This window comes from Litorimonas sp., assembly GCA_029936425.1.
Classification (GTDB): Bacteria; Pseudomonadota; Alphaproteobacteria; order Caulobacterales; family Maricaulaceae; genus Litorimonas.
Map to the genome: position 1 here is coordinate 1 of JAPYSU010000021.1, position 47,647 is coordinate 47,647.

Annotated in this window: 51 protein-coding genes, 1 tRNA gene and 1 pseudogene; 30 read left to right on the forward strand and 23 right to left on the reverse strand. The window is 51.7% G+C overall.

The genetic code is table 11. The annotated features are described in order from the left end of the window. The 10 genes and pseudogenes from ACN0IC_RS13280 to ACN0IC_RS13325 form a co-directional block, all read left to right on the forward strand. Positions 1–582, forward strand: a pseudogene (locus tag ACN0IC_RS13280) (3-phosphoshikimate 1-carboxyvinyltransferase); the annotation flags it as partial. Next, positions 579–1,238, forward strand: coding sequence for a (d)CMP kinase (gene cmk, locus ACN0IC_RS13285; RefSeq protein WP_416879267.1), 660 nt, complete (start codon positions 579–581; stop codon positions 1,236–1,238). The pseudogene ACN0IC_RS13280 and the gene cmk, both read left to right, overlap by 4 nt. Before the next feature lie 69 nt (positions 1,239–1,307). After that, positions 1,308–1,862 carry a hypothetical protein gene (locus ACN0IC_RS13290; RefSeq protein WP_416879268.1) on the forward strand — a complete coding sequence of 185 codons (555 nt, stop codon included), beginning with the start codon at positions 1,308–1,310 and terminating at the stop codon, positions 1,860–1,862. Positions 1,863–2,001: 139 nt separating this feature from the next. Next, a complete protein-coding gene (locus ACN0IC_RS13295) occupies positions 2,002–3,102 on the forward strand; it encodes a hypothetical protein (protein ID WP_416879269.1) in 1,101 nt (366 codons plus the stop codon). Between the two features lie 40 nt (positions 3,103–3,142). Beyond that, a complete protein-coding gene (locus tag ACN0IC_RS13300) occupies positions 3,143–4,240 on the forward strand; it encodes a hypothetical protein (protein ID WP_416879314.1) in 1,098 nt (365 codons plus the stop codon). A gap of 8 nt (positions 4,241–4,248) precedes the next feature. After that, complete coding sequence (locus ACN0IC_RS13305; RefSeq protein WP_416879270.1) at positions 4,249–6,201, forward strand: ATP-binding protein; 1,953 nt, start codon at positions 4,249–4,251, stop codon at positions 6,199–6,201. Then, on the forward strand, positions 6,198–6,596 hold the full coding sequence (locus tag ACN0IC_RS13310; RefSeq protein ID WP_416879271.1) for a hypothetical protein: 399 nt from the start codon (positions 6,198–6,200) through the stop codon (positions 6,594–6,596). The genes ACN0IC_RS13305 and ACN0IC_RS13310 overlap by 4 nt, the downstream gene beginning before the upstream one ends. Further along, entirely contained in the window at positions 6,593–8,047 is a 1,455-nt protein-coding gene (locus ACN0IC_RS13315; RefSeq protein ID WP_416879272.1) for a DUF6638 family protein, read from the forward strand. Before ACN0IC_RS13310 ends, ACN0IC_RS13315 begins: the two co-directional genes overlap by 4 nt. 2 nt (positions 8,048–8,049) lie before the next feature. Further along, on the forward strand, positions 8,050–8,316 hold the full coding sequence (locus ACN0IC_RS13320; RefSeq protein WP_416879273.1) for a hypothetical protein: 267 nt from the start codon (positions 8,050–8,052) through the stop codon (positions 8,314–8,316). A 30-nt stretch (positions 8,317–8,346) separates the two neighbouring features. After that, positions 8,347–8,997 carry a DUF1523 family protein gene (locus tag ACN0IC_RS13325; protein WP_416879274.1) on the forward strand — a complete coding sequence of 217 codons (651 nt, stop codon included), beginning with the start codon at positions 8,347–8,349 and terminating at the stop codon, positions 8,995–8,997. Between the two features lie 7 nt (positions 8,998–9,004). On the opposite strand, the gene ACN0IC_RS13330 is transcribed toward ACN0IC_RS13325, so the two are convergent. Both ACN0IC_RS13330 and ACN0IC_RS13335 read right to left on the reverse strand, forming a co-directional pair. Continuing rightward, the gene (locus ACN0IC_RS13330; RefSeq protein ID WP_416879275.1) at positions 9,005–9,814 is read right to left on the reverse strand and encodes an SDR family NAD(P)-dependent oxidoreductase; all 810 of its coding nucleotides are present in this window, start codon (positions 9,812–9,814) and stop codon (positions 9,005–9,007) included. A 64-nt stretch (positions 9,815–9,878) separates the two neighbouring features. After that, positions 9,879–10,052 carry a YdcH family protein gene (locus tag ACN0IC_RS13335; protein WP_416879276.1) on the reverse strand — a complete coding sequence of 58 codons (174 nt, stop codon included), beginning with the start codon at positions 10,050–10,052 and terminating at the stop codon, positions 9,879–9,881. 138 nt (positions 10,053–10,190) lie between these two features. Between ACN0IC_RS13335 and ACN0IC_RS13340 the strand changes: the two genes are divergently transcribed. Further along, positions 10,191–10,433 (forward strand): YdcH family protein, encoded by a 243-nt coding sequence (locus ACN0IC_RS13340; protein ID WP_416879277.1) that lies wholly within the window; start codon positions 10,191–10,193, stop codon positions 10,431–10,433. Here the strand turns inward: ACN0IC_RS13340 and ACN0IC_RS13345 are convergent. After that, positions 10,430–11,086 carry a GGDEF domain-containing protein gene (locus ACN0IC_RS13345; protein WP_416879278.1) on the reverse strand — a complete coding sequence of 219 codons (657 nt, stop codon included), beginning with the start codon at positions 11,084–11,086 and terminating at the stop codon, positions 10,430–10,432. The genes ACN0IC_RS13340 and ACN0IC_RS13345 overlap by 4 nt on opposite strands. Before the next feature lie 173 nt (positions 11,087–11,259). Between ACN0IC_RS13345 and purE the strand changes: the two genes are divergently transcribed. Then, entirely contained in the window at positions 11,260–11,751 is a 492-nt protein-coding gene (gene purE / locus ACN0IC_RS13350) for a 5-(carboxyamino)imidazole ribonucleotide mutase (protein WP_416879279.1), read from the forward strand. A gap of 3 nt (positions 11,752–11,754) precedes the next feature. Further along, positions 11,755–12,828 carry a 5-(carboxyamino)imidazole ribonucleotide synthase gene (locus ACN0IC_RS13355; protein ID WP_416879280.1) on the forward strand — a complete coding sequence of 358 codons (1,074 nt, stop codon included), beginning with the start codon at positions 11,755–11,757 and terminating at the stop codon, positions 12,826–12,828. Between the two features lie 15 nt (positions 12,829–12,843). Here the strand turns inward: ACN0IC_RS13355 and ACN0IC_RS13360 are convergent, their stop codons facing one another. The 3 genes from ACN0IC_RS13360 to ACN0IC_RS13370 form a co-directional block, all read right to left on the reverse strand. Then, positions 12,844–13,533 (reverse strand): COQ9 family protein, encoded by a 690-nt coding sequence (locus tag ACN0IC_RS13360; protein ID WP_416879281.1) that lies wholly within the window; start codon positions 13,531–13,533, stop codon positions 12,844–12,846. Between the two features lie 67 nt (positions 13,534–13,600). Then, a complete protein-coding gene (locus ACN0IC_RS13365; protein ID WP_416879282.1) occupies positions 13,601–15,076 on the reverse strand; it encodes an ABC transporter permease in 1,476 nt (491 codons plus the stop codon). Positions 15,077–15,078: 2 nt separating this feature from the next. After that, entirely contained in the window at positions 15,079–16,053 is a 975-nt protein-coding gene (locus tag ACN0IC_RS13370; protein WP_416879283.1) for an ABC transporter ATP-binding protein, read from the reverse strand. 99 nt (positions 16,054–16,152) lie between these two features. Here ACN0IC_RS13370 and ACN0IC_RS13375 point away from each other — a divergent pair, with 99 nt between their 5' ends. Next, positions 16,153–16,338: a DUF3008 family protein gene (locus tag ACN0IC_RS13375; protein ID WP_416879284.1), complete on the forward strand. Its 186-nt coding sequence runs from the start codon at positions 16,153–16,155 to the stop codon at positions 16,336–16,338. On the opposite strand, the gene ACN0IC_RS13380 is transcribed toward ACN0IC_RS13375, so the two are convergent. The 6 genes from ACN0IC_RS13380 to ACN0IC_RS13405 all read right to left on the reverse strand — a co-directional run bounded on the left by ACN0IC_RS13380 (position 16,335) and on the right by ACN0IC_RS13405 (position 21,046). Beyond that, a complete protein-coding gene (locus ACN0IC_RS13380) occupies positions 16,335–17,135 on the reverse strand; it encodes an alpha/beta hydrolase (protein ID WP_416879285.1) in 801 nt (266 codons plus the stop codon). The two genes, ACN0IC_RS13375 and ACN0IC_RS13380, sit on opposite strands and share 4 nt — an antisense overlap. 37 nt (positions 17,136–17,172) lie before the next feature. After that, positions 17,173–17,601 carry a hypothetical protein gene (locus tag ACN0IC_RS13385; protein WP_416879286.1) on the reverse strand — a complete coding sequence of 143 codons (429 nt, stop codon included), beginning with the start codon at positions 17,599–17,601 and terminating at the stop codon, positions 17,173–17,175. Positions 17,602–17,716: 115 nt separating this feature from the next. Next, positions 17,717–19,129 (reverse strand): NAD(P)(+) transhydrogenase (Re/Si-specific) subunit beta, encoded by a 1,413-nt coding sequence (locus ACN0IC_RS13390; RefSeq protein WP_415810063.1) that lies wholly within the window; start codon positions 19,127–19,129, stop codon positions 17,717–17,719. A gap of 2 nt (positions 19,130–19,131) precedes the next feature. Beyond that, a complete protein-coding gene (locus tag ACN0IC_RS13395) occupies positions 19,132–19,443 on the reverse strand; it encodes a proton-translocating transhydrogenase family protein (protein WP_416879315.1) in 312 nt (103 codons plus the stop codon). Between the two features lie 21 nt (positions 19,444–19,464). Beyond that, positions 19,465–20,673: a Re/Si-specific NAD(P)(+) transhydrogenase subunit alpha gene (locus ACN0IC_RS13400; protein WP_416879287.1), complete on the reverse strand. Its 1,209-nt coding sequence runs from the start codon at positions 20,671–20,673 to the stop codon at positions 19,465–19,467. A 70-nt stretch (positions 20,674–20,743) separates the two neighbouring features. Continuing rightward, entirely contained in the window at positions 20,744–21,046 is a 303-nt protein-coding gene (locus ACN0IC_RS13405; RefSeq protein ID WP_416879288.1) for an aa3-type cytochrome c oxidase subunit IV, read from the reverse strand. A 280-nt stretch (positions 21,047–21,326) separates the two neighbouring features. On the opposite strand from ACN0IC_RS13405, the gene ACN0IC_RS13410 reads away from it, so the two are divergent. The 4 genes from ACN0IC_RS13410 to ACN0IC_RS13425 all read left to right on the forward strand — a co-directional run bounded on the left by ACN0IC_RS13410 (position 21,327) and on the right by ACN0IC_RS13425 (position 25,617). Further along, entirely contained in the window at positions 21,327–22,793 is a 1,467-nt protein-coding gene (locus ACN0IC_RS13410) for a sigma-54-dependent transcriptional regulator (RefSeq protein ID WP_416879289.1), read from the forward strand. Between the two features lie 130 nt (positions 22,794–22,923). After that, a complete protein-coding gene (locus ACN0IC_RS13415; RefSeq protein WP_416879290.1) occupies positions 22,924–23,322 on the forward strand; it encodes a hypothetical protein in 399 nt (132 codons plus the stop codon). Between the two features lie 156 nt (positions 23,323–23,478). Further along, positions 23,479–24,351 carry a hypothetical protein gene (locus ACN0IC_RS13420; protein ID WP_416879291.1) on the forward strand — a complete coding sequence of 291 codons (873 nt, stop codon included), beginning with the start codon at positions 23,479–23,481 and terminating at the stop codon, positions 24,349–24,351. A gap of 201 nt (positions 24,352–24,552) precedes the next feature. Continuing rightward, positions 24,553–25,617, forward strand: coding sequence for a hypothetical protein (locus ACN0IC_RS13425; RefSeq protein ID WP_416879292.1), 1,065 nt, complete (start codon positions 24,553–24,555; stop codon positions 25,615–25,617). A gap of 99 nt (positions 25,618–25,716) precedes the next feature. Here the strand turns inward: ACN0IC_RS13425 and ACN0IC_RS13430 are convergent, their stop codons facing one another. Together ACN0IC_RS13430 and ACN0IC_RS13435 are read right to left on the reverse strand one after the other, a co-directional pair. Next, positions 25,717–26,355, reverse strand: coding sequence for a hypothetical protein (locus tag ACN0IC_RS13430; protein ID WP_416879293.1), 639 nt, complete (start codon positions 26,353–26,355; stop codon positions 25,717–25,719). A 53-nt stretch (positions 26,356–26,408) separates the two neighbouring features. Then, entirely contained in the window at positions 26,409–26,675 is a 267-nt protein-coding gene (locus ACN0IC_RS13435) for a DUF2312 domain-containing protein (RefSeq protein ID WP_416879294.1), read from the reverse strand. A 174-nt stretch (positions 26,676–26,849) separates the two neighbouring features. Here ACN0IC_RS13435 and ACN0IC_RS13440 point away from each other — a divergent pair, with 174 nt between their 5' ends. Together ACN0IC_RS13440 and ACN0IC_RS13445 are read left to right on the forward strand one after the other, a co-directional pair. Then, positions 26,850–27,050 carry an HIG1 domain-containing protein gene (locus tag ACN0IC_RS13440; protein WP_416879295.1) on the forward strand — a complete coding sequence of 67 codons (201 nt, stop codon included), beginning with the start codon at positions 26,850–26,852 and terminating at the stop codon, positions 27,048–27,050. A gap of 4 nt (positions 27,051–27,054) precedes the next feature. Then, positions 27,055–27,630, forward strand: a complete 576-nt coding sequence (locus ACN0IC_RS13445) for a cob(I)yrinic acid a,c-diamide adenosyltransferase (RefSeq protein ID WP_416879296.1) — start codon at positions 27,055–27,057, stop codon at positions 27,628–27,630. Positions 27,631–27,663: 33 nt separating this feature from the next. Here the strand turns inward: ACN0IC_RS13445 and ACN0IC_RS13450 are convergent, their stop codons facing one another. Continuing rightward, on the reverse strand, positions 27,664–28,275 hold the full coding sequence (locus ACN0IC_RS13450; RefSeq protein ID WP_416879297.1) for an SCO family protein: 612 nt from the start codon (positions 28,273–28,275) through the stop codon (positions 27,664–27,666). 143 nt (positions 28,276–28,418) lie between these two features. On the opposite strand from ACN0IC_RS13450, the gene ACN0IC_RS13455 reads away from it, so the two are divergent. Together ACN0IC_RS13455 and ACN0IC_RS13460 are read left to right on the forward strand one after the other, a co-directional pair. Next, positions 28,419–29,765 carry an ActS/PrrB/RegB family redox-sensitive histidine kinase gene (locus ACN0IC_RS13455; RefSeq protein WP_416879298.1) on the forward strand — a complete coding sequence of 449 codons (1,347 nt, stop codon included), beginning with the start codon at positions 28,419–28,421 and terminating at the stop codon, positions 29,763–29,765. Positions 29,766–29,888: 123 nt separating this feature from the next. After that, the gene (locus ACN0IC_RS13460) at positions 29,889–30,434 is read left to right on the forward strand and encodes an ActR/PrrA/RegA family redox response regulator transcription factor (protein WP_416879299.1); all 546 of its coding nucleotides are present in this window, start codon (positions 29,889–29,891) and stop codon (positions 30,432–30,434) included. 75 nt (positions 30,435–30,509) lie between these two features. Here ACN0IC_RS13460 and ACN0IC_RS13465 read toward each other — a convergent pair whose 3' ends face one another. The 5 genes from ACN0IC_RS13465 to ACN0IC_RS13485 all read right to left on the reverse strand — a co-directional run bounded on the left by ACN0IC_RS13465 (position 30,510) and on the right by ACN0IC_RS13485 (position 35,708). Beyond that, a complete protein-coding gene (locus tag ACN0IC_RS13465) occupies positions 30,510–31,463 on the reverse strand; it encodes a sensor histidine kinase (protein ID WP_416879300.1) in 954 nt (317 codons plus the stop codon). Between the two features lie 248 nt (positions 31,464–31,711). Beyond that, positions 31,712–31,785: transfer RNA gene (locus tag ACN0IC_RS13470), tRNA-Met, on the reverse strand. Positions 31,786–31,854: 69 nt separating this feature from the next. Beyond that, positions 31,855–33,411, reverse strand: coding sequence for a 2-oxo acid dehydrogenase subunit E2 (locus ACN0IC_RS13475; protein WP_416879301.1), 1,557 nt, complete (start codon positions 33,409–33,411; stop codon positions 31,855–31,857). Positions 33,412–33,414: 3 nt separating this feature from the next. Beyond that, on the reverse strand, positions 33,415–34,431 hold the full coding sequence (locus ACN0IC_RS13480; RefSeq protein WP_416879302.1) for an alpha-ketoacid dehydrogenase subunit beta: 1,017 nt from the start codon (positions 34,429–34,431) through the stop codon (positions 33,415–33,417). Next, a complete protein-coding gene (locus ACN0IC_RS13485) occupies positions 34,431–35,708 on the reverse strand; it encodes a thiamine pyrophosphate-dependent enzyme (RefSeq protein WP_416879303.1) in 1,278 nt (425 codons plus the stop codon). The genes ACN0IC_RS13480 and ACN0IC_RS13485 overlap by 1 nt, the downstream gene beginning before the upstream one ends. 198 nt (positions 35,709–35,906) lie before the next feature. Between ACN0IC_RS13485 and ACN0IC_RS13490 the strand changes: the two genes are divergently transcribed. Continuing rightward, positions 35,907–36,401, forward strand: coding sequence for an Lrp/AsnC family transcriptional regulator (locus ACN0IC_RS13490; protein WP_416879304.1), 495 nt, complete (start codon positions 35,907–35,909; stop codon positions 36,399–36,401). Between the two features lie 155 nt (positions 36,402–36,556). Next, entirely contained in the window at positions 36,557–38,224 is a 1,668-nt protein-coding gene (locus ACN0IC_RS13495; protein ID WP_416879305.1) for a hypothetical protein, read from the forward strand. A gap of 11 nt (positions 38,225–38,235) precedes the next feature. Here ACN0IC_RS13495 and ACN0IC_RS13500 read toward each other — a convergent pair whose 3' ends face one another. Then, a complete protein-coding gene (locus ACN0IC_RS13500; protein ID WP_416879316.1) occupies positions 38,236–38,856 on the reverse strand; it encodes a cation transporter in 621 nt (206 codons plus the stop codon). Positions 38,857–39,031: 175 nt separating this feature from the next. Here ACN0IC_RS13500 and ACN0IC_RS13505 point away from each other — a divergent pair, with 175 nt between their 5' ends. Then, complete coding sequence (locus ACN0IC_RS13505; RefSeq protein ID WP_416879306.1) at positions 39,032–39,628, forward strand: class I SAM-dependent methyltransferase; 597 nt, start codon at positions 39,032–39,034, stop codon at positions 39,626–39,628. Positions 39,629–39,641: 13 nt separating this feature from the next. Here ACN0IC_RS13505 and ACN0IC_RS13510 read toward each other — a convergent pair whose 3' ends face one another. After that, the gene (locus ACN0IC_RS13510) at positions 39,642–40,259 is read right to left on the reverse strand and encodes a DUF1134 domain-containing protein (RefSeq protein WP_416879307.1); all 618 of its coding nucleotides are present in this window, start codon (positions 40,257–40,259) and stop codon (positions 39,642–39,644) included. A 359-nt stretch (positions 40,260–40,618) separates the two neighbouring features. Between ACN0IC_RS13510 and ACN0IC_RS13515 the strand changes: the two genes are divergently transcribed. Further along, positions 40,619–41,515 (forward strand): hydrogen peroxide-inducible genes activator, encoded by an 897-nt coding sequence (locus ACN0IC_RS13515; RefSeq protein ID WP_416879308.1) that lies wholly within the window; start codon positions 40,619–40,621, stop codon positions 41,513–41,515. 65 nt (positions 41,516–41,580) lie between these two features. Here ACN0IC_RS13515 and katG read toward each other — a convergent pair whose 3' ends face one another. Then, positions 41,581–43,797, reverse strand: coding sequence for a catalase/peroxidase HPI (katG, locus tag ACN0IC_RS13520; protein WP_416879309.1), 2,217 nt, complete (start codon positions 43,795–43,797; stop codon positions 41,581–41,583). 192 nt (positions 43,798–43,989) lie between these two features. Here katG and lepA point away from each other — a divergent pair, with 192 nt between their 5' ends. The 4 genes from lepA to ACN0IC_RS13540 all read left to right on the forward strand — a co-directional run bounded on the left by lepA (position 43,990) and on the right by ACN0IC_RS13540 (position 47,359). Beyond that, complete coding sequence (gene lepA / locus ACN0IC_RS13525; RefSeq protein WP_416879310.1) at positions 43,990–45,795, forward strand: translation elongation factor 4; 1,806 nt, start codon at positions 43,990–43,992, stop codon at positions 45,793–45,795. Positions 45,796–46,003: 208 nt separating this feature from the next. Beyond that, positions 46,004–46,198 (forward strand): YodC family protein, encoded by a 195-nt coding sequence (locus ACN0IC_RS13530; protein WP_416879311.1) that lies wholly within the window; start codon positions 46,004–46,006, stop codon positions 46,196–46,198. Positions 46,199–46,265: 67 nt separating this feature from the next. Next, on the forward strand, positions 46,266–46,979 hold the full coding sequence (locus ACN0IC_RS13535; RefSeq protein WP_416879312.1) for a hypothetical protein: 714 nt from the start codon (positions 46,266–46,268) through the stop codon (positions 46,977–46,979). 245 nt (positions 46,980–47,224) lie between these two features. Then, the gene (locus tag ACN0IC_RS13540; protein WP_416879313.1) at positions 47,225–47,359 is read left to right on the forward strand and encodes a hypothetical protein; all 135 of its coding nucleotides are present in this window, start codon (positions 47,225–47,227) and stop codon (positions 47,357–47,359) included. Positions 47,360–47,647 lie beyond the last annotated feature (288 nt).

A 47,647-nucleotide genomic window follows, 5' to 3' on the forward strand; every position in this document is an offset into this window, starting at 1 on the left:
GCCGCGCTCATTACACCCGGTTCAGATATCATCGTCGAGAACGTTATGATGAACCCGACCCGCACAGGATTGTTTGAAACATTAAACGATATGGGCGCGTTTTTGCGGGGAGATAACTTTCGTAAGTCCGGCGGCGAAACGATTGCCGACATTCATGTCAAACATTCGAAACTGATCGGCGTGACCGTCCCGGAAGATCGCGCGGCCTCCATGATTGATGAATACCCCGTTCTGGCCATTGCCGCCGCTTTCGCAACCGGAAAAACGATCATGAACGGGATCGGCGAATTGCGGGTCAAGGAAAGCGACCGTATCGCCGCCACGGCGGCCCTCCTTACGGCAAACGGCGTCACAGTACACGAAACTCAGGACGGAATGACCGTCACGGGAGGCGAAGGAAAGCCGCCTCTCGGAGGCGGCACTGTGACAACACATCATGACCACAGGATCGCCATGAGCGCTCTGGTTCTGGGCCTAGCCTGCCAAAATCCAGTCAAGATTGACGACGCCTCCATGATTGCGACAAGTTTCCCGACTTTCTTTGACTTGATGACCTCCCTTGGGGCAAACATCGAAAGATGACGGAACGGCCCAACACAATTGCCATTGACGGAACATTTGCGTCTGGAAAAGGCACGCTCGCCAAACGTCTGGCCGCCCATTACGGCCTCGATTATATGGATACGGGCAAGCTCTATCGGGCGACAGCGAAAGCCACGCTCGACGCCGGCGGCGATCCTGATAATCCAGCAGACGCCGCCAAAGCCGCTAAAACACTAGAGAATGTAGCGTTGGATGAAAAACTCTCCGACCCTTCTCTTAAATCAGGCCCTATTGGCGCCGCGGCGTCAAAAGTCGCCGTTCACCCTGAAGTCCGGGCAGCGCTTCTGGATTTGCAGCGTGATTTTGCCGCCAAAGGCGCCGTTCTGGACGGGCGCGATATAGGTACAGTCATATGCCCGAACGCGGATGTAAAACTCTATGTTGACGCCAAACCCGAAATACGAGCGGAGCGCCGCCACAAGGAGTTGGTCGGCTATGGCGAGGAAATCAGTTTCGAAGCCGTTCTGGCCCAGTTAAAAGAACGGGACGCACGGGATATGGGCCGTCAGGACGCCCCCCTGAAACCTGCTGATGACGCGCATTATCTTGATAGTTCGCACTTGTCGATTGAGGAGGCCTTCAAAGGAGCTTGCCGCATTATTGACGCCGTTATGGCGGGTAAGTTTGAAGCCTGATTCTTCTTGTTATATCTCAAATAACTATGCTAGGGCCCAGTTAAGAATCGTTCTTAATTAAGGCTCCCCATGACAAATCCGAAAATCCGACGTCTGTTTATCCTGGCTCATCTTTGGTTGGCCGGATTACTTGCGCCTGCGTTTTTACTGGTGGCCATTTCAGGCGGGTTATATCTTTTGGGGAACGGCGGAGACTTTAAATCCGAGCCCGTCTCTTTACCTGTCGGCGCCGCGCTAGATTTTGAAAGTCCAACTCTGGAAACGGATGTACGCGAGCTCTTGAACGCGGCAGAGATAAATCAAAAATTTGAATATATCCGAAACCGCGGCACGGTGATCCAGCTTCGCCCGACCTCTCGCCCCCATTTGGAATTTCGCCAAACAGATGATGGTCTGACCGCAATCCGTAAAGTGCCCGACTTCCAAGGCACATTAATGGAGCTGCACAAAGGTCACGGACCGTCCTGGTTCAAATTTTATCAAAAACTTGTCGCTCTTGGCCTGATTGGCGTTGTGTTTGGAGGCATTCTCGTCGGGTTTTTGGCCAAGGCCTATCGCCGCCAGACCTCTATTGCAGTCGTGATCGGCAGTCTTATTTTTGTTTTTCTCGCATTTTTTTCGTAATTACTTTTCCCGTGTGATTCCACGGGAAATCGACGACATCCCCCATAAGGCCGAGGATTTTTCGACTCTTTTTAGATTGTAAATCCTGATTTTCCACCTATGTCTAAAGGACAGAACAGTCACAAGGAAAGGGGAGACGATGTCCAACTTCGAGACCCAAATGGAGCAATCCAAAAAAGAAGTCGCAGAAGCCCAAGCTAAAATCAGCGAGCTATCTTCAAAAATAGAAGGGGCCCGAAAGAAAATGGAAATGGGCTCCGATATCACGATTGATATCGAAAATGCGTCTTTGGACGATGTCCACGCCCATGCGGATACGATGAACGCCAATATCGCCGAGCTTATTCTGGGTCTTGACGACGTCACCTCCGGATTTTCCAAAGATTTCGATGCCATGCGGGACAGAACCGGATGGGAAAAATTCGTCGGTATCTTTTCCAAGCAGCGGGCTGAGTCCCTCCGGTCGGAGCGGATCAGAACCGCCTCTATCGAAGATAAGCTGCAGGATCTTATTTCCAAATCCAACACCATTCAGACCATGCTGCAGGATCAGCTTAATCAGCTGAACATGCACAAGGAACAAGTGCAGGCCAATCTCGGCACGACGCTAACGAACCGCGAAGCCGCCGTGACGGCGCTGGAAAACATCAAGGCCGAGCTTCTCTCAATGGATCCAAAGATTATTGAGCTGGAGAATAAACTCTCCGTCGAGCAGGACGCCAAGAAGCGCGCACAGCTTGAAAGCGAGCTGGCCGCCGTAAACGCCAATTACAATGATCTTGCCCAGCAGGAACAGGTCAAACTGGCTGAGTCCCAAACTCTTGAGCGGTATATTGAAAAAGGAAAAACCTGGGTGGACAGCCTGCAAAATCAGGCGGCCACGCAAATGGTGCTCATCAACAAGCTGCAAACCGACACCAAACAGCGCGTCATTCTTTATGATGCCTTGTCGAAATCCCTGAAAACGGCGCAACAACAAGACGTCGCGCATAAAATCAACGAAATTGGGGTGGCCACGGATAAAGAAGCACAAGTTGCCATGTCGGCCATTGGCGCAGCTACCAATAATAAGATGGCTGAAATGATGGAAGCGCATGAAGACCATATCGTCTTTGCCCGCAAAGTGCTCGAAGAAAAAGCCAAGGCGGACGAACGGTTTGCCCGGCGGTTTGAAAAAATTGTCGAGAAGCACGACGCCAATGCCTATGGCCGGGATGATCTTTCAGCAGGCGGTCAGTAGATAAGTGTCAGTCGTTCAAGACCTGCAATTCGATCATAAAATGCTCGATAGCGCCCGGGCGACCCGGCGCTATTTCGCGAAATTTGAGCGCATTATGGGCCACCTCTCTAATGTGGCGGCGCTTTCCAATCAGGAAAAGCTGATTACGACTGCAGAGGCCAAAATCCTGCAGAGCTATCTAAAGTCTCTGACCCACAGTTTTACCGCTCTGTCCTATAAATTCCTGATGGCCCACCGCGTCAGCGGCATGGAAACCCCCGGCATAAGCATTGATAAAACCGAAAGCGGGTTTCCGATCTTTTCCGAACTCTTGCAAATGGCGTCTGACGCGACCCAGGCGGAAAAACATCTGAAATCCCTGCCGAGCCAGACCCGGCTGAAAAAGGATATGATTCAGCATATCCTGACAGAGCGCTCCTCTCCGACGCAGCTTCAATATGCGATGAGCCAGCGCGTCTATTATGAATATCTGGCGGAAGAGACCTTGTTCCTGACCCAAAACCACCCGCAAATCGTTTGGGTGGGTAAAGACATGAATAGCGGCCACCGCCACTATCTTGTTCACTGGGCCGCCTATGACAGTCAGACCAATCTGCCGGCCATTTACCTGATGGAGCTGGAAGATACGGCCTCTCGCGCCCTCCCCCATGATGAACGCCGCTGGCCCCGCGCGCAGAGCCACCTCATGGCGCAGGCGGTCTCCAGTTTGAAACTCCTGACGATTGCCAAAGGGTTTGATTCCGATTTCGATACGCTGCATCCGAAATTACTGCGGCGCTTCCATCTCGGCCCGATGTATAGCCACGCCTATACCGAGCAGCATGGCCCGCTACGCGATATTCTGGCCGATGCAAGCCAGGCAGAGGAAAGTGACTGGGCGCTTGCCTGGACGGTGGAATCGCTCCTGTCCGAGGATACGGTCAAGGAAAAGACCGGGCTGTTCCGCTCGGCGGTGCGGCAGGTTTACAAGCTCGATAAATTCAGCGGCGGCGCCGAAAGCGGAACCACCCAAACGCAGCGCGCCGTTATTTTACCCCACCGGGCCTTTCAGGTTCTGGAAGAACGCGCCTCTTCAGCCTTTGACGGCACGCGCAAATATGTCGTGGGCGAGAACACCAAGATTTTAAGTTATAGCTAGGACCCCGAATGTCTGACTCCGGAAATTTGATGGAATTAAAAGAAGAGCTTATCCGCGAAAAATACGCGGCGGCAGAGCAGCTTTTAAATGGCTTTGACCATACGCCCCGCCTCGCCAAAAAGCAGACCGTCAAATCCTCCGGCGCCAAGGAACGCTCCCCCGGTATCGGCACGCGCCGACGGTTCCGCTCCACGACCCCCGGTCTTGTCACCCAGTCCACAGCCCGGCCCGAAGGCGTTCACCTCATCGCCCGTATCGAAGAGGCAGATGACGGAGACAATCTGGTCAGCCCGCGTCAGGCGCATATCCTCCAGGCCTTGCGCCGCGCTCTCGCGACAGGTTTGCTCGTCTCGGATCAATATGCCGAGCAGACGGGTCTCTCTGCTCTCATGAAGGACAATCTCGAAGGTAAGCTTTCCTCCGGCAAACAGGCAGACTTCAGCGAAGGCCTCGCCGCCTCCGCCGTTATCAGCCTGCATGTCTTTGCCAATATGGCGAGCTTCCTCCTTGCTTCGGCCCATGCGGACGGCTCGGATCTGACTGTCGAAATCGGGGACGTCGAAGAAGTCTTGACGGATAATGCGCAGCTCGCCCTGACCGGCGCATTGTGGGAGCTGGATCAGGACATTGCGCTGTTTGCGGACAGTGAGGACAAGCTCCTGCCCGTTGTCACGGCGTTTCTTGAAAAGCTGATGGACAAGGTTGCCCTGCGCGCTGCAAACCTGCCGCGCCTGAAACCTTTTACCTCTGTCAGCTACCGCGTCGAGGAGGATGATTTCGACATTAACGGCTTTACGCCTTTTGCCCGCGCGCAAAGCTCCAAGCTGACCATGACGTTTAAAAAACCGCATGAGGTGGTCGGCAACCATATTGCAAAATATCAGGCGATGAAGCTGTCCAAAATGCTCATGGCGTATGATTTCGAGCGGAAATTAAATCCCTTTGCCGAGCTCGGCGGGTTTATATTTACCTTTATGGGCGACGGCGCGCCGGGAACGGGGAAAACCACCCTCATCCAGATGATGGCAGGTCTCATTTCCGAATATTGTGCCAATGCAGGCTATGCCTTCCGCTATCAGAACCTGTCCACCGACTCGATCGACAGCTATCAGGGGAAATCCGCGCAAAACGCCAAGGCCTTTATCAATAATGTGATTGACCCCAATGTCATCGGCTTTGGCACGATAGACGATATTGACCAGCTCGCCGGGAAACGCGGCGACCGCCAGTCCTCTGCGGGACAGCTCGAAATCACCGCCGTGTTGATGGAAAGCTTTGCAGGCGCAAATACGGTGGTGCGCGGCAATTGCACCTTTGGCATGTTCTCCAACTATCCTGAAAATGTGGATGACGCCCTGCGCCAACGCGCGGGCGCGAGGTTCCTGGTGGACGGGCCGCAAACGCGAGAGGACTATATCGACATTCTGCATCTCTTAATGGGCAAGAACCACGACATCCCTGTCGGCAAACATGACCTCTTCGCTGCGCAGCAAATTAAAAAAGCCGTCGCCGCGAGCTATGACAGCTATGCCCGTCCGAAAGAAGACGGCCTGATTGAGGTCTATGACAAAGTCTCCAAAGACATTGGCAAGCTCGACACCATTGCCAAGCTCGGCACCTATTTAAAGGGCATTCAGGAAGCGGATTCCCGCTTCACCGGACGCGCGATTAAAAACATCACCGACGCGGTCAAAGTCCGCGCCATGGATTTCGAACTCCCCGATGAATGGATGGAAAAACCCGATCTCTTCCTGACCAAAGATTATGACACCAAGAAAAAAATGATCGCCGACCTCTCCCAACCGATCACGGTCGAGATGGTCATTCAGGAAATCAACCGCTACGCCGATTCAGAATTCCGCTACGCCGATAAGTCAGATGAAATCGCGATTGAGAATATGGTGCGGGACTATGGGCGGCAGGAAGAAGCGAAGAAGCGGTATTTGGGGGAGAAGGGGTGACTTCCAAAACCCCATACTACGAAGCATTTGATGCGCTGAAAAATATCTACTTAGAAGATTCATGGGTTCTTGAAATACATGATATTGAAAAATCTATCTCTTTTGAGATGGAGTTTGTGCTGACGGAAAATCATAAATTTTATAACAAACCCAAAAAGGGCGAACAATATTGCTACAAGAGGGGACGATTAATCTTATCTGGGTGCGCCGCTAAGACTCTTCATTTATCGGGTGCTGAACCGTCTATTGATGCTAACGGAGAAAAGGATTTGGGAAATATCTACTTATTCGTCAAACAAAATGAGCAAGTAGAACTAGAAGGCGAATGGGGCCGCGTTCTCGCTAAATGCGATGAGGTTTTGGTAAGATATAACCCCGATGAGGTATCATCATGATGCGTCTCGTCAAAAAAGGCTTGATGTTTGGCAACCTTATCAAGGTCAGCTCGCCGGTTCTGGTGGAGCGTTATAACCGCGCCTTAAAACACCTCATTGACCGCGAGACGACGCTAACGGAATTTCATATTGATATGGTCGGCTATTCGCCCGAAATCGGGGATGAGTTTGGCGATACGCTTTATCTGAATCCCAAAGGATGTAATCAGATGTTCATCCTGCTCAGCACGGAGCAGATGAAAGCGCCCTTGCTCGGTTCCCAGTTTTCGACCTCCCGCTCTATCCTGCGGCGCTATATAGAGGAAAATGAAAATCAGCTTTTCGCTCTGACCGCGCGCGAGGCCGTGACCGGGGAGTTGATGAATTCCGTCTTTCATATGTCCTCGCCCGCTGACCTGCTAAATATCAATCGGGTCGAGATCGAGGCCGACACCATTCAGGAACATGTGGCAGAAGCCCATCAACTGTCTGAACAGATCGACCGGTTCATGTCCGAAGACGACGCCTGGTGGGATGATGTCTTAATTGCGCAAATGATAGAGCTGGCCAAGCGGACGGGAAATATTCACCGAAATCCAGTTACTCTGGAAAACAAGGTCTATATTCAAGGGAATTACTATACCGGTCATTTCGGCGGTATATATATTTTCCGCGACGCAGACACCCCGACGGTTATTGCGCGGGAAAAGATAGAGGGTCTGGAGGATTTGAGCATCGAGCAAATCCTGACTTTTGAAGACCGGGAGGCGATTGCCGATTTCCTCCGCGATGAGGATTTATCCGAACTGATTGTACAAAAACCCAATCATTCGACAGCCGCGATCATCAAACAGAAGATCGACTTCATCACACTGACCGTGGCCGCCGAACAGGGGCAGGATCTGAGCGGGTTAACGCGGCAGAATATTCGCCAGTTAGAGCGCCGTTACGGCGAAAATATGCCGGAGGAGTTTCACGGGCTGATGGATGTCTGGCGCTGGACCAGTCATGGCGGACGCGCGCCAAAGCTCGGCCCCGATCATCCGGCCTTTTTCTACTGCCTGCGGTCCAGTCAACATAAGGATCGGGATCTGGTCAATATGCTTTTATCCGATCTGTCGCGCCTTGATTTCCGGCAGCTCTTTATCTGCCACAAGCCTCTTTTCTATGACGCCTATCGCGGGTGGTCGGACTCGAAAAAGGAATATGTCTCGGACTTTCTGGCGCAGGAATATGCTATGGATAAAGTCGGCGCGCGGGAAGCTTTGTTCGGCGATGAGCCCGCTATGGAAGAGCCAGAGCCGGAATCAAAATCAAAGACGGAATTTACAAATCCCTGGGGCAAAGCGGAAGTGAAAGACGGCCTGTACAAACTCAAACCCCATAATGAAAAAGAAGAGGATTTCCGCGAACTTTATAAGGATTACCGCAAGAAAAATTTCCGGAAGTCAAAAAAGAATAAGAGGGATTAAGCGTGGTTGGCTGGATAAGAAATATCGTCATTATTTTCGCCATTCTCAGCGCGGTCTATGCCGTTTTGAGTGTCACGGCCAATCTGCGGCAGCGGCAGAGACTGCGCAGTGAATATCACAAACAAAGCGACGTCGAGAGCCAGCAAGATTTTGTCGAGCGCGGCCTGCGCAAATATAATCGATCGCTTCAGCCCAAAATGTTGCTGGGCGTTTACTTCATTCCCCTTGCGCTCGCGTGCCTTCTCATTTGGCTGGCGCAATATGGATAATTTCGAGTCAGTTAAAATCGGGAGACTATTATGAAAGCAGTAAAGTGGGTCTTTGCCTTTTTGGCTTTCATCCTTGTCGCCACTTTGGCGCATTATTACCTGCCGGATCGGGACATTGTTCAGATTGTCGATACGGATGTGAAACGCATGGATATTTCCGATGTCTCCCCTTTCTGGGACAGGCCCGATGTCGGCACCAATACACAAATGACGCGCGACGTTCGTTTTATCTATACGGTCAAGAAAAACGGAAAATCCATGACCTACCGGAACGAAGATACGGGCTGGTCTTTTCCGCCCTATTTCAAATTCGACAGCAGCGATGTGTCCGGCAATGCCGCCAATCTCGCCAGAGACAAAGACCAATGGGTGGCGGTTCGCCATTATGGCTGGCGGATAAAGCTGTTCTCAATTTTTCCGAATGCGACCTCCATCAAAAAAGTCAGCGGACCGGACGCGCTCCTTATCCCCTGGTTTAATATCGTCTTTTTAGGATTGGTGGCATTTTTCGTATTTTGGATTCTCCGCCTGATAAATCGCTGGAAGACCAAGAATGTCGATCCGATTACAGACAGGATTGGGGAAGAGTTTGACGAAGCCGGCGAGGCCATTTCCAAACGCGGCTCTGCCATGGGTCGGGCCTGGCGAAAAGTTTTCGGAACGACCAAGCCGAGGAAATAAATAAGGTCTATGTCGAAGTCTTTTTTTCCATTGTATAATTCAGCGCCAGCCGGCCGCCATCGACATAGATACATTGCCCGGTGATATAGCTGGCGTCTTCCGACAAGAGGAAAGACGCCACACTTGCGACCTCATCCGGGAGGGCCACTCGGCCTAAAGGTGTCCTCGCGGCAATTTTCCCCATCGCGTCTTCATCCCCAACGACGCCGTCCAGCATATCGGTCTTGACCGATCCCGGCCCGATAGCGTTGACACGAATGCCATAGGGCGCAAGTTCCAGCGCCATGGCCTTTGTCATCTGAAGCAAGCCGCCTTTGGACACGGTATAGGCAATATAATCCGGGATGGCGACCGTATCATTGATCGAAGACATATTAACGATGGCATAGGGCCGGTCAGACAAATGGGAACGGTCATCGCGATCCTCAATTTCTCTGACCATATGTTTGGCGACGGCTTTGGACACCAGAAACGCGCCGCGTAAATTTACGGCCAGATTCCGGTCAAAATCTTCCACGCTCATATCCAGCGCCCCGCCTTTGACGGCGATACCGGCATTATTGACCAGACCGTCAATCCGCCCGAAAGCTCCGATGGTTTCGGCGATCAGATTGTGAACCTGTAATTTATCAGAAACGTCGCATTCGACAAAAACGGCTCGATCTGTCCCTTCGGCCAGTTCTTCGCCGGCGCGATAGCCCTGATCCGTATCCATATCGGCCAGAACAACGCGGTGACCGTCCTGAACCAGTCTCTGGGCGCAGGCAAAACCAATGCCGCGCGCGGCGCCCGTCACGATAAATACCTGTTCCGACATAATCTCTCCAATAAAAAAGCTCACCCCGACAGGGTGAGCTTGTATAACAGCTATATTTTGAGATTTAAGAGACTAGAACCTGTTTTTCGGAAATCTCGTCTTTTATTTGGAGTTTTTGCTTCTTGAGCTGCGATATTCGCAAATGATCAGGCATGGGACTTCGCATTTCTTCCTGAATTTTCTGCTCCAGAGAGGCGTGTTTCGAATTAAGTTGGGTCAAATGCGCTGATAATGCCATTCACATCTCCTTGAGTTTGGTGAGACTTAGCCATTTTCTTATAGCACAAAAACTTTCCCGAGTCTTATTCCAATTCAAATTCTGAGATTAAACCCTGTTCAGCTTGCCCCTTTGCGCCGGACGCTTTATTAAACCCTGATGTCAAACGAGACGCCAGATGCCAATAATGATGAAACCTCAGAGCCAACTCAATCTGAGCTTCTAGCTCTGCTTGAAAGATTACGGTCAGAGCACCGGCGCATAGATGACGAGATAAAGGCACTCTCCGAAAACGGCGTCGCCGATATGCTCAAGCTCCGCCGGATGAAAAAGATAAAACTGTCGATGAAAGATCAGATTGTCTATCTGGAAAATCAGCTGACGCCGGACATTATTGCCTAGACGATTTTGAGGTGACCCATTTCCAATCGTTCGGACATGCCGCGTTTCGCCTGATACATGGCTTGGTCGGCTTGATGGAGAATTTCTTCCGCCCGGCACCCCGGCCTGCACGGCGCGACTCCCCAGGAGGCAGAGGTGCTCACAGATCCGCTACCGGCGGAAATCCGTTTTTCCCGCATTCTGCAGGAGAGGGCTGCCGCCTTGGCCTGGGCAATGTCGGGGGAAGATTTAAATAGAAGAACGCCAAATTCATCGCCCCCGAGACGGGCCACCATATCGCATTGCCTCACGCCATTAACCAAGACATCACCAACCGCTTTTAGCAAATTATCCCCGACCGTATGACCGTGCGCGTCATTGATGGCTTTAAACCCGTTCAGGTCAAAGAAAATGAGGGAGCTCACCATATCATAACGTTCCATAACCGTTTGCGCCCGCGCAACTTCGCGCATAAAGGCCCGGCGATTAAAAACAGGCACAAGAGGATCTGTATCCGCAGCGCGTTCCAACTCCAATATGCGGGCGCGCAACCGAACTATTTCGGATTGTAGAGACAGGTTGTCTTGGCTGAGTTTCATATCTGTCACGCCCGGCCGATCAATCTCGCGAAAGCTGGCAACGGTCAAAGCGTTGGAAACGCGGCTAAGCGGCATATTGAAAGTCCCCGGAAACTAATATTCCACCCTGTCTAGCGCTCCAGAGTTAAGAAACGGAAAAGAGGCGGTCTAAAGGAAACGTAAACAGGACTAAAATGGCGGTTGGATTCTTTGGGCCCATCCTCTAGAAGATATCGCTTTCCCGTCACTATTTTTGGGACTGCACAGACATGACCTCTAAATCTGCTCCTATCGCCATCATTATGGGCTCGACGTCCGATTGGCCGACCATGGAACACTCCGCCCATATTCTTGACGGGCTCGGCATTGCTTATGAGGCGAAAGTGATATCTGCTCATAGAACCCCCGGCCGGCTTTATGATTTCGCCTCCGGAGCCGCCGAAGCAGGTTATAAAGTTATTATCGCCGGGGCCGGCGGCGCGGCGCATTTGCCGGGGATGGCTGCGTCTATGACGCCCCTTCCCGTTCTCGGCGTTCCCGTAGAAAGCAAAGCCCTCTCCGGAATGGATAGCCTGCTCTCCATCGCCCAAATGCCCGGCGGCGTCCCTGTCGGCACATTGGCCATTGGCAAATCCGGAGCCAAGAATGCGGCGTTGCTGGCCGCGGCCATACTCGCCCTATCAGATGAGGCGATTGCGAAACGGCTGAATGACTGGCGGGCAAATCAAACAGAGTCTGTGGCTCACAACCCTAAAGGCTAGACTATGAGTATAGGCGCTCCCCTTTCGCCCGGTTCAACCATCGGGATATTTGGAAGCGGTCAGCTGGGCCGCATGCTGACTTTGGCCGCAGCGCGTCTTGGCCTGAAAACCCATATTTACGCGCCCACAGGGGCGGATAGTCCTGCCGCGCAGGTCGCCCAGACTTACACGCAGGCAGAATATGATGATCTTGAGGCCGTGAATGCCTTTGCCGAAAGCTGCGACGCCCTCACCTATGAATTCGAAAATATTCCGGCCCAGACGGCGATGGCCGCCGCGCAGCGCAAACCGCTCGCCCCTAGCGCCTTTTGCTTGACCGTCGCCCAAGACCGCCTGACTGAAAAAGAGTTTATTTCAAAAGAGGCCGGCGTCCCCGTCGCCCCTTTTGAGGCTTTGGAAAGCGAATTCGATCTCAAGAGAGCTTTAAAACGTTTGGGCGGGACCTGCGTTCTGAAAACCCGCCGATTTGGCTATGACGGGAAAGGTCAGGCCATCATCCGAAGCGAATCCGACATAAAAGCCGCTTGGGAAAAACTTGGCGGTCAATCGGTCATTGCCGAAGCGTTCATTCCCTTCACGCGGGAAGTCTCCATTGTTTGCGCAAGAGGCGCAGACGGGCAGACCGCAGCTTATCCCCTCGTCGAAAACGTTCATAAAAATCATATTCTGCATACCAGTACCGCGCCCGCCGAACGGGATACGGGCAAGGCGAGAGACCTGGCATTGAATATTATGGACGCTCTGGATTATGTCGGGGTGATGGCGACTGAATTTTTCGAACTTGAGGACGGGAGCTTCCTGGTCAATGAAATCGCGCCGCGCGTTCATAATTCCGGTCACTGGACGCAGGACGGGGGGTGCACGGACCAGTTCGAGCAGCATATCCGCGCCGTTGCGGGCTGGCCACTTGGTAATCCGATTCCAAAACATGGCGTGGTGATGACCAATCTCATCGGCGAAGACGCCAATGACTGGAAAGCCCTCGCCCGAGAAGACACTGCCTTCCTGCATTTATACGGTAAAAAAGAAGCGAGACCGGGCCGCAAGATGGGCCACGTGAACCGCATTGTAACCTAAATAAATCTGCGCTGGTTAGCCGCGACGTCTGCGGCGTTTGAATTTCGGCAAACCCCCATAACGCAAGGAGCCTAATACACTCGCAAGGCTGGGCCAGTCTTTGGTTTTGGATTTAACCTGCCATTTGAATTTCTCGAATTGCATGACATTGGCAATTCGGGCGTCCAGAAATTCTCGCGCTTTCCCCTTGTCAGGGTCATCATCATTAAGCCAGACTGGTAAGGTCGTCCCTATGACGCCGGATAATATCGTGCGCTTCGAATAATAATTTGCATCTGTTGAGGTATCGCCAATGGCCCGCCAGATGGTGTCCGCCGCCGCCCATAACTGCCCAGGCCCGCTAAGACGCCCGCCCAATAACGTGTCAGGCAAAGCCAAGCGGGACAAAGCGCGGTGAGCCGCTTCTTCAAAAGGGTGGATGGTTTCCAATCTGGCCACGACGCCTTGCGTCACACGGTCCCGGATCTTCATGTTTTCGATATCCATCGCGGAGATGGCTTCTTCTGTTTTTATATTTAATTGCTCCGACCAATAGGCCAGTAAATCAAGCGCGCCTTCGGGGAAATAAAGAGCGTCTGCGCCCTCTGGCAAGTCGGCGGCTTTGATGGATTGGCGCAGCATTTTATCCGTCCAGCCTTCAAAGGCGACCATAGGCAGGGCCGCCTGTAAAATGCGTTCGCGCGGGGATGGGCCTGTTTCGGTCATAGGCTTTATATAGGATGGCCGCGCCGCCCTGTCACCTCTCCGCCGCTTTATGCCGCAGATAATCGGCTTAGCTTTGACGCGAAAGCTTTCGTTTGAACCAACCGGTAATGGCGTTCATGCCGGAACCGGACAGCACGCCGTAGCGGAAGACGCGCCCCGCCGCCCAGACAACGCCGAGTGAGAGCAAACCGAGAAGCACCGCAGATAAAATCAGCTCCCAGAGCGGGGGATCAGACGGCAAACGGATCAGTACGGCAAAGGGCGCCGAGAGTGGGAAAAGGCTCGCCAGGCGCAATAGCGGACTGTCCGGTGTGGCAAGGCCCAATGGCACGACCAGAACGCAGAGCGTCAGCACAATGACGATCGGAGTGGTCATAGTCTGGGCGTCCTGCATGGACTGGCTGAGCGCGCCAAGCGCAATAAAGCACGCGCCGTAGAAAATATATCCCAAGATAAGGAAGATGAAAAAGAAGATGACGAGCTTCGGCGTGAAACTCTGTGCCAAGGCCTGTGCGACTTCACTATCCCCGGACAAGGCAATGACCGTGCCCCCGAAAAGGGCGAGCAGGAGGTAAGGCGCCATGGCCGTGAGAGTGAGGGCCGCAACCCCCAATAGCTTGCCGAATATAATTTCGGAAAAGCGGGTCGACGCCAACATCATTTCCAGAAGCTTGTTCAGCTTCTCTTCCAGCATGGACGTCAGCAGCATATAAGCGCCGGAGAAGACCGACAGCCAGAGAAAGGCGGAGAGGCCTGCCGCCACGTAATAGGGCACCTTGTCGGCATCTGAGACCGCCTGGGAAGTCGTCTCATCAGCAACTTTAGTGGGATCAAAGCTTTCCACTTCCATTCGGGTTTCCTTGGCTTCGGCCAACCCTTCTCGAGTCAAGTTGCCCGTTGCCAGGTAATTCTCTTCTGCCTGATTCCTGAAGTAGTCCGCAGTCAAATTTTTAAGATCGGACGCATTAATATTTTTAGACCAGTACTCCGCCTTCGGGCCTTCCTCAGTTTGTGAAATATACAGAAGTCCGTCGAGAGAGCGGGGTTTCCCGTCTATTTGAATTAGACTTTCACCTTTTAAATAGGGCTGCGAATCCTCAAGAGTGTCCGCCGGGGGATCGACAAAATTGACCTTGCTGTCGAGCGACTTCAACTGCCCTTCTAATGACGGAACTTCACGCTCGATCCGGGCTTTGGCCGCGACTGAGCCGTCCTGCTCCAAAGTTTCCCGTATATCGGCTTCCTGCTCGTCAGATAGAATCGCGGCGCCGAGACCATCTATAAAGCGTTCAACTTTTCTTTTCTGTTTTTGTTCATGTAGCGCCAAAATACCGTCGGCATATTCTCCCGTTTCATCGAGAATCGTTTCATATCGCGGCGGGGAGAGTTCGACATCTAGCGAGGCAAAGCCAATGCCGAATCCCATGCCAATAAAGGGCATGAGAAAGGAAATCCAAAAACCCCAGGTTTTGATATATCCCAGATAATCCCGACGGGCGATGAGGAAAGTGCGGCGTAAATTAACAGCAGGCAAAACGGACATGATTACGCCTCCTCTTGATCAGGATTGTTTTCAGAAAACTCTTTTGCCATGTCGGCCTCTAAAGAGGCACGCACATCGTCCCCGACCAGCTCAACGAATGCTTCATGCAATGTCGGCTGTTTCGGTTCAAACTGAGTGAGTTTTATCTTTTCGGCGACGCAGCGCTCCAGTACAGCCTGGCTCTGCGCGGTATCTCTTAATATGACATTCAATCCCCCGTCACGGCGGGTTTCGACGTCTTTGGCAAAAGGCTGAACAATGTCCATAAGGCGGTCGTCTTCAGAGGCGATCACCATTCGGCGCGGCGCTTTGGACAGAGCGGCCTCGGTGGAGCCGTCAAAGACAACTTCCCCGCCGCCCATCAGGATAATCCGGTCACAGAGGCGTTCGGCATGTTCCATCACATGAGTCGAGAAAATAATCGTTTTACCGCGTCCGGCGATCTCGCTGACAATACCTTCGAGCACGCGTTGATTGACAGGATCGAGGCCGGAAAACGGCTCGTCCAGAATGTAAAATTCCGGATCATGCGCGATCGCCGAGAGGAGCTGCACCTTCTGAGCCATGCCCTTGGACATGTCTTTATTCTTCTTGCGTTTGGCCTCTGACAGGCCGTAGCGATCCAGCAGGTCATCGGCGAGAGTAAAGGCTTCTTTTTTCCCGATACCGTTGAGGCGCGCCATATGGGCGATGCTTTCGCGGGCGGTCTGTTTCTTATAGAGTCCGCGTTCTTCGGGCAAAAATCCAATCCGCCCAAAGGCGTTTTCGCCCGGCGTTTCATTAAATAATTTCACGTCCCCTGTATCGGGCGGGATAAGACCGAGCGCCATACGGATCGTTGTTGTTTTCCCCGCTCCGTTCGGGCCCAGAAATCCAACCACTTCGCCGCGTTTTATAGTGAAGCTGACATCTCTGACGGCGGATTTTCCGCCAAAGCTTTTGGAGACATTTTGGAGGGAGAGCGGAGATGAGGACATAGGGGTCTTTAGCGTTATTGAAATCGTCCTGACAAGGTGAGTTTCAAAAACGGGAACCAAATATTCAGAAGAGGTGTATTTTCAAAAAAGGAGACCGATATGAAAGCCAAATCCAAAGCCCAGCAAAAGGCCGCCGGCGCCGCGCTCTCGGCCAAACGCGGAGAGATCAAGAAAAGCGACCTCCAAGGCGCGTCCGTCGAAATGTATGAAACAATGACCGAGGAAGAGCTCGACGATATGGCCTCGACCAAGCGCGAAGATTTGCCGGACAAGGTCGAGGATTAATTTATTTCGGATTTGAGCGCCTTAAGGACAATATCGCGGCCGCCCAGGCCCCAGAGGTTATTGTGCAAACCGTCTTCTATTCTATAGGCGGTTTTCGGCCCTTTATATCCTTCGAATAAAAGCTCGCCAAATTTGAGAGGCACAATTGTGTCTTTTGTACCATGTATCCAGATGAGCGGAAATGAACCGTTTTGGAGGGCTTCATCAGAAAGAAATTTATCCTTGAGCAAAAACCGGACGGGCAAAAAGGGCATAGCCTCTGCTCCCACGGCGACAATTGAGTTGAAAGAGGCATCCGCGATAAAAAGAGAAGGTTCGTGAGTTATGGAAAGTTGGGCCGCGACAGCCGAGCCAAGCGAGGTACCGTAAAAAACAATATTTTCGGGTGAAATTCCCTGGTTAACCACCCATTCATACTGACGCTTGGCAGCTTCCGTCAGGCTCTTTTGTGTAGGGCTCACCCCGCTTTGTCCCGGATAGCCGGGATAGCCGACAGACAGAACGCCATGTCCAGCCTCTATTAAATCGTTGAAAACATCATAATGACTATAGATCGCTGACCCATTGCCATGGAATACCATCACGGTTTTTCCGTCTGGGCTAGTCGGCGGCGTCCACCAAGAAATTATATCGTTTTGGGCATTTCTAATTTCTTCCATCTCGACATTAACATCGGCAGGAGAAAGATAATTTTCAGGTGGAAAGTAAAGCAGCTTTCGCTGCATCACATAGACCCCAATCACAAGCAGAATGTATAATCCAATGAGAACCGCAAGAATGCCGATAACCCATTTCATGACTGTTTGTCTTCGTAAGCCATTCGATAATAAAATCTCACATTATAACATTTACTTTGCCTTGAGGCTTAATCTGCAATCGAGTTTTGCAAGCATTGCAAGACATGAATAGACCACGTTCCTGCAAGGGAGACACTCTACCTTCTTCAACACAATTTGCACAAATATATGGGTAGCCATCTATTTCGTCACTTTTCAGCTTCCATACGATACCACCCGTATCAAACCTATGAATTTTATAGCTTTCCGTAACCGATTTTTGTTCGTTGAGTTTAATAATCTCTTTCTTTAACTCGATATTTTCAACAGTTAGTTCATGGATTTTGCTAACCGCTTCGGTAGCTTCACGCTGAGCCTCACTAATAACCTCTTGAAGCGGCTGAACAGCTTCTAAGAGCTCAACATCATCTTTTAATTTAATTAGACGTTTTACGTAGCCAGCAGCTTTGCCGATAGAATCAAACATAGCTATGAGACTAATTGTAAAACTTGAGGATTGCTACGGGTTCGTGGTGCAACGAACCCGCTTTTTCGGTATCAAACTTTTATAAAGTTTGATTTTGGCGCGGTGCGCCAAACCCCTACAAAGTCTTAATAATGCTCTCGACCATTTTTTTCGCGTCTGACAGGAGCATCATCGTCTTGTCTTCATAGAACAGATCATTGTCGATACCGGCATAGCCTGTGGACATGGAGCGTTTGACGACGAGCACGGTGCCGGCTTTATCGACGTCCAGAATAGGCATGCCGAAAATCGGGCTGGACGGATCGGTTTTGGCGGACGGGTTCGTCACGTCATTGGCGCCGATAACAAAGGCGACATCCGCATTGGAGAATTCGGAATTAATGTCTTCCAGCTCGAACACTTCGTCATAAGGGACGTTCGCTTCGGCGAGGAGCACATTCATGTGGCCCGGCATCCGCCCCGCAACCGGGTGGATAGCGTAAACCACATCGACGCCTTCTTCCTTCAGCGTATCGGCCATCTCGCGAATGGCGTGTTGGGCCTGCGCTACGGCGAGGCCGTAGCCCGGCACGATGATGACTTTGGACGCATTTTTCATAATGAACGCCGCGTCTTCGGCAGAGCCCTGTTTGAACGGGCGCTGTTCCTTGTCGCCGCCTGCAGCGGAGGATGTATCGCCGCCAAATCCGCCGAGAATGACGGAAATAAAGCTCCGGTTCATGGCTTTACACATGATGTAGGACAGGATCGCGCCCGAAGAGCCAACGAGCGCGCCGGTCACGATAAGCGCCATATTGCCGAGCGTGAAACCGAGCGCCGCCGCCGCCCAGCCGGAATAGCTATTTAGCATGGACACCACGACAGGCATGTCCGCGCCGCCGATCGGAATGATAAGCAGAAAGCCGAGAATAAAAGTAATCGCGACAAGGCTCCAGAGGATTGTCGGATCCGAACCGCCGGATTTCATCAACATCCCGATGAGTACAGCTACGCCGAGGCCCAGGGCGATATTAATCAAGTGCCGGAAAGGCAGCATAATTGGCGCGCCGGACATGTTCCCGTTCAGCTTGGCAAAGGCAATGACAGAGCCGGAAAAGGTAATCGCGCCAATGGCCGCGCCGAGTGATAGCTCGAGCAAGCTTCCGGCCTTAATGGTGCCTTCGTCGTTCAGGATGCCGAAGCTATCCGGCGAGAAAAAGGCGGCAACGGCCACAAGAACAGCTGCCAATCCGACCAAGGAGTGAAACGCCGCAACAAGTTGCGGCATATCCGTCATGGGAATTTTTTTCGCAATTACCGCGCCGACGACACCGCCGACTGCAAGGCCAGCTCCGGCGAAAAGGAAACCTGTACCGCCCATCCCCGCGACCAAAAATGTCGTCACGATTGCAATGGCAATACCGACCATGCCGTAATAATTCCCGCGGCGGGAGGTTTCAGGAGAGCTTAGCCCCCGCAAGGCCAGAATGAAGAGAACCGCCGAGACTGTGTAGAGGATAGCGGCAAGATTGGCTGAGAGTTCAGGCATGATTATTTCGCCTTCTTCTTATACATGGCGAGCATACGTTGGGTGACGAGGAAGCCGCCGAATATATTGACGGCGCAAAGCGCCACGGCAATCGCGCCGGTCCAGGTGGAGACAGAAGAGCCGCCCAGCGCGCCTGCGGCCACGGCGATCAAAGCGCCCACGATAATCACGGATGAAATGGCGTTGGTAACAGCCATGAGCGGCGTATGAAGGGCGGGCGTGACCGACCAGACCACATAATATCCGACGAAAATCGCCAGAACGAAAATAGTCAGTTGGAAAACGATCGGGCTGACGGCGGCGCCTCCCGCCATGATAAGAGCGAAGGTCATAATCTACCCTTTCTTTTTCCCGGTATTTTTCGCGGCAGGCTTTTTAGGCGCCGCCTTTTTCGCACCGGGCTTTCCAGCTGGCAAAGAAAGCAAGCGCTCATGAACGACTTCGCCGTCTTTCGTCAGAGCGCAGCCTTTAATGATTTCGTCGTCCCAATTCGGCGCATAGGCTCCGGCCTCGGATGTCACCAGAGGCAAGAACGCTTTGAGATTACGCGCAAACATGTTGGAGGCATCCGCCGCCATACGGGACGGCCAGTTAAGATAGCCAACAATATGGACGCCGTTCTTGGTCGTGACGATTTCGCCTTTCTTGGAGCCTTCAACATTTCCGCCGCGTTCCACCGCAAGATCGACAATGACAGAGCCGGGCTTCATGGAATCCAGCATGGCCTTATCAATCAATTTCGGCGCGGGGCGTCCCGGAATAAGGGCGGTGGTAATAACAACATCCTGTTTAGCAACGTGAGACGCGGTCAGCTCGGCCTGAGCCTTTTGATACTCTGGCGACATTTCCTTGGCATATCCACCTGAGGTTTCGGCGGCTTTGAATTCGTCGTTTTCCACGGCGACAAATTTCGCGCCGAGAGAGGCAACTTGTTCCTTGGCGGCGGGGCGAACGTCAGTCGCCGTCGTCACCGCGCCGAGACGGCGGGACGTGGCAATGGCTTGTAGTCCTGCGACCCCCGCGCCCATGACGAATACTTTGGCCGGGGCGATTGTGCCCGCCGCCGTCATCATCATTGGCAGAGCGCGGCCATAAATCCCGGCGGCTTCGACCACAGAGCGGTAGCCGGACAAATTGGACTGCGAGGACAGCACGTCCATCGCCTGCGCGCGCGAAATACGCGGAATATAATCGAGAGCAAAAGCCGTGACGCCGGCTTTGGCGCAGGCCTGAGCGTATTTTGGATTATCGGTCGGGCTCATGGCTCCGGTAATTCCGGCGCCTTTTTTCAGGCTGCCAACCAGTTTTGCATCCGCCCCGTTTACCGAAAAGACAAGATCGGCATTTTTGACGCAAGCCGTATTGCTGGCGGCGATCGTCGCGCCTGCCTCTTTATAAGCGGCGTCTGAAAAATCCGCCTCTGCGCCCGCACCTTTGGTCACCGTAATTTTATGACCTGCGGCGACAAAGCCTTTAACGGTATCCGGCGTCGCGGCGACGCGGCGTTCTGCCGGCCCGGAATCTTTTATAACGGCTATATGCAAGACAAATCCCCTTCGACTGAAGTCTTAATCTATCGGCCCAAACGACGTCAGCCGGTCAGGCAAAGAGCGCTTACCCCGCCAGGAGGCTCAGCAGAAATGAGATTATACCCACAAAGATAGCGGTTCCCACCAATACGACATACCAGATGGCTTTGAATTTCAGGACCACACCAATCACAAATCCCACAATCAAACTGACAATGAGCGCGCTGAACCAGCCCATACCCACGGCAAACACCAAAGTCGGCATAAGAACAATAAGCGCAACAAGAGCGCCGCCATATTTCGTCAGACCCATAAATCCGCCAAATGTGCCGGATTGGGCTTTGACGTTCATTTCACCGCGATTGTAATTTGAAGAACCAGCTGCCATTTTTCTTTCCTGATGTCTTTTTCAAAGGGTTGTCCGCCCCCATATCCACCCGAGGATACTGGAGACAAAATTTCGCTTCTGCTATCATGCGCTTGTCCAACGGACAATAGCGCCAACGCCGTGTCGAGGCATATTTTTCCTCTAAAATGGATTTAACTTCCTGCTAACCCTGATTTTTGGCCAAAAATTCACCTGTTTGTCCCATATTCTTACGAACACCCTCTGGCGTCTCCTCTTCCTTTTGAGAGGGCTGTCAAATTTAAGAGTAGAAGGTATTTTGATGTCAAAAACTGTCCTGATTGTGGATGACGACCCGACTCAGAGGCGGCTCCTACAGGCCGTGGTCGAGAAAAGCGGTTTTTCCACCCTGCAAGCGGATAATGGGGACGGGGCTCTGGAAATTGCGCTCGGGGCCAATTCAGATAAGGTCAGTGTCATGTTGCTCGACCTGGTGATGCCGGGCCGCGACGGCATGGAAACTTTGGACGAGTTAGCGCTCAAACGTCCGGACTTGCCCGTCATTGTTTTGACAGGCAAAGGCTCTATCGAAACCGTCGTCAAAGCCATGAAAGCGGGCGCGCGCGATTTTATTGTCAAACCAGCTTCGCCTGAGCGGATTATCGTTTCCATCCGCAACGCGCTTGAAATGAATACGCTCGCCACAGAAGTCACGCGGCTGAAAAAGACCTCCGATGGGAGCCTTCAGTTTAATGACCTGATCGGCAATGCCGGAACGATGCGAACCGTTGTTGCGATGGGCGAACGCGGCGCGAAGGCCAATATTCCTATCCTGATCACTGGAGAATCCGGGGTCGGGAAAGAAGTCATTGCCCGCGCCATTCAAGGTGCGTCGGACCGGGCGGGACGACCCTTTATTACCGTAAACTGCGGGGCTATTCCCGAAAATCTGGTCGAAAGCATTCTATTCGGGCATGAGAAAGGCTCATTCACGGGCGCGAATAATAAGCATTTGGGCAAATTCCAGGAAGCCCATACGGGAACATTATTTTTGGACGAGATAGGCGAATTACCGCTGGACATGCAGGTAAAATTGCTCCGCGTTCTTCAGGAGGGCGAAGTTGACCCAGTTGGAGCCAAACGCCCCACACCAGTGGATGTCCGTATTATCAGCGCGACAAACCGCGATCTCCAGGAGTGCGTTGCGGACGGCTCTTTTCGCGAAGACCTCTATTACCGGTTGAATGTATTCCCTATTGCCGTCCCGCCCCTTCGCGACCGCCGCGAAGACATTCCGGCCCTGACCGAACATTTCATCAAACGGTTCAACGCTCAAGAACGCCTGAATATTTCCGGCGGCTTGCACGAGACAATCGAGCTTTTGCAAAATTATGAGTGGAAGGGAAATGTCCGGCAATTGGAGAATATGATCTTTCGGGCGATGATCTTGTCAGATGGCGAGACATTGCGCCCTCAAGACTTCCCCCAAATCACAGGTGAGGCACCCTCTTTTTCCAAAGGATCACCGTCCGGCCTGGAAAGCTGGACACAGAAACTGGATGAAAAAGCGGCCAATCCGGCAGACGATATGAAAGCGGTTTCTGTTTTTGATCGCGAAGGTCACCTGAGAAGCCTGGAAGAGGTTGAAAGAGATCTGATTGAATTCGCTATCCAGAATTACTCCGGTCACATGAGCGAAATTGCCAGACGTCTCGGAATCGGTCGTTCGACGCTTTACCGCAAGGTCCGCGAACATTCTCTTGATGTGGACGACGTTCGCTCCGCCTAACAAATACCTAGCATTATAGTCTGCCGCATTAAGGCCCTATTCTCCGGCTATATCCTGTCCAAATTGTATATGGTTTTACAAAGTGCAAAGTGTCACTCTGTAGACCCTAATCTCAAGAAGGACTTAAATTATGCGTTTTTCTGTTTGCGTTTTCGCCTCTCTCTTTTCTCTGAGCCTTTTGGCAATATTCACAGGATCGGCCTCTGCCGGAGCGCTGCCGACTGAATTCGCTAAACTTGATAGAAATGGTGATAATCAGGTGAGTTTCTCTGAGTATAAGCTTTATGCGGACAGCGCCGGAATCTCTCCAACCGAAGCCGCCCAGGATTTTGTTAGATCCGCTCAGGGCGACGCTATTTTGACAGAGGATGAGTTAAATCTGGCCCTTTTAATGGAAGGGAAAGCCTACGCCCTGAAGCCCGGCACGCCTCCTGATTCTGTGCTCCCTCGAGGTCCGCAGCCTCTGTCGGATGTCCAGAATGTCGAGGAAGAGCCCATATATGGCTATGAATCCATTCCGGCGGAATAAACTTCATTTCGAGTAAGAAATTTCCTGCTTTGCTTTCTTGCCGACATTTAATGAAACGGAAGAGGCATCAGGCCGTTAATTGGTTGACGGATGCGGACTAAACACTCCCCCCTTCAAACTGTTTCTCCGCGTCCGTCAATTTAAAAGGAGATTTCAATGACCTATCATAATACTGTCGCCCTTACTGCCATCGCAACTCTATTGACAGCCGCGCCCGCTTTTGCAGGCGACAAGGCTAAAGACATGTCAAAAAAAGAGGTGTTTATGAAAATAGACACTAATAGTGATAGCCAATTGACCTTCACCGAATTTGCGACCTTTAGCGAATCGCACGGCGTGAGCACGTCTGTTGCAGCCGAAGAATTCAGCCGATTAGCTGGCCAAGATACAACTATCAATATGGACGGTTTTGCCGATTTTGATATGGCTGGACTTAAGAAAAATAAGATGAAGTCCGCCATGAAGCAGACTGACAATAAAATGTCGGCCCCTGACTCAATGCGCGTCGATTCCATACAGACATATGAAAATCAACCCGAGGCAGTTCTAAATCGTACAATAACGACTTCGACCGATACCTCCGCAAATATGAATGTTGAATATAAGGATTTCGCCGCACTTGACGCAAATTCAGATGGAAATGTCAGCTATGACGAGTACTGGAAAATGCGTAAGTCTCAGGGTCTCTCCAGCGCCACGAAAGCAGCTCAGGAGTTCACGAAATTAAGCAATGGCCAAAGGACTTTAAGCCAAAGTCAGTATCAAGCCGCTATATCAAATGATGTTCTGAATACGCCTAGATATCGTTCTACGGCTGGAATGGAAGCGTCCGTCACCTCCGACAGCTCTATAGAGACTGATAGAATGAATGAGACCGAAACCAGACAAGACTATCCAGTCGATAACAATCCGGCGGGACTCAATCAGATGAATGATCCTGATGCCATGTCAAACATGACAAATTCAGGCGCGGAAACTGATTTGGACAAGACTTCCAATCCGCAAATGAAAGTTTGGGGCGAAAAATAGAGCCGCCTAAACGAATTTAAAACTGAAGCCCGCTTCTGGCGGGCTTTTTGATAGTTGGCTTTATTATTTAAGCCCTTTTTTGCCTTATTTTCGTCTCAACTCCCAATTTTTTGTAACGCAACAAAACGCGCCTTTAGACATTATATTAGCAGAACATTCACTCAACTGGGGGTGATTGGCTGATAAGAAAGGAATTTCGATATGACTTATCTAAAAACAACTTCCATTGCTATGGCACTCGCCGCCATTCTGGGCGCGGGTAGCGCTTTTGCTGGGGACACACCCCCCACATTTTCAGACTTAGATACGGATGCTAATGGCCAAGTGTCATTCTCTGAATTTGCGAAATATAAAGAGAAAGAGGGGAAAACCCTTACAAATGCTCAGCGTCAATTTAATGTGATTTCAGGAGGAAGCGAAAGTTTCTCAGCTGAACAATATGAAAAATCATTTGCTGTAAAAGGCGAAGTGGACGCTAGGGAAACTGACTCTGTTGTTGTCATGCCATCTGATTCAACCGCTGTAAAAGGGGCTGTAGACTCTGGAGTGATCGTTGATGAGTTCGATGAAACTCCAGACGCGGATCCGCAGGCCCAAGACGCGCAGATCCAAGACGAACAATCTATGTCTGATGACGCCATGGAGACTGAGACTGAATCTATGGAGATGGATGAAGAGCCTGTGGAAGCCGAAACCATGGACACTGAGTCCACGATGGAGACAGACCCAGTCGACGCTGACGCAACGCTGGACACTGAGACGGACGTCCAAACCGAAACAGATGTCGAGACTGACATAGGTTTGGAAGAAAATGAAATTGCTCTGGATCCGGACGTTCCTTCCGCATTTGAGACGACAACCGACTCTGACGTACAAGTCGAAACTGGCGTAGAAGGTGATGCCATCTTACAAACGGATCCGGCACTTGAAAGTCCGACACTGGAAAATCCGGCTCTTGAAAACGAGGTCATGTCAGACACGGAGACGACGATTGACTCTCCTCAAGTTGAGGGTTCTGACCTCAACATAGATCCGACCGTAGACGCCGTAACGGGCGAGAATGACACCTCTTACGAGACTGAATTCTCCGTACCGGAAGCGCCGGAAACGCCCACTTTAGACGAGACTGACCCTGTGGTGGAATCAGAGATGGAAAGTGATGTTGAACTACAGGAAAACATGACTCTTGAAGAAGATTCCGATGTAGACCTCGACATTAAATCTGATGTTGAAACTGATCTGGAAAGTGAATCAGACCCTAACTAAGATATCTCTTTTTTGATAATAGCCCGTTCCGCGAAAGTGGAGCGGGTCTTTTTATCTGCATCCAAAACTGACTTAAACGTGCCCGAATAAATTCCCTAATTAGTCCTCTGAGCGAACCAACCGAAGAAAGGGTCTTTTAGGCGTTGGTGCCTTTGGCGATTCCTTTGGCGGCTCCGGCACATATTCCGGCAAGAAGGGTTCAATTTTTGGATCGCTGAAATCGACATCCGGTTTCTTCATAACCTGATCTTCGGGCATATCCTCTTCGATCTGCCTGACGCGCGGCGTAAAGTTTTTACGTCCGAATCCCTTTTTCGAGCTTAGGCCTTTTTTTGGCTTCGAGGCCCAGCCTCCAGCGGAACGGCTATAATCCGCGTCCGGGTCATGTTCGGAGGCTTCGGAACTTCTTTTAGCTTTAAGCTCTTTGACCTTTTTATTCATGCGCGAGACGACCTGCCTTTGCGCCGAAGACAAGGCATCCCCCGCGCGCCCCTTTTCCGGATCATGAAAAGCCGAGCCATATTTTTCGAGACGTTCGAGTACGCTCTCGCCAAACTCGTCTTCAAATTCGCTAATATGGTCAAGCTCTGTCAGTTTGGCATGGAGCCTGGCAATCTTGCGCCGCGCATTACGGGCAGATCGCTCCCGCGACTTCGCCATTTTATCACGGAAAGCGCTTTGCGCCTCGTCTCGCGCCGCCTGCTCCTCTTGCCATTGCTGCTTGTCATAATCGGACATGAAGGCCGTGTAGCAGAAAAAGAACAGAAGCGGAACACTTAATCTGTATTACCCTATTGGTCGGCAACAACTTCCATATACATGTCGAGCAGGGCTTCCTGCTCCGCCCGTTCAGACGCGTCCTGCTTGCGTAGTGAGATCACCTTTCGCATCACCTTGGTATCAAACCCAAAGCTTTTTACCTCGGAATAGACTTCGCGAATATCTGTCGCCAGTTCGGCTTTCTCGGCTTCCAAACGCTCGATACGGGCGATGAACTGTTTCAATTTTTCGCGGGTGGCCTGACCCATTTGGTCAGCGCGGTCTGCATCGGAAATCATAATGACCTCTTATTTCCTAAAATTCTGTTGAAGGGTCTGGTATCGCGTCAACGCGCTGCCTGCTATGGGCGGGTGCAGAGGAAATTGTGGACAAGCGAATTCGTCGCAATCTTACCTCTGCCCTTTTGACGTATAAGTCCCTATAAGGGTTAGTAAATTTGCAAGGAGAGCCGAATGCTCTATATTTTATATGCACTGACAATCGCCTCATTTCTCTATGTATTGTTCACACTGGTCATGGGCGCAAAGTCTATGGGCGGCAAACAAACCGGCGATAGAGAGAAATCCAATATCTGGATGCGCCGCCGGGTTGTCGCGCAAGCCGTCGCCATTGGACTGCTTATCCTGACGGTTTACGTCAAAACCAGAGGCTAGGCTCTTGGTCAAACTCAACAAGATATATACCCGCACGGGGGATGACGGTTCGACCGGCCTCGTTGACGGCTCTCGCCTGTCCAAATCGGCCTTGCGCGTCAGAGCCTATGGAGATGTCGACGAAACCAACGCCGTAATCGGTCTGGTTCGGCTTCACCTGGAAAACCGCCCGCTTGATGACATGTTCTCGCGCATTCAAAACGATCTTTTCGATCTCGGCGCAGATCTGGCAACGCCGCTCCCAAAAAAGGGCGAAGCCGATAGCGAATACGCTTTGCGAATAGTGGAAAGCCAAACAACGCGTCTTGAAAAAGAGCTCGACAGTCTCAATGAGGATCTCGAGCCGCTAAAAAGCTTTGTCCTGCCCGGCGGAACCCCACCGGCGGCTTATTTGCATCAGGCGAGAACCGTCTGCCGGCGGGCCGAACGTGTCTGCGTAGCTCTGAGCGAAGTGGACGACGTCAACCCGCATGCCATTCAGTATCTGAACCGCCTGTCGGATTACCTATTTGTGGCAGCCCGTTGGACAAATGATCAGGGACAAGCCGACGTTAAATGGGTGCCCGGCGCCAATCGATAAGCCGCGCCTGTTTAGAACTGGCTTGGATATACCCTATTCACCTGTCTTGAGGTGTTTTGTAAGCCGCGCCGCCATTTCCGTCGGGGTTGTACGCCCATAGAAAAAATCGACAAATTTTCCGTCCGCGCCCATCAGATACATTATGTCTGAATGATCGACTGTATATTCTGCGGCGCTTTCCGGCGTTGGCACTTTAGAGGAATAGACCTTGTAGGCGGCTTTGACAGTCGAAACTTCTTCCGGAGTTCCGGTAAAGCCTTGCAACCCTTCCGGGAAACCATTGGCCTCAACATATTGGGATAAGGATTCAACCGTGTCGCGTTCAGGGTCCACGCTTATCAAAACATAGCCGATATCATCGCCTTTATCGCCCAGAAGGCTTTGAGCCTGACCCATTTTCTGTAAGGCCGTCGGACAAACATCCGGGCAATAGGTGAACCCGAAATAGATTAAATGCGGTTTCCCGGTGAGCGTCTCTTCGTTTACGCGCTCCCCATTTTGATTAACGAGCGAAAACTCGCCGCCAATATCCGCCTGTCCTGATGTGACAGTTTTACCAGCCTGGCCAGACGTGCCTTCGTTTGGACCGCAGGCCGCAAGGCTCATAGCCGCAACTGACATCACTAGAAATTTTGCAAAAGGCATATTGGCTCTCTGATATAAAAACTTTCGAGCTATGGCATATCCAAGCCCGCCTAGAATGCGTATAAACCAATTATGACTACTGCACTATCCCTTAGACTTTGTCAGATTGACGCGATGGGGACCATATTATCTGAGCGGCGGCTGTGAACGCGGCCCCTGATATCAGCCTGCCACTCGGACTGAGCGAAATGGCCGATCCGCCCAAGCCGCCCGCACGGTCTATGGGCCGGCTTCGGCGCTATACTCTGGTGCTTTTGCGCTGGGGGGCTATTGGCGGTCAGGCTCTGGCGTTATTAATTGTCAGCCAGTTATTTAACTATCCGCTTCCGGTCCTCGCCTGCTCCCTCGTTGTCGGGGTTAGCGTTGTCGTCAATCTCGCCATAACCACGTTATTTCCGCTGGAACGGCGTGTCGGCGAATTAGAAGCACTTCTTCAGCTTGGCTTTGATATTATCCAATTGGCCGTACTGCTTTGGCTGACTGGCGGCATCACCAATCCTTTTGCGCTTCTCTTTCTCGCGCCCGTTGTGACGAGCGCGACGACCTTATCTAAACCCGTCCTGCTGACGCTTGCTGGTTTAGCCACCGTGCTGTCCCTCTGGCTGGTGTTTCATTACCGTCCTTTGCCCTGGGATCCTGCCGCGCCTCTTGATTTACCTCTCCTCTTTCGTCTCGGCGTCTGGACGGCAATCATTGTCGGCTCCATCTTTACCTCCCTCTATGCGTGGCGCGCGACCAAAGAGAGCCGCAAAATGGCCGCCGCCCTGGCCGCAACTGAAACCCTTTTGGCGCATGAACATAAACTCTCCGCTCTGGGAGGCCTCGCCGCGGCCGCCGCGCATGAGCTGGGCACCCCTCTCGCCACTATTCAGGTTGTTGCCAAGGAAATGAGCCGCGAAATTCCGGAAGGTACCTCTTTGTCCGAAGACGCCGCCCTTCTCTTATCTCAGGCCCAGCGTTGCCGCTCCATTCTGGAACAGCTTTCCCTGCGCGGCGATGAAGGCGATGCCATTCATGATCAACTCTCCCTTGAAGATCTGTTCGAAGAAGCCGCTGAGCCCTTTATTGATATCGACCCGGATATTACGATCGAAACCTATGGCGAAGGCCCTGAACCCGCCCTGCGCCGTCAGGCCGAGCTGCTCTACGCCATGAAAAACTTTGTCGAAAACGCTGTGGATTTCGCCCGCGACCAGGTCAATCTCACCGGTCATTGGACAGAAGATTACATTACTCTGACGATAGATGATGACGGGCCGGGATTCGATCCCACAATTCTGGGTCGGCTTGGCCAACCATATGTGACCATGCGAACCCGGCAAAAAACCAAACCCGACCGCGCCGGAGGCTTGGGGCTCGGTGTCTTCATTGCAACGACCTTAATTGAACGCACCGGGGGAGCCGTGCATTTCAGCCGGGCTCCGCTTGGCGGCGCAAGAGTGGAGGCGAAATGGCCAAGAAAATCCTTGATACTGCCGAGAACCCAATAAGAGAAGACGGCTTTTTGCATATCTATTCAGCTCTTTTGACGCTGTCACACGTAGACAGAATGGGATAAAACAGAATTATCCTGACGGACGGCTCTATAAGACAGAGAGGATGAGACAAGAGTTATGACTGAATATGACTTACCGAATGATGCCAGTCTTTTAATTCTGGACGATGACGGACCTTTTCGGACGCGTCTCGGGCGCGCCCTGGAGCAACGCGGCTTCACCGTCGAGACCGCCGAGACTGTGACAGAGGCCAAAGCCATCGCACGGTCTAAACCACCGGCTTTCGCCGTTCTGGATATGCGGCTTGAGGATGGAAACGGATTAGACGTCATTGATCTGCTCCACCAGACCCGCCCGGATTGCCGCATGGTGATGCTTACGGGATATGGGAATCTGGCGACAGCCGTTTCGGCGGTAAAACGCGGCGCGGTAGATTATCTGGCCAAACCTGCTGACGCAGATGATGTCTGCAAAGCGCTCCTCGCGAGCAAGGGCGAAGCGCCCGAGCCGCCGGAAAACCCCATGAGCGCAGACCGCGTGAGGTGGGAGCACATTCAGCGCGTTTACGAGCTTTGCGGGAAAAATGTCTCGGAAACCGCCCGGCGACTTAATATGCACAGACGCACCTTACAACGCATCCTCGCCAAACGCGCGCCGAGATAATTCGTAATTGAACGATTTATTGTTCAGGCATTTCCCGAAGCGTTATATTTGAGCCGTATAACTATTTGAACAACACTACTCAGCTTCGTCCTGAGATATTTCTGACAGTGTAAATACGGTTCCGTCAGAGGTTGATTTAACTTCAATCTCGGCCTGAACATTCTGCGCGAATGTTGTCATCAAGCGCGTGCCGAGCCCGCCATTTTCCTTCTTTTCTTTCGGGGGCTTTTTCTTATCTCCTTTATTATTCATGCCGCACCCATTATCTGAAACAGTGAGCGCCCAAGGCTCGTTTTGATTGGCCACAAAAGAAATATGAATCAACCCGGTTCTGTCGTCCGGGAACGCATGTTTAAAGGCATTGGTGACAACTTCATTTAAGATGAGGCCAAGCGCCACAGCTTTATCTCGCTCCATGCGGTATGACGCCGCCGACAATGTAATATCTATAGATGAGTCAGACGCAAACGCCTTTCTGAGACTTTCACAAAGCGCCTTCAGATATTCCGCAATATCTATATTTTCCTGAAAATCGCCGGAGCTATAGATCGAATCATGTATGGCCGCGAAACTATTGACTCGCGTCGACGCCATTTCCAAAGCCTCTTTCACTTCAGAGGATTTGTGACTCCGGCTTTGCATGTTCAAAAGCGCTGAAACCATCGCAAAATTATTCTTCGTCCGATGTTCCAATTCCCGAATAAGAAGCGTCGTTGTTGTAAGTTGGCGGTCTCTTTCCATTGTCGCCAGGCGGATGCCGCGTCTGAAAATTTCTGCAAACAACAGAATAAACGAAGCCGCAAACCCATTTACAATTGTGCGGGCGGCGTCCCCCTCTATTTCAAATGAAAAAGAGCGCGGCTCCGGCAGTACAAAATACCAAGCATGTAAGAAAGCAAACAGAAATGTTGTCAGTCCGGATTGCCAACGTCCGTATAAGGTGGAGATAAGTATAGCAGGGTAAATAAGGGAAAAAGGCCCGGCGGCGGCAAAAATGGCGTCGACCAGCGCGCGAGCAAAAACGGCCATCAGAAAACAGCATAGTCCAAAAATGATTTGGATTCCTATGGTAGGAACTCTTTTAGAAAATTTGTCGACGACATCAAATTCGACGAGTCTGTCACGCCCTTTAACTAGCACAAGGCCCCTCCCGAAGCCGCTTCCCCGCAGACGCTTCGCGCATGTTTTTCTTATAATTTGTGAGCCGTGGCAATCAGATTCTTGCTTCCTGTAAAAAAGAAGACCGAAATCTGAAATTTTAAATGAAAGCCGCACCGTAGTGGGAGGGGGACTTGAACCCCCGACCTCAGGATTATGAGTCCTGCGCTCTAACCAGCTGAGCTACCCCACCATACGGTGCGAAGCGCGGCATATAGGACAGACGCGAGCCTCTGCCAAGCAGAAAAGTAAGTCCTGCGCCCTAAGCGAGAAACATCATTTGCGGGTCTTGCAGCAGAGCTTTCAAATCTTGCATCATCTTGGCCGCGTCATAGCCGTCAATGACCCTGTGGTCACAGGAGACCGAGAAGTTCATGACTTTGCGCTCAATCACCTCGCCGTCTTCCATAACCAGTTTCGGGCGGATTTTATTGGGGCCAAAAATGGCCACTTCGGGCCGGTTGATGACGGGCGTTGTGACAATGCCGCCTAAAGGACCGAGCGAGGTCAATGTGGTTGTCGCGCCGCTCATCTCTTCAGGCTTGAGTTTATTATTACGCGCGCCCTCGGCCAATCGGCCTAACTCTTCCGCCATTTTCCAGACGGAAAGGGTCTGCGCCTTTTTCAAAACAGGCACGACCAGACCAATATCGGTCTGCGTCGCAATCCCCAGATTGAAATCGGAATATTGTGAAACATAGCCCTGCTCATCCATATAGCGCGCGTTAAATTGCGGCCAATCACGGAGCAGGACAGCCATCGCCCGGATCATGAGCGGAAGCACGGTCAGCTTTGGCTTGTCTTCGGATTTTTTCCGATTGATGCGGGCGCGGAACGCTTCCAGCTCTGTCACATCTATTTCTTCAACATAGGTGAAATGCGGAATATTTCGCTTGGATTCCTGCATACGCTGCGCAATCACGCGGCGCAGGCCAATTACCTTGATGCGGGTTTCGCCGTCTTCCGGCTCTGCGGCTTTCTCGAGCAGGTCGAGATCAGCATGCGTGACCTGACCTTCGCCGCCGCTGGCTTTCGCTTTGGACAAATCAAGACCGGAATCCATGGCGCGTTTACGAACGGCCGGACTCGCCAATATTTTCTCTGAGGATGACTTTTTCTCTGAAGTTGATGGGGGCGTTGACGGTGTTTTCGACGCCGGAGAGGAAGGCTTTGCAGGCGCTTCCGCTTTTTTCGGAGCGTCTTTTGTCTCGCTTTCCGGCGCGGGCGCAGACCCTTCGACTTCCAAAGTTACAAGATGGCCTCCAACGGAAAACACATCCCCCTCTTCACAGCCAAGCGCTAAAATCTTGCCGCTCACCGGGGAGGTAAGCTCGATTGTGGCTTTGTCTGTCATCGCGTCCGCAAGAGGCGCATCTTCTTCGACTTCATCGCCGACAGAAACATGCCAGGCGGTAATCTCGGCTTCAACAACGCCTTCGCCAATATCGGGAAGTTTGAAAATAAACTCATCGGACCCGGCAGGCGCCGAGCCGTCAGAGGAAGACTTTTCTACCGTCTCACCTTCGGATGTTTCTTCTGCGTCTGCGTCTGCTGCGTCTTCACCTGCCGCGTCTTCGCCTTCGGTCTCCAAAACGACCAAATGACCGCCGACAGAAAATACGTCACCTTCTTCACAGCCGAGGGATTTCACGACGCCGTCCACCGGCGAAGTCAGCTCGATGGTGGCTTTGTCCGTCATCGCATCAGCAAGTGGCGCGTCTTCTTCGACTTTGTCGCCAACAGACACATGCCAAGCGGTAATCTCGGCTTCGACAACGCCTTCGCCGATATCCGGCAGTTTGAAAATAAATTCGCCCATAATCTATGCGGCTTTCATGACAGTTTTGACGGCCCGTGTCAGACGTTTCTGTCCCGGGAAAAACGCCCATTCCTGCGCGTGAGGATAAGGTGTGTCCCATCCTGTCACGCGTTGGATAGGTGCTTCAAGGTAATAAAAACAGTGTTCCTGAACAAGAGCGGAGAGTTCCCCGCCAAAGCCGGAGGTTCGGGTGGCTTCGTGAATGATAACGCAGCGGCCTGTTTTCTTTACAGATTCGACAATCGCGTCGAGATCCAGCGGCAAGAGAGACCGAAGATCCAGAACATCCGCGCTGATGCCCATATTTTTCACGACCGCCTCAGCAACCCAAACCATGGTGCCGTAAGCCAAGATAGTGAGTTCATTACCTTCGGTAATTTTGCGGGCCTTGGCCAGAGGCACAGTATAATGACCTTCCGGGACTTCGCCGAGTTCATGGCTCTTCCAGCCGACGGACGGTTTCTGATGGTCGCCGTCAAACGGGCCATTATATAGCCGTTTGGGCTCCAGGAATAAAACCGGGTCATTGTCTTCAATCGCCGAGATCAAAAGACCTTTTGCGTCATATGGGTTTGACGGAATGACGGTTTTCAAACCGGAAATATGCGTAAACAGGGCTTCAGGGCTCTGGCTGTGCGTCGTGCCGCCATAGATGCCGCCGCCGACGGGCGTGCGGATAGTCAAAGGCGCCGTAAAGTCGCCGTTTGAGCGATAGCGGAGGCGAGACGCCTCTGACGCGATCTGGTCATAGGCCGGATAGATATAATCGGCGAACTGGATTTCCGCGACAGGGCGCAGGCCATTGGCCGCCATACCAATCGCGATGCCGACGATACCACCCTCGGAAATCGGCGTGTCAAAACAGCGGTGAAGACCATGTTTTTCCTGTAATCCGGCCGTGCAGCGGAACACGCCGCCGAAATAGCCAACGTCTTCGCCAAAGACGAGGACATCCCGATCCTCAGTCATTTTTACATCCATCGCATCGCGGATGGCTTCGATCATGCTCATTTTAGCCATTAGTCTATCTCCCCCTGGAACATCTCTCTTTGACGGAGAAGGTGATCTGGCTCTGTTTCGTAAACCTGCTCAAACATTGTGCTGTCAGGAAGCTGCGTGGAATTGGCGACAGAGCCCATGGCTTCCGCCTTCTTAAAGGTTTCGCGCACTTCTTTTTTCAGCTCTTCAGCTAGAGCCTCATGTTTTTCTTCGGTCCATTCCTCAATATGGATGAGGTGGTTTTTCAGCCGCTCTACCGGGTCGCCAAACGGCCAGACATCGCCTTCATTTTCAGGACGGTATTTAGACGGATCATCTGACGTGGAATGGCCTTCCTTGCGGTAAGTATAATGTTCGATAATGGTCGCGCCGCCGCCCTGACGGGCGCGGTCGGCTGCCCATTTCGTCGCCGCATAAACCGCCAGCATGTCATTGCCGTCGACCCTCAATGTCGCGAGGCCATAACCCGTTCCGCGCGCAGCGAAGGTTTCGCCCCGGCCCGCCGCGATACCTTGAAAACTTGAAATCGCCCATTGGTTATTGACGACATTGATGATGCACGGCGCGCGGTATGTGGAAGCGAAGTTTAGCGCATAGTGGAAATCACCTTCGGCAGTTGCGCCCTCACCCGTAAAGACTGACGCAATGCCGTCCGTATTTTTATAAGCTTCGGCCATCGCCCAGCCCACGCCTTGAATAAGCTGCGTGGCCAGATTGCCCGAGATAGAGAAAAATCCGTGTTTCTTGAAAGAATAAAGCACCGGAATGGATTTCCCGTCCAGCGGATCACCCGAATTGGACAGGACCTGACACATCATCTCTTTCATTGACGCGCCGCGGGCGATCAGAATGCCTTGCTGGCGATAGGTCGGGAAAGTCATATCTTCATCACGGAGCGCCATCGCGTGTCCGACGCTGACGGCTTCTTCGCCGGTGGACTTCATGTAAAAGCTCATCTTGCCCTGGCGCTGCATGGTGAACATGCGCTCATCCATGGCGCGGGTGCGCATCATATGGCGCAGTCCCTCGCGTAATTGGTCTGCGGACAGGTCGGGCTTCCAGTCGCCATCGGCTTCGCCGTTAAAACGCAAAACCCGGATAAGCTTTAAGGCGTGCTCAACAGTATCATGCGCGTCGCAAAGGGGATCCGGGCGCGAAGGTGAATGGTTTGTGGGAATCGAAATATGGGAGTAGTCCGGGGTGTCGCCCGGGCGGAATTGCGGCTCCGGCACAAACAGTTTGGATTGGTTGGAACGGTTTCGCTCTGCGCGTGCTTTGTTTTCGGCTGACTGACCCATTCTATCCCTTTATTCCCGTTTTGTCCTGTTTGGACGTTTTTCTTATCACAATTACGTTCAATCCACCCTAATTGTTGCGGGAAGATTGACTTTTCAGCGTAATTTATCCAAAAAATACGCTATAATCATAACGCTTTACAGTTATAACGGGGAACAGACGCGATTTTTTTGCGTATATTCGATATATGAGAGGTTCACATGCCCGAAATTATTGACAACATCGATGCCAAGATACTGCATCTGATCCAGAATAACGCCGGATTATCCGTCGCAGATATTTCCGAACAGGTTGGACTTTCGTCTTCCCCTTGTTGGCGACGCATCAAGCGTATGGAAGAACTCGGCATTATTGAAAACCGTGTTACCATTTTGAACCGCTCTAAACTAGGGTTGGATTTCGAAGTCTTCGTCGCCGTCAAACTCGGCCTTCCCAATCGCGCCAATATGGAACGTTTTGAAAAAGCTGTCGCGCGAATGCCGGAAGTTATTCAATGCGCCGTCGTCACAGGGGCGGTTGATTTCATGCTGCGTATCGTGACGAAAGATATGCACTCTTATGAAGATTTCCTGCGCGAGACGCTTCTCTCCATTGATCTGATTTCTGATGTTCAATCCCGTATCGTGCTCCGCCAGAGCAAGGACACCAATTCGATACCGCTCAACCTCATTAGCAATGCTGTGCCTCGACTTTAGAGTTTTTCCTTCTTTCCGGTAAAATCTTTCTCTGGGCGCCGCTTTCAGGGTCACTTTTGTTGACTTGTCGTCGCTGCGGCCTTAACCGCACAATTTGATTTTAGTCTAACGGTCCTAGTTTGTCTTGGGCCAGTCTTGTCTTGGGAAAGTTTGTCATGCCCGTTCCTGTTATTGTCCTGAATTTTGGCCACAGCGTTTTAAGGTCGCTGGAAGACTATACAAACGCGGCCTCTGAAATTTATCGTCATTACCGACAAGGCCAGAACGTCGTTGCCGTCACCTCGGCGCAGGGCGATCAGAGCGACGTCCTGCTGGCCGAAGCCCGCAGAATTGGCCCGGAGGGGCAAGCCAAAAACCTGCCGGAGCTTATCCAGCTGGGTGAACGCCGTTCTGCCGCGCTTCTGGCGTTGGCGCTAGAACGGATCGGAGCGCCTGCTTTTGTACGACAGGCCCGAGACCTCGGCCTCACGGCAAAAGGCAGCTCAACTGAGGCAGAACTGACAGGGTTAGACGCCGAGCAGCTGAACCAGGATCTGAAAGACCATGATATTGTGGTGATGCCCGGCTATGTCGCCATCGGAGAAAAAGACCGTACGGTTCTCCTCGGCCAGGGGGGCGCGGATTTGACAGCTCTTTTCGTCGCAGACCAGATTAAGGCTCCGGCCCTGCTTCTCAAAGATGTCGACGGCGTTTACGCCCGCGACCCGAAACAATCCGGCGACAGCCCGGAGCGTTACAGCGAGATTAGCTGGGACGACATGGCCAAAGTCGCCGCGCCGCTCGTCGAACCGAAGGCGCTAGGCTTTGCCAAAAAACACAAGCAATCTTTCCGTATTGGCCGTCCCGGTATTCCGCTTTATACCACAATCGGCCCTAAAACAGGTCCGCTTTCCGACGCGCCGAAGTTTAAAAAACTGCGCGTCGCCATGATGGGCTGCGGGGTTGTCGGCGGCGGCGTTTTCCGGCGGATGAAAGCCTCTCCCGATAAATTCGAGATGGTCAAAATCATGGTGCGCGATATCGAGAAATATATCGATCAGGGCTATAAGCCGGAAATGATGACAACAGAGTTTGAGGATCTTGTCGCGGCGAAACCGGATATTTTTATCGACGTTTCGAATGGCATTGAGCCCGCGCTTACCCATACCCGCGCCATGATTGAGGCAGGTGTACACGTGGTCAGTGCGAATAAGCAGGCCATCGCAAAAGGCGGACGGGATCTGTTGGAACGCGCCGAACAAAACAACCTTCAGCTTCTCTTCTCCGCCGCTGCCGGAGGCGGCATGCCGGTTCTGGAAATGTGTAAACGTGAAAAGGGGCGCATCACCCGCGTTCAGGCTTTGCTCAACGGCACAACCAATTTCATGCTCGGCGAAATCAGCAAAGGGCGGTCCTATGAAGACGCTCTGGCCGATGCACAGGAAAAAGGCTTTGCCGAGGCCGACCCGTCCAGTGACGTGAACGGAGCCGATGCCGGAGCAAAAATACTGCTCGTCGCCCTGCTCGGTTTTGACGAAGAAATCACCATTGACGACATCCACCGCGACTCTATCGAGAATTTCAATCCGACAGAACCGCCCAAAGGCGCGATTAAACGCATTGCCACAGCCTGGAAAGACAAGAACGGATTTTCTTCGAGTCTGGATTTAAAAGACCTCAGCCTGAATAATTTCCTGGCTCAGGCCGAAGGCGAAGAAGCCCATGCTGTCTTTGATTTTGATGATGGCGACCAATATCGCATTCGCGGCAAAGGGGCCGGGCGTTGGCCGACCACGGAATCGGTCATGGCGGATTTATTCGATATCTCGGCTCTAGACCTCTAGAGGCGTTAGGCTCAGGCCGGACGTTCGGTCTGTTTCAATTCTGCGCGCGCTTGCGCCGTGATAGAGGCGGCGGACTTCAGGAATATTGCGGCCATGATTCCGGCCACAATCAAGTCCGGCCAGGCCGATCCGGTAAAGGCCACGGCAAAACCGGCCAGGATAACACCGACATTCCCGATAGCGTCATTGCGCGAACAAAGCCAAACAGAGCGAACATTTGAATCGCCGTCTCGCCATTTCAAAAGTATCAGTACGCTCGCCATATTGGCCAGAAAAGCGAGGGCGCCAATCAATCCCATTGTATGAGCTTCGGGGGCGCTTCCCTCAAAAAACCGCAGCGCTGTCGTGACGAGAATGACCAAAGCCATCAGCCCCAGTGACGCGCCTTTAAAAAGCGAAGCCAAAGCCCGCGTTCTGACGGCCGCGCCAATAACGGCAAGACTGATCGCATAGGTCACGGAATCTCCGGCAAAATCGAGAGCGTCAGCCTTGAGCGCTTGGGACTGCGACGAAAACCCGGCGGCCATTTCAACAAAAAACATAACCGCATTAATTAAAATCACGGCAATAAGCGCCCGCTTATAACCCTTCGATAAGCCGGTGAAGACTTTTGGTTCGCAACAATTTCCCATGGGAAAGACTAACATTCTTTCTCCTCGGTTTGGCAAGTGAAAAAACTCGTGAGTAAATATCCCGTCAGTAAGATTACTCTGATTGTGATTTCCGCGAGAGTGTAACAGATTATTTTTTTGATTTATGTTTTGACGATAGAGACATCATTTAGAAATATTCATTCGGGGACTGTAAATGAAAACTATTGGTGAGAAATACGACACGATTGCCGCTTGGTGGAATCAGTATCATTTTGAGTCTGAATACGGCGTGGCTCAATTAGAAAGAGCCTTGTCTTATGCCGTCCGTCAACAGAATGCACTGGACGTCGGCTGCGGATCAGGTGGACGACTTATCCGAAGATTGCAGAATTCCAATTTCACGGTCACAGGCCTTGATGCCTCCTCTGAAATGATAAAACTGGCGAAGTTAAATCATCCAGATTTCAAATTCATTCAATCCGAGATTCAGGACTGGGAAACAGACGAAACATTTGACTTTATTCTATCCTGGGACTGTCTTTTTCACCTGCCGCTTTCCCAACAAGAACCCGTTCTTTCCAAACTCTGTGATAAATTGAATGAAAACGGGATATTGATATATTCCTTCGGCGACGCTGTGGGAGACAAAAATGTGGATGAATGGCGCGGTCAGGAGTTTCGCTACAGCTCTATCGGCATTTTCGAAAATACGAAAATTTTAACGGAAGAAGGTCTGTCCATTCTGCATCTGGAGCTAGATCAGTTTCCCGAAAAACATGTTTATATAATTGCGACCAAGGCTGCCAGATAAGGTAAAAAACAACCTAAAACGGCAGAATGCTTCGCTTCTTTGTATAGCTCGTATAGCCGACATTTGCGCCGAGGCGGAGGCCGACGCCGGTTCGGACGGGAGCGAGAGTTATGCCATTGGCCGCCTGATAGTTAATCGCCATACCAGCGACAAGATAAGCCGATCCGTCCACGCCGGGGAAACGTCGATAGACATTGACCGGGTCTTCCAGGCCGTAGACGAGTGTGAAAACTTTGCCGGCTTCCGCGCCGACGTCAAATCCGATGGTGGGGCCCTGCCAGAAAACTTCGGCTGTACGGCCATCTTTCATCCAGAGCGTGCCTTTACCGTAACGCGCGCCAATGGTCAGCGCGCCGCCGCCCTCTTCGCCCGTGATATAGGCCGTCGGACGCCCGCGCTCTTTGAAGAGGCGCTCAATCGCGGAGGCCGCGCTTTCGCTGGTGACGCCCAAATGCGTGGAAATCGCCGCCACTACTTCATTCTCGTTATAGCTTTCGGCCTGAGCTTCCGATTTAGCCTGGGCCTCACGAATATCTGTATTGGCATTAGGGTTATTTGGCGCGGTCGCGCAGGCGGAGATTAAAATGGCTGCGCTGATCGCCGCGGCGGACCGGAAAAAAACTTTAGACATAAGGGACCTCATTGAATTCCCGCAAACGTCCCGCTTTATAGTTAATAATTCACGAATATCATATGTGAATGAGCAAGAGTTAATTTTCAAAAAATCTAATTTTATTGAAAGTGACTTTGCCGGAAAGATTGGTTGTCTGATGAACCGTTACAACAATCATGCCTTCCAATTATTGTTCGAAATCAAGAAACCCGGGACCTCGTAGGGGAGGAGAGAGTCCCGGGTTTGTACCTCAAGTAAAGGAACAGACTTGAGGAGGAGAGATCATGATATTTGTCTAATATCCGAATATTGTCTTTTTGTATAATCGATTGATACTATCATCTTGATAGCTTTTCTCTATGTTGTAGGGTCGACACATGAACCTTCGAGATTTAGATTACATTTGCGCGGTCGCCGATATTGGGCATTTCGGTCAGGCGGCTGAAGCCTGCTATGTCAGCCAGCCTACGCTCTCGGGACAAATCAAGAAACTGGAAGCTGAACTGGGCGTCACGCTTTTCGAACGCAGTCATAAGGGCATTCGCGTTACGGATATCGGCAAGGAAATAATTGCTGTCGCGCGGGAGGCCCGGGAAGCGGCGCAACGGATTAAAGACGTGGCCGCCATGGCGCAAGACCCTCTCGCCGGGACCTTGTCTCTCGGTCTTATTCCAACCATCGCGCCCTATCTTATTCCGCGGTTTGTGGCGAAGCTCCAGACGACGCTTCCAAATATGACCATTCACTACCGCGAAGACATTACCGACCGTTTGAACGAAGCCTTGATGATGGGCGAGCTTGATGTTGCGGTTTTAGCCACACCGCCCCTAGAGGATAGCCTGAAAGCTATCGAGCTTTATGTAGAGCCTTTCTGGCTTTTATTTCCAAAAAATCACGAACTCGCTGAACTCGATAAAGCCTCTATGGCGGATGTGAAGGATGAGGATGTCTTGCTTCTCACCGAGGGACATTGTTTTCGCGATCAGGCCTTGTCTATTTGCCGCCCGGCGCAAAAACGCCGCCAGCAAAGTTTGCGCGCGACCAGTTTGGAAACGCTCATCAACCTTGTCGCCTCGGGCCAGGGCGTGACGCTCGTCCCGGCTTTGGCGATGCGCGGCGGATGGATTTCCGATCTGGATCTCAGTTCTCACAAGCTCACGGATAAAGGGGCTTCGCGCCAGATATATCTGACCTATCGAAAGCGTTTTCCGCGCCAGAAAGCCATTCAGGCATTGGCTGGGATTATTCGGGATGGATTACCGGACAGCTTGTAATGTTAAAAAAAAGCCGCCCGTCAAAAAGACGAGCGGCTTACATTCATTAAATTCAAGACTAAGTTTTATTTCAGATCGAAACGATCCAAATTCATGACTTTGTCCCAGGCGGCGACAAAATCTTTGACGAACTTTTCTTTTGAATCGCTACAGGCATAGACTTCTGCCGTCGCGCGAAGAACGGAATTGGACCCAAAGACGAGATCGTTCCTGGTACCAGTCCATTTCACTTTTCCGGAAGCGCGATCTTTGCCTTCAAATTCGCTCTCATCATCCTTGGTTGAGGACCAGACTGTGTCCATGCTCAGCAAATTGACGAAGAAGTCATTTGTCAGATGCCCGACATTTTCTGTGAACACGCCGTGATCGCCTTTTGTGTTCGCACCTAACACTCGAAGCCCGCCCACAAGAACCGTCATTTCAGGCGCCGTCAATGTCAGGAGCTGCGCGCGGTCTATCAGAAGATCTTCCGCCTTGCGGTAATGCTCCCCGCGTATGAAGTTACGGAAGCCATCAGCCGTTGGCTCGAGAACCGCAAAGCTGTCCGCATCCGTCATTTCATCTGTGGCATCTGTCCGCCCCGGTGTGAACGGTACGGAGACGTCATGGCCAGCGTCTTTGGCCGCTTTTTCCACGGCCGCGCAGCCGCCCAACACAATCAGATCCGCCATGGACACATCCCCGGCGAAATCATTTTGAATGCCTTCGAGGGTTTTGAGAACTTTGGCGAGTTGTTTCGGATTATTCGCTTCCCAGTCTTTCTGCGGCGCAAGTCGAATACGCGCGCCATTCGCTCCGCCGCGCATATCGGATCCACGATAGGTCGAGGCAGACGCCCAAGCGGTCGAAACAAGTTCCGAGACGCTCAAACCAGATGACAGGAGAGTCTCTTTCAAAGACGAAATGTCTGAGTCAGAGAGCGGCTTGCCTGTCGCTTCGGGGACCGGGTCCATCCAAACCAGTGTTTCTTCCGGCACATCTTTACCGAGAAAACGGACTTTCGGGCCCATGTCGCGGTGCAGGAGTTTAAACCAGGCACGGGAGAAAGCATCGGCGAGTTGATCCGGGTTTTTATGGAACCGCTCACAAATCTTGCGGTATTCCGGATCCATTTTCATGGCCATATCCGCCGTTGACATCATCAGCGGCTGAGTTTTGGAGGAATCAGAGGCGTCGGGCGCTTCTGGCGCGCCTTGATCTTTTTTCGGCGTCCATTGATGCGCGCCTGCCGGCGATTTCGTCAGTTCCCACTCATATCCGAGAAGAACATCCAGATAGCCATTATCCCATTTAATCGGATTGGGCGTCCAGGCCCCTTCGAGACCGGAAGTCGTCATGCTCGCGGCCTTGTCGCCTTTTTCTTGCGCCCAGCCAAAGCCCTGCTCGGCCATGGACGCGCCTTCAGGCTCCGGCCCGACATATTTGTCCGGATCATGGGCGCCATGAGTCTTCCCGAATGTGTGCCCGCCAATTGTGAGGGCAGCCGTTTCTTCGTCATTCATCGCCATACGGGCAAAGGTCTCGCGAATGTCGCGCGCTGATCCCAGCGGATCGGGATTTCCTTCGGGGCCTTCCGGGTTTACGTAAATCAGACCCATGACCACGGCGGCCAACGGTTCCATCAATTGGCGGTCGCCTCGATAGCGTTCATTGGCAAGCCATTCTGTTTCGGGGCCCCACCAGACATCCTGCTCTGGCTCCCAGACATCTTCACGGCCGAATGCGAAACCGAATGTCTTGAGGCCCATATCGTCGAGCGCCACATTGCCGGCATAAACAAAGAGGTCAGCCCAGGAAACCGCGCGGCCATATTTTTGTTTAATTGGCCATAGCAGGCGTCGGGCCTTGTCCAGATTGCCGTTATCCGGCCAGCTGTTGAGCGGTGCAAATCGCTGCATTCCGGCTGAGGCGCCGCCCCGGCCGTCAAAAATACGGTAAGTCCCGGCGGCGTGCCAGGACATCCGAATAAAGAACGGGCCGTAATGGCCATAATCGGCCGGCCACCAGTCCTTGGAGTCCGTCAGAACCTTTTTCATATCCGCATAGAGTTCATCCTGATCAATCGCGGCAAAGGCGGACGGATAATCGAAATCATCATCCATCGGATTCCCTGCTTTGGGATTCTGATGCAATATGCCGACATTCAGGGTTTTGGGCCACCAATGGCGATTTGCCGAAACATTACCGGCATTTCTTTTATTCGTGCCGTGCATAACAGGACAGCGGCCTTCCTGCTCGCTCTCATTAATGTCCCAAACTGAAGTTCCGACTTGATGTTCCATAAGGTGTGTCTCCGATTATAAGTTTTTTATTTATAGCTGAAATTTTTAACGGATATATGTCCATAGAGCTAATCGATTTTTCCAATAAGAATTATTGGCCCTGCCTATTACGAAGCCGTAGCCCTCGTGAAGGGCTTTATGGCACAGCAGAGCAGGCTTGCTTCTCTTTCGCCTTACGCTAAATAACCCGCAATGACCGATCAAAGTAAAATCCGTAACTTTTCCATTGTGGCCCATATTGACCACGGAAAATCCACCTTGGCCGACCGCCTGATTGCCGTAACGGGCGGGCTGACGGACCGGGAAATGCGCGAGCAAGTCCTCGACAATATGGACATTGAAAAAGAACGCGGCATCACCATCAAGGCCCAGACCGTCCGTCTGGAATATAAAGCCAAGGACGGCGAGACCTATATCCTCAATCTGATGGACACGCCGGGCCATGTTGACTTTGCCTATGAAGTCTCCCGCTCGCTTTCCGCTTGCGAAGGCTCCATCCTGGTTGTGGACGCCTCACAAGGCGTCGAAGCGCAGACACTCGCCAATGTCTATCAGGCGATTGACCATGACCACGAAATCGTCCCTGTACTGAACAAGATCGACCTGCCTGCCGCTGATGCCGAAAGGGTCAAAGCCCAAATCGAAGACGTCATCGGGCTGGATACCTCAGACGCGGTGGAATGTTCGGCGAAATCCGGAATCGGCATTGAAGACGTCTTGGAAGCGATCGTGCGGCGCCTCCCCCCACCCGCGGAATCAGACCCGAACGCCCCGCTCAAAGGCATGCTCGTCGATGCGTGGTATGACACCTATATGGGCGTGGTTGTTCTGTTCCGCGTTATGGAAGGCACGATTAAAAAAGGCATGCGCATCCGCACAATGAATACGGGCGCCAGCTATACCGTCGATAAAGTCGGTGTCTTCAAGCCCAAACCAACCGATGTCGCCTCTGTCGGGCCAGGCGAAGTCGGGTTCTTTACCGCTTCAATCAAGGAAGTTGCCGATGCGGCGGTGGGCGATACCGTCACCGAAGACAAACGCCCGACCGAAAAAGCCCTGCCCGGATTTAAACCAGCCCAGCCCGTTGTGTTTTGCGGTATTTTTCCGGTCGATGCGGCGGATTTTGATGACTTGCGCGACGCCATGGGCCGCCTGCGCCTTAATGATGCGAGCTTCTCCTATGAAATGGAAACATCTGCCGCGCTTGGTTTTGGCTTTCGCTGCGGCTTTCTGGGCCTGTTGCATCTGGAAATTATTCAGGAACGTCTGGAACGTGAATTTGATCTCGACCTCATCACCACCGCCCCGTCCGTTGTTTACACGCTGAATATGCGCGACGGCGAAGATATCCAGCTTCATAACCCGGCCGACATGCCGGACGTCATGCATATTGAGAGCATTCAGGAGCCCTGGATCAAAGCGACCATTATGACGCCGGATGATTATCTCGGCGGTATTTTAAAGCTTTGCCAGGACAGACGCGGCATTCAGACGGCGCTGACCTATGTCGGACAGCGCGCCATGGTAGAATATGAGCTCCCGCTCAATGAAGTCGTGTTTGATTTTTATGACCGGCTCAAATCCGTCTCCAAAGGCTATGCCAGTTTTGACTATCAAGGCATTGGTCTGCGTGAAGGCGATCTCGTCAAAATGTCTATTCTGGTCAATGACGATCCGGTTGATGCGCTCTCTATGCTCGTCCACAGAAACAACGCCGAAGGGCGGGGACGACAAATGGTGGAGCGCCTCAAAGACCTCATCCCGCGTCATATGTTCAAGATCCCGGTTCAAGCTGCCATTGGCGGACGCATCATCGCCCGCGAAACAATTGCGGCGATGCGTAAAGACGTCACCGCGAAATGTTATGGCGGCGACGCCAGCCGGAAACGCAAACTGCTGGATAAGCAGAAAAAGGGGAAAAAGCGGATGCGCCAATTCGGGAAAGTCGAAATCCCGCAAGAGGCCTTTATCGCGGCGCTTAAGATGGACGATTCCTGAAATTGATTTGGGAAATCAATTTTAGGAATCGCGAAGCGTGAGCGACAGCGAACACGATATCTCATTGGCGTGACCTGCTAAAACCTTATTTTAGGAAGGTCTGCTCCGCGAAGCGGAGAACACGCTGATGCCTGCAGCCCCGTATTAGTTAGAGTCACTTAGAAACTAATTTAATGCCTTCATTTGAATGCGAAAAAGAAAGCCCATAATGGAAATTTTCGAAATAGGCCAAATCGTCCGCCTTAAATCCGGCGGCCCGAAAATGACGATCAAAGGCGCAGACGAAGGCGCTTGGGCCTGCCAATGGTTTGATAGAAACGGCAAACTCCACAACGATACCTTCCCCGAAGATATGCTGGATATTTTCGTTAAGAAGCGTCACGCGTCAGGGTTTGGGGGATGACCTTTCAATCTCACTACCAATCTTCTATTTTTTAAATTGAGGATAGGAATTTTGAAAGCGTGAAAATATGCCTCGTAGATTAGAGCCAGATGAGGTTAATGGGGTTACAGTGGTTGGCAGTGACCCTCTGGGATTTCCAGGTGAAACACCCAAATTAATGTATCTCTGTATAATCAACTGGGTTCAACTAGAGGTTAAGCTTGGTCATTTAATAGTAGATTTCCTAGGCAGCAAAACACCTGAATCACTCGACTTCATCAACGGAAAACTTCACTCAAGCCCTCTACGAAAAAAACTTGAACAGATTGCAAAAGATAAAATTTTAGACCCAGAAGTAAACCATTTATTCAGTAATGTCATGGAAGCAATCGAAGCACAGGGGCATATAAGGAATAAGATACTTCACTGGAACAAAGCAACATCTTCCAAATTTCCTAACGCGGTGCTTTTTGAAGAACCGAAATATATTTGGTACAGTAGCATTATTGAAGCAAAACATCGCGAGAACATCACTAACATTGACTATTCTAATGATGAGATTGATGCATTATGGGAACGGTCGTCTGAGACTAGAATGCATGGGACTTGGGTGTTCTTTGAAGAAGATTTCAAATCCCTCTTAGACAACATTAGTATCTTTGAAGAGGCATTTTTTGAATTAATGTGGTGGCATCGAGGTGGTCTTCTTCACTATGTAAAAATGGATTGGTTGCGAAATAATTTCAGTAACATTGATCATTTTAAAATTAATTTTGACAGCGAACCAATTAGAGAAATTTAAGCAAGAAATACTTCTACTTTCACCGCGTTTGCTCTCCGTCATTGCAAGACCCCGTTCTTGTAATGACGGATGGGGTGGACAGAAAGCTCGTAAAGCGTAAACTCGGCTTTATTCTCTGCGCAATCCCCTTGCCAAATTCCGAATTGAGCAGATGATATGCGTTCCGCTCAAACTTCCTGTTTCGGGAGTTGAACTCTAGAGCCTGTCATTTTGCGGGTCGCGAGCGGGTATCGGAAAGTCAGATCATGTCCAAGGGAAACAATCAGCGTAGCAATCGGGAAGCTAAGAAACCGAAAAAAGATAGAACCAAAGACAAAGCGGCGGCCGCCGCCGAGGCGAGAAAATCATCAATTTCAATTGGTGGGCGGAAAATGAGCTAACCAAATTCGGCTAACCTTCTTCCTCTGCTTGCAGAGGAAGAAGTCTCCATGTTGACGAAATATCCGCACTTATCCTTTTAGAAACCCCAACTTTTTCAACCCCATATCAGAAAAGCCGAGAGATACGTCCCCACCCCCTGAAACCGAACTATATTTAAGATGTTGTTTTTGACGGGGCCCTTCAAGTTTGTGGGCCCCGGCTCTGACAATTTTGGTTCGGGCCGGAAATCGACTTTATCGATTTCTGTCTCGGCCAAACTAAAATTGTTCTTTTGCTCATGGACAGGA

Coding starts and splice junctions, on each gene's coding strand:
- ACN0IC_RS13440 (WP_416879295.1), top strand. CDS start 26,850: ATGCTCTATATTTTATATGCACTGACAATCGCCTCATTTCTCTATGTA.
- ACN0IC_RS13345 (WP_416879278.1), bottom strand. CDS start 11,086: ATGCCGCTTAGCCGCGTTTCCAACGCTTTGACCGTTGCCAGCTTTCGC.
- purE (WP_416879279.1), top strand. CDS start 11,260: ATGACCTCTAAATCTGCTCCTATCGCCATCATTATGGGCTCGACGTCC.
- ACN0IC_RS13385 (WP_416879286.1), bottom strand. CDS start 17,601: ATGTTTGATTCTATCGGCAAAGCTGCTGGCTACGTAAAACGTCTAATT.
- ACN0IC_RS13360 (WP_416879281.1), bottom strand. CDS start 13,533: ATGACCGAAACAGGCCCATCCCCGCGCGAACGCATTTTACAGGCGGCC.
- ACN0IC_RS13530 (WP_416879311.1), top strand. CDS start 46,004: ATGGAAATTTTCGAAATAGGCCAAATCGTCCGCCTTAAATCCGGCGGC.
- ACN0IC_RS13515 (WP_416879308.1), top strand. CDS start 40,619: ATGAACCTTCGAGATTTAGATTACATTTGCGCGGTCGCCGATATTGGG.
- ACN0IC_RS13435 (WP_416879294.1), bottom strand. CDS start 26,675: ATGATTTCCGATGCAGACCGCGCTGACCAAATGGGTCAGGCCACCCGC.
- ACN0IC_RS13500 (WP_416879316.1), bottom strand. CDS start 38,856: ATGGGAAATTGTTGCGAACCAAAAGTCTTCACCGGCTTATCGAAGGGT.
- cmk (WP_416879267.1), top strand. CDS start 579: ATGACGGAACGGCCCAACACAATTGCCATTGACGGAACATTTGCGTCT.
- ACN0IC_RS13495 (WP_416879305.1), top strand. CDS start 36,557: ATGCCCGTTCCTGTTATTGTCCTGAATTTTGGCCACAGCGTTTTAAGG.
- lepA (WP_416879310.1), top strand. CDS start 43,990: ATGACCGATCAAAGTAAAATCCGTAACTTTTCCATTGTGGCCCATATT.
- ACN0IC_RS13335 (WP_416879276.1), bottom strand. CDS start 10,052: ATGGCATTATCAGCGCATTTGACCCAACTTAATTCGAAACACGCCTCT.
- ACN0IC_RS13475 (WP_416879301.1), bottom strand. CDS start 33,411: ATGGGCGAATTTATTTTCAAACTGCCGGATATCGGCGAAGGCGTTGTC.
- ACN0IC_RS13325 (WP_416879274.1), top strand. CDS start 8,347: ATGAAAGCAGTAAAGTGGGTCTTTGCCTTTTTGGCTTTCATCCTTGTC.
- katG (WP_416879309.1), bottom strand. CDS start 43,797: ATGGAACATCAAGTCGGAACTTCAGTTTGGGACATTAATGAGAGCGAG.
- ACN0IC_RS13290 (WP_416879268.1), top strand. CDS start 1,308: ATGACAAATCCGAAAATCCGACGTCTGTTTATCCTGGCTCATCTTTGG.
- ACN0IC_RS13450 (WP_416879297.1), bottom strand. CDS start 28,275: ATGCCTTTTGCAAAATTTCTAGTGATGTCAGTTGCGGCTATGAGCCTT.
- ACN0IC_RS13510 (WP_416879307.1), bottom strand. CDS start 40,259: ATGTCTAAAGTTTTTTTCCGGTCCGCCGCGGCGATCAGCGCAGCCATT.
- ACN0IC_RS13425 (WP_416879292.1), top strand. CDS start 24,553: ATGACTTATCTAAAAACAACTTCCATTGCTATGGCACTCGCCGCCATT.
- ACN0IC_RS13505 (WP_416879306.1), top strand. CDS start 39,032: ATGAAAACTATTGGTGAGAAATACGACACGATTGCCGCTTGGTGGAAT.
- ACN0IC_RS13490 (WP_416879304.1), top strand. CDS start 35,907: ATGCCCGAAATTATTGACAACATCGATGCCAAGATACTGCATCTGATC.
- ACN0IC_RS13305 (WP_416879270.1), top strand. CDS start 4,249: ATGTCTGACTCCGGAAATTTGATGGAATTAAAAGAAGAGCTTATCCGC.
- ACN0IC_RS13330 (WP_416879275.1), bottom strand. CDS start 9,814: ATGTCGGAACAGGTATTTATCGTGACGGGCGCCGCGCGCGGCATTGGT.
- ACN0IC_RS13535 (WP_416879312.1), top strand. CDS start 46,266: ATGCCTCGTAGATTAGAGCCAGATGAGGTTAATGGGGTTACAGTGGTT.
- ACN0IC_RS13485 (WP_416879303.1), bottom strand. CDS start 35,708: ATGGGTCAGTCAGCCGAAAACAAAGCACGCGCAGAGCGAAACCGTTCC.
- ACN0IC_RS13390 (WP_415810063.1), bottom strand. CDS start 19,129: ATGCCTGAACTCTCAGCCAATCTTGCCGCTATCCTCTACACAGTCTCG.
- ACN0IC_RS13410 (WP_416879289.1), top strand. CDS start 21,327: ATGTCAAAAACTGTCCTGATTGTGGATGACGACCCGACTCAGAGGCGG.
- ACN0IC_RS13315 (WP_416879272.1), top strand. CDS start 6,593: ATGATGCGTCTCGTCAAAAAAGGCTTGATGTTTGGCAACCTTATCAAG.
- ACN0IC_RS13465 (WP_416879300.1), bottom strand. CDS start 31,463: ATGGCCGTTTTTGCTCGCGCGCTGGTCGACGCCATTTTTGCCGCCGCC.
- ACN0IC_RS13300 (WP_416879314.1), top strand. CDS start 3,143: ATGCTCGATAGCGCCCGGGCGACCCGGCGCTATTTCGCGAAATTTGAG.
- ACN0IC_RS13340 (WP_416879277.1), top strand. CDS start 10,191: ATGTCAAACGAGACGCCAGATGCCAATAATGATGAAACCTCAGAGCCA.
- ACN0IC_RS13460 (WP_416879299.1), top strand. CDS start 29,889: ATGACTGAATATGACTTACCGAATGATGCCAGTCTTTTAATTCTGGAC.
- ACN0IC_RS13380 (WP_416879285.1), bottom strand. CDS start 17,135: ATGAAATGGGTTATCGGCATTCTTGCGGTTCTCATTGGATTATACATT.
- ACN0IC_RS13355 (WP_416879280.1), top strand. CDS start 11,755: ATGAGTATAGGCGCTCCCCTTTCGCCCGGTTCAACCATCGGGATATTT.
- ACN0IC_RS13295 (WP_416879269.1), top strand. CDS start 2,002: ATGTCCAACTTCGAGACCCAAATGGAGCAATCCAAAAAAGAAGTCGCA.
- ACN0IC_RS13395 (WP_416879315.1), bottom strand. CDS start 19,443: ATGGCGGGAGGCGCCGCCGTCAGCCCGATCGTTTTCCAACTGACTATT.
- ACN0IC_RS13430 (WP_416879293.1), bottom strand. CDS start 26,355: ATGTCCGATTATGACAAGCAGCAATGGCAAGAGGAGCAGGCGGCGCGA.
- ACN0IC_RS13540 (WP_416879313.1), top strand. CDS start 47,225: ATGTCCAAGGGAAACAATCAGCGTAGCAATCGGGAAGCTAAGAAACCG.
- ACN0IC_RS13365 (WP_416879282.1), bottom strand. CDS start 15,076: ATGTCCGTTTTGCCTGCTGTTAATTTACGCCGCACTTTCCTCATCGCC.
- ACN0IC_RS13415 (WP_416879290.1), top strand. CDS start 22,924: ATGCGTTTTTCTGTTTGCGTTTTCGCCTCTCTCTTTTCTCTGAGCCTT.
- ACN0IC_RS13375 (WP_416879284.1), top strand. CDS start 16,153: ATGAAAGCCAAATCCAAAGCCCAGCAAAAGGCCGCCGGCGCCGCGCTC.
- ACN0IC_RS13420 (WP_416879291.1), top strand. CDS start 23,479: ATGACCTATCATAATACTGTCGCCCTTACTGCCATCGCAACTCTATTG.
- ACN0IC_RS13405 (WP_416879288.1), bottom strand. CDS start 21,046: ATGGCAGCTGGTTCTTCAAATTACAATCGCGGTGAAATGAACGTCAAA.
- ACN0IC_RS13480 (WP_416879302.1), bottom strand. CDS start 34,431: ATGGCTAAAATGAGCATGATCGAAGCCATCCGCGATGCGATGGATGTA.
- ACN0IC_RS13370 (WP_416879283.1), bottom strand. CDS start 16,053: ATGTCCTCATCTCCGCTCTCCCTCCAAAATGTCTCCAAAAGCTTTGGC.